The organism is Mesorhizobium sp. WSM4848 (genome assembly GCF_055811375.1).
The window spans coordinates 1-56,086 of sequence record NZ_JBVVPX010000032.1 but is presented as its reverse complement, the minus strand read 5'-3'; the positions used below and the strand labels follow the sequence as shown (position 1 = coordinate 56,086).

The following is a 56,086-nucleotide window of genomic DNA, read 5'->3' as shown; positions in this document are numbered from 1 at the left end:
AATTTCGACTTCGCCGTCTCGTCCGGGCTGCAGCCGCGCCTCTGGATCGACGCCGTCAGCCATGTCGCCATGGGACGCGACCGCCGCACCTATCGCTTCCTCAAGGACACGCGCATCGGCCGGGTAGTGCTCGCCGAATCGACCGAGATGAAACCGGTTGCCGATCAGGTGACGCGCTACGTCGCGGAGCGCGTCGTCGAACGCCAGAGAATGCTGGAAGGCGGGGTCGAGCAGGCTGTCGCCGGCCTGAAACGTGCCTTGGTCCCGGAGGCCGAGCCGCCGCTGCGGGCCGCCACGCGCCGCAAGCGTTGGTCAACCTTTCTCTCCGGTCTCGGCCTGATCGCCGCCGGCGCCCTGGTCGGGTTGGCTGTATCGATCGTGTTGTTCTGGGACCGCCTCGTTGCGATGGGACTGAGTTTTGGACCATGATCCTGAACCGAAGGTCCGCGTAGCGAAAAGTGGAAACCGGTTTTCGGAAAAGATCATGGTCAAACAAAAAGATAGAGCCCCATCCCGATTCCATCGGGATGGAACAGGCTCTAGGCCATAGCGTCCGCGCCAAGCTCCACAACCTCCAGATCGGCTGGCGGGATGGCCGGCCCGGTCAGGCCACGTCGCGTCAGCCTGAGCCGCCAATTGCCTGTTTCACCATCGATCTCCAGCAGATTATATTGCGCCGCTGGACGCCTGCCGCCTGGCGCCTGCCCTGCGGCAGCGACGCCGACCACCGGAATTTTGGCGCCGCGCCCATTGATCGAGAACAGCGTCGGCTCGTGCGAATGGCCGTGCAGCACAAGCTCGGCCCCGTGCCGCTGAACGACTTTTTGGAAGCGGGCAATGCCGAACAGCCGCTTGGGCTGCGAAACGGCGCCGCGTACCGGCGGATGGTGGATCATGATCACCCGGAACAGCCCGCGTTTGGCCGTGGCATCGAGCACGTCGCGCAGCCTTTCCGCCTGGTCTTCCAGAAAAAAGCCGTTGGCCATGAACGGAGCCGTCGCCCGCGCCGTCGTGACACCGATCAGCGCGACGTTGCCACGCACGCGCAGATAGGGAAAGGCTTCGCGGTCGACCGGCGTATTGACGCCGTCGCCGGTCATCCACGCCGTCCACGACCGGCAGGACTTGTCGAAAGCTCCAGGCACATAGGCGTCGTGGTTTCCCGGAACGACCGACACATCGTCGGGAGAGCCCAGCGTCTCCAGCCAGTGCTTGCCCATCTCGATCTCGCCATCGAGAGCCAGATTGACCAGATCGCCGGTGACGGCAAGGTGATCGGGTGCGCTCGCCTTGATATCGGCGACGATGGTGTCGATGACGGCGTCGCGCATGTGGCGGCGGCGATTGCGCTGCCAGTTGACGTAACCGACCACCCGCTTGGAGGCGAGATCGCGATAGGTTACACCGGGAAGCGGTCCTAAGTGGATATCGGAAATATGTGCGAGCCTGAACATCCCTCCTTCATAAGCGACGCGCGCGCTGCTTTCCACCCACGGTTTCGTGGGTGATGATGCGGCCCGATCCGGAGCAAGCTTTCCGCCAGACCGGCTGGCCGGGTCTCAGGGCAAGGCTGTTTCATCTGTATTTCGTGCTGCGGCGGCCGATGACGCTCGGGGTGCGTGGCTTGATCCACGATCGCACCTCCAATTCCGTCTTCCTCATTCGCCATACCTATGTACCGGGCTGGCAGCTTCCCGGCGGTGGCGTCGAGCTGGGCGAGACGATGATCGAGGCGTTGGCGCGCGAGCTCTCCGAGGAGGGCAATATTGCGTTGACCGCGCCACCGGTGCTGAAATCGATGCATTTCAACCGTCGGGCCAGCCGCCGCGACCATGTCGGCCTCTATTTGGTCGAGCAGTTCGATCAAACGGCGCCGAAGCTGCCGGACCGCGAGATCGCCGCAGCCGGTTTCTTTCCGCTCGACCGCCTGCCGGAAGGAACCACGCCGGCCACGTTGCGGCGGATTGACGAGATTTTTGGCGGCGCGGCGGCATCGCCTTACTGGTAGATCACGCTGCCTTCCTGAACCTCGCCCGATCATGCGGCGCGGCGTAGTGCAGTTCCGGCCCGACCGGCACGATGTGCGTCGGGTTGATCGTTTCGTGGCTGCCGTAATAGTGCGCCTTGATGTGGTGCAGGCTCACCGTGCCGGCGACGCCCGGGACCTGGTAGAGGTCGCGCAGATAGTTCGACAGGTTTGGATAGTCGGCGATGCGGCGCAGGTTGCACTTGAAATGGCCGACATAGACCGGGTCGAAGCGGACCAGCGTGGTGAACAGCCGCCAATCGGCCTCGGTGATGCGGTCACCGACGAGATAACGCTGGCGAGACAGGCGATCCTCGAGCTGGTCGAGCGCCGAGAACAGTTCGCCGAACGCTTTCTCATAGGCCGCTTGCGTGGTGGCGAAGCCGGCGCGATAGACGCCGTCGTTGACTGAGGGATAGACCAGAGCATTGACCGCGTCGATTTCGCCGTGCAGTGCTTTCGGATAGAAATCGAGGCTGGCATCGCCCCATTCGTCGAAGGCTGAATTGAGCATCCGAATGATCTCGGAGGACTCATTTGAGACGATTGTCTGTTCTCGCCTGTCCCACAGAACCGGCACCGTCACGCGGCCGGAAAAGGCGGGATCGGCCTTGGTATAGATCTGGTGCAGGAAGTCGAGGCCGTAGAGCGTATCGCCGGTGGCGCCGTCCTCGGCCAGGAAGGTCCAGCCGTTGGCGCCCATGAAATGATGGACGACCGAGAGGGAAATCACGTCCTCGAGTTTTTTCAGTGCCCGAACGATCAGCGTCCGGTGCGCCCAGGGACACGCAAGCGAGACATAGAGATGGTAGCGGCCCGGCTCCGCCTTGAAGCCGCGCGTGCGGCCTTCGGCCGGCCTGCCGTCAACCGTGACCCAATCGCGCCATTGCGACTGCGCCCGCACGAATTCACCGTCGCTCGCCTTGGTGTCGTACCCGCTGTCCTGCCATTTGCCGTCGACCAGCAATCCCATGCGATGTCCTTTCCTCTTTGTAGGGATGTAGGCACAAACCGACGATGCGGAAATCGCCAGGCGTTGAACAGTTCGTCAATCGCCAAGGCGGCAAAGGAAGGCGGCAACCGAAGGGCGGCAAGCAAACGGCCGATTGCAGTGGCTGAAGATTGGTGCTAGCGGAAAATCCGCATGTTTGACTTTGCTTTGATCCGGTTTGACCGACGACGAAAGGGCGCCCGCGCTTGATGAAGCGCTGACTGGCGAACGCTGCCGTTTGCAGCAACCTTTCCCCGTCTACCGGAACGCAAAGACCATGAGCCTTGCCGACGTGAAATACCTGCCGGAAACTCCGGCGCAAGACCCCGAAATCGAAGCCATCAACGACGAAGCCTTCGGGCCGGGCCGTTTCGTGCTGGGCGCCTACAAGATCCGTGAGGGCGGCCCGCATGAACGGGATCTGTCCTTCGTGGCCGTCGATGGCGATATCGTTGTCGCCTCTGTGCGCATGACGCGCATCGCGGCCGGCGCCGGCCGCGCGCTGATGCTCGGACCGCTTGCCGTGCGGCCGGCCTACAAAAATCTTGGCATTGGCCGCCGGCTGGTGGCGATCGCGCTGGAGGCCGCCGCCAAGGCCGGCATGCCGGCCGTAATGCTTGTCGGCGACGAGCCCTATTACGGCCCGCTCGGCTTCAAGAGAATCCCGCGTGGGCAAATCTCCATGCCGCGCCCGGTCGATCCTGACCGGCTTTTGTCGCATGAGATCGTGCCGGGCGCGATGGCACGGCTGGTGGGGGAGGTTTGCCACGCCGATCAGGCAAGGATTGCCGCGCAAATCGCCGCGATGGAGTGACAAACCGAGTGCTGTTGCGCCCTCCTGTCGAGCTTCGTAGCATGTGGCCGATCAGCGCATGACCCCGAAAATCGGAATCGATTTCGGAAAGGATCATGCGCATGCATAAGATAGAGATTTAAAGCGCGTCGATTTGAGCCTGTTTCAATTCGACGCGCTTTGGATGGAGGACGCCGACATGAACCCGAACGGCCAGATTGCAATTGTCACCGGCGGCGGCTCCGGCCTCGGCGAAGCGACGGCACGTGCACTGGCCGCAAAGGGCGCCGGCGTTGCCATCCTCGATCTCGGTATCGAGCGCGCGGCGAAGATTGCCGCCGATATCGGCGGCATCGCTATCCAATGCGACGTAAGCAGCGCCGACGGCGGTGCTGCTTCAGTGGCGGAAGTGGTAAAAAAGTTCGGCGAACCCCGTATTCTGGTCAATTGCGCCGGCATCGCCATCGGCATGAAGACGATCGGCAAGGACGGTCCGCACCCGCTCGACCAATACCGCAAGGTGATCGAGGTCAACTTGATCGGCACCTTCAACATGATCCGCCTCGTCGCCGACCAGGCCGCTAAGCTTGAGCCGCTGGACGGCGGCGAGCGCGGCGTCATAGTCAACACGGCATCGGTCGCCGCCTATGACGGTCAAATCGGCCAGGCGGCCTACTCGGCCTCCAAAGGCGGCGTCGTCGGCATGACGCTGCCGGTGGCGCGCGACCTTGCCCGGTCGGGCATTCGCGTCTGCACCATCGCGCCCGGCATCTTCAAGACGCCGATGATGGCCGGTATGCCGCAAGAGGTGCAGGATTCGCTGGGCGCCGCGGTGCCCTTCCCGTCCCGTCTCGGCGAGCCTTCCGAATATGCAGCCCTTGCGTTGCACATCATCGAAAACCAGATGCTCAACGGCGAGACCATTCGCCTCGATGGCGCCATCCGCATGGCGCCGAAGTAGCCGACCATGAGTGCCGAAGTCGCCCTTCAGGCGAAGACCGGCCCGCTCGCCGGCCTGACGGTGATTGAGATGGCCGGGCTTGGACCGGTGCCTCTGGCCGGCCTGATGCTGTCGGAAATGGGCGCCGAGGTGCTGCGCATCGAGCCGGCTGGGTCAAGCCAGCCGTTTCTGGCGCTACCGGACGAATACGACATCGACTGTCACGGCCGCTCCATCCTGCGGATTGACCTGAAGCGCGGGGAAGGCGCCGAACTGGTGCTGCGCCTTGCCGAAAAGGCCGACATGCTGGTCGAAGGGTTTCGTCCCGATGTCATGGAGCGGCTTGGTCTCGGGCCCGATGCGGTACTGGCGCGCAATCCGGCCCTGATCTACGGCCGCATGACGGGGTTCGGCCAGGACGGTCCGCTATCGGGACGTGCCGGCCACGACATCACCTACCTCGCCTATTCGGGTGTGCTGCATGCCATCGGCCAGCAAGGAGTCCGGCCAGTCCCACCGCTCAACCTTGTCGCCGACTACGGCGGCGGCGCCATGATGCTGGTCGCCGGCGCACTGGCCGCCCTGTTTGAGCGCTCGCGCTCCGGCAAGGGTCAGGTGATCGACGCCGCGATGACCGAGGGCGCTTCTATGCTGGCGACACCTGTGCACGCCCTGATGGCGGCGGGCCTGTGGAGTGACACGCGTGGCGCGAACCTGCTCGATTCCGGCGCGCCCTTTTACGACACCTATGAGACCGCGGACGCACGGCACGTCGCCGTCGGCTGCCTTGAGCCCCGGTTCTTCGCCGAATTCGCAAGACTGCTGCCGCTCGACCAAATTTTTGTACGCGGCCAATACGACAGGAATTTGTGGCCGCAGATGCGGGCCGCCATTGTCGACCGGGTCGGGCAGAAGACACGGGACGACTGGGACCGTCTGTTTGCTGCGACCGATGCTTGCGTCGCACCGGTCTTGTCGCTGCGGGAAGCCAGGGATCATCCGCACAATCGCGCTCGCAACGCCTTTGTGATGTCGGGTGCGCTTGAGCGGCCCGCCCCGGCGCCGCGCTTTTCGCGCTCCCGGCCGACGCTTGCCGCCATGCCGCCCGATCACGATTGTCAGGCGGCGACCGTGCTGGCACGCTTCGGCCTTTCGGAAAGCGAAACTGAGGCCCTTGTCAAATCCGGTGTGATACGTTGATAACTGGAGAGCAAGGATCAGCTTAAGACGGTGTGGATTTGAACGATCGAAAGAAGGACGTGATCCGCGAGACCGACGCCGAAGCGATCAGGCTGGCGAAGACGTTGATGCGCAGCGCCCGTTTCGGCGCGCTGGCGGTGATCGAGCCCGGGACCGGTTCGCCGCTGGCCAGCAGGGTTGGTGTCGCCACCGATATCGACGGCACGCCGCTGATCCTTGTATCGATGCTGTCCGCCCATACCGGCGCGATCCTTGCCGACCCGCGCTGTTCGCTGCTTGTCGGCGAGCCCGGCAAGGGCGACCCGCTGGCGCACCCACGGTTGACGCTCGTCTGTCGGGCGGCACGGCTTGAGCGTGGATCCGACGAGCACGCCCGCGCCGAACGGCGCTATCTCAACCGCAACCCCAAGGCGAAGCTCTATGCCGGTCTTGGCGACTTCTCGATCTTCCGCCTCGAGCTGGAGCGCGCCAGCCTCAACGGCGGCTTTGGCAAGGCCTACCTGCTCGAACGCGCCGATCTGGTCACGACCGCGCCGATCGTCGACGAGCTTGCCGCTGGCGAACAATCCGCCCTCGACCATATGAATGCCGATCATAGCGACGCAATTGCCGTCTACGCGCGCCACTTCGCCAAGGCGGCGGGCGACGGCTGGCTCGTCACCGGCTTTGACGCCGACGGCATGGACCTGGCATTGGGCGACGATGTCTGCCGGGTGTTCTTTCCCGAGCCATTGAGGACGGCGCGCGAGCTCAGGCATGTTCTGGTCGACATGGCAAAAACCGGCCGAGTGGCGGATTAAACACAGTCCGACAGTTAATCGCGTCGGGTCGAAAGCAAGTCTTGAGGTTTGAGCTAGATGTTCTACGCTTTCCCGGTAGCGTTGAATCGCCAGCGCACATTCGCAAGTGAGCCTATGGAATCAGACGCTATTGCCCCCATAGCGCCGGAGGAGCAGGAAGGTATGGGGGATCGATGGTCTCGAAAAAGCTAATCGCCAATGCCGAATCAGCGGCTTCGTTTCTGACGCTGATGGGCAACGAGAAACGACTTTTGATCATGATCTACCTGGCCGACGGTGAAATGTCGGTCGGCGCTATCGCCGAAAAGGTTCTGCTCAGCCAGTCCGCCCTGTCACAGCATCTGGCCAAACTGCGGGCGCTCGATCTCGTCGAGACCCGGCGCGACCGGCAGATGATCTACTATTCCTGTAAATCCGATGCCGTGCGCGAACTTCTCAACACGCTGCACGAGATTTTTGGCGAGGGTGAGCTACCGCAGATGGCATACCGCCCGCGTCGCTCCGGGACTTGACCGGCCAATGCATGTCGCCCAAAGCCGGCAGCATGCATAAGATAAGAATTGGTCCGAGCGCCCCACCGCGATCGGGCCGATGCGGTCAGTTGAGGCAAGCATGCGCAGCATTCGTATCGACGACCCGCAAGACCCGCGCGTCGCCGCCTATCTCGACATTCGCGAGCGCGATCTTGCCGGGCGGCAAGGTCGTTTCGTTGCCGAAGGCAAGGTGGTGCTCGAAATGCTGCTCGCGGCCAAACGCTTTACCGCCGAATCGGTGCTGGTACTCGAAAACCGGCTGGCAGGCCTCGACGCAACCCTGCGCAAGGCGCCCGCGGACCTTCCGGTCTACGTGGCGGCCAGCGAGGTCATGGACAGGATTGCCGGCTTTCACATGCATCGCGGCATATTGGCGATCGGCCGCAAGGGCGAGGCGCAGCCTGCAGAGGCCTTGCTGGATACCCTGCCCGCCAGCGCGTTGATCGTCGTGCTGGTCGGAATCGCAAACCATGACAATATGGGCTCGATCTTTCGCAACGCCGCCGCCTTCGGCGCCGATGCCGTGTTTCTGGACGCGACCTGCTGCGATCCTCTGTACCGCAAGGCGATCCGCGTTTCGGTCGGCGCCGCGCTGAAAATTCCTTTTGCCTCCTTTACTGAGACTGTCGGCTTCATCGCGGCGCTCGACCGGCTGGGCTTCGGTCAATTCGCGTTGTCGCCGCGCGGGCAAACCGACATCCGCGACGCGAAAAGGACCGAACGACTGGCACTCTATCTCGGCACTGAAGGCGAAGGCCTGCCCGAGATGCTGCTCGCCCGGCTGCGGACGGTGCGGATCGATATGACAGAAGGCTTCGACAGCCTGAATGTCGCCGCCGCGTCAGCCATCGCCTTACATCATTTCTCGGCAAGCAGGACCTGAGCCGCAGAAGTCAGCATCACTGCCTGGGCTCAATGCGCCGATTCGGCCTTCTGCAGCGCCCGCACGCGATCGGCAAGGCTGCGTTCACCGCTTCCCGGTTGGTTGGGTGCCGCAAGAACCTTTGCGATCGGCGATTCCGGCCCGTCGAGCTTCGCCGTCAGGGCGACGACCTGCGCCGCCAGGTCGCTCATCTGCTCACGCAACGCAGCGCTGGCGCCTTCGGGTTTGGATGCCGCGTAGGCGGCAAGATCCGTTTTCAGCCTGTTGTTCTCGCTGGCCAGTGCCATCAATCTCGCCTCCAACTGCTCCCGGTCGCTGTCGAGCTTGGCGATAGCTTTTTCGATATCGCCCTTGACGGCCACATCGGCCTGACTGCCTTGCGCTCCGACGAGACGCACCGCCGCCGACGCGTTTTCCACGCTTTCGCTCTTCAGCTTTTCGCGAAGCCGCGCGATTTCCTTTTCGCGGCGTTCAAGCTTGTCCTCGCGATCGGCAAGCGTGGCGAGCAGGCGCTCGATCTTCTTGTCCAGTTCGCCGGTCCTTTTCTTCTCGGCTTTCAACGCGTCTCGCGCGGCCTTGCTCTCGGCCGCGATCTCCTGTTGGCGCCTGTCCGCCTCCTTGCGCTGGCCGCGCAGCACTGAAATGTCATCGGCCAGCTTTTGCAATTCGGATTCGCGCGCCACAAGTTCGATCTGACGGCTGCTGGAAGAAAAGCTGGCGTCGTCATACATGTGCTCCAGTTTTTTCAGCTCGATCACACGCTTTTCCAGGGCATGCTCGGTTTGAGCAAGCCGATCCGACAAAAGCTGCAACTGGTCTTTGCGCTGCCGAAGGTCTTCGCCCTTGGCCTCGAGCGCGGAAAGGGCCTGTTCCTTGTCCTTCCGCTCGAGCGCCAGTTCCTTCAGTGCTTCGCGGCCACGGCCGATCTCAACAAGCTGTTCGGCCGATTTCTCGCGCAACGCCTTGACGCTCATCTCAAGCCGACGCGTCGCCATGGCGAACTCGGCGCGGATGCGATCCTTCTCCGCCTGGATCTCGGCCAGCGTCAGCGGCATCGAGCCCTCGATGCGTTTACGCGTCAGCATCACGGCCCGCCGCCAGATGGCCGGGGCAATCATCAGCGCCAGAAAGCCGGCGCAGAGAAAGCCGAGGACAAAGAACAGGACCGACTGAACCAAGGTGACTATCCGTTATGAACGGCAAACAACCGTAAGCGACTGTGCCACGTTCGCATGACGGAATTCCAGTGCCGCGGCAAGGGTCTGCCGCAGCAATGTTCAGACCGTCGATCCTGGAAACAATCGCGGTGACGAGGCAACCGCTTGCTCAGAATGGATTCCAGGTGGCGCGCTGGGTAAGCTTGAGGTAGCCGAGATTGACGCCAAGTCGGGCGCCGACGCCGGTACGGATCGGCACCAGCAGCACATTGTTGTTCTTCATCACGTTGAAGCCGACGCCAGCCACGAGGTAGGCGGAGCCGGCAAGGCCGCCGAAACGATTGTAGAGGCTGTTCACATCGTCGAGATTATAGACCAGCATCATCACCCGCGAGCCCTCGCCGCCAAAATCCCAGCCGAGCGACGGACCCTGCCAGAACACTTTGTGATCGCCGGCATTCTTGGTGTAGAGTGTGCCTTCACCATAGGTCAGGCCACCGATCAGGGCGCCCGAGCCCTCCTCGCCAAGCAAATAGCCATTGGGCAGGCCATAGGAGGAGAAAATCTTCTCCACGACGGTGGCGAGCCCGCCCGACGTAGCACCGAAGAATTTATGACCGGAATCGACGATCTCCTGAGCGGTGTATTCCTGGGCCCGCGAAGGCGAGGTTGAAAAGGCGACAAGGCCCATGAGAGCGATCGCCATTGAGAAGACACGGAAAAAACTCCGGTCGTAGTATCGGGAAAACATGCTTCCAATCTCCGTCAGGGAGCACTTTCGCCGACGCCTCGCATCCGTGCGGCTCTTTGGCGGCCGTTAAGGATGACTGTTATGGACAAACTATGACGTAATCCTTTTTCAACCATTAAACTTTCACATGAAGATGGCGGTTAGAGGCTGGTTTCGAGCTGGTTTCGCGTCGCTCCGCAGTATCGCACCCTGCGTGAACACACCATTTTCGATAAGACAATTCCGGATTTGTTGCTGCACGCTCAGGCGCTGTGTATTCAGTAGGCCTTGGGAGAGCGAGCGTGATTCGTGTGGACAGGAGTGATCATTGATCGCCCGGCCATTTCCAGTGAAAATTTGCAGGGACTTTCGCCGATGGCCGAGCTTTTCACCCTTTCCGCACCCGATCTCGCCGCGCTTTTGTGCAGCCGGGTCTGCCACGACATCATTTCGCCGGTCGGCGCCATAAACAACGGGCTTGAGCTGCTCGACGAAGGCGGCGCCGACGAAGACGCCATGAAATTGATTCGCCAGAGCGCCAGAAACGCTTCGGCCCGCCTGCAATTCGCCCGCATCGCCTTCGGCGCAGCCGGTTCTGCCGGCATGATGATCGACACCGGGGATGCCGAGGCCGTTGCGATCGCCTTCTTGAAGAACGAGAAGCCGGAACTGATCTGGAACGGAACCCGTGCGCTGCTGCCCAAGAACAAGGTAAAGCTGCTGCTCAACCTCATTCTCGTCGCCAACGCTGCCATTCCGCGTGGCGGCAAGCTTACGGTCACGCTTGAAAACCTCGACACGGAACCACGCTTTGCGCTCGCCGCGAGCGGTCCGATGCTGCGCGTGCCGCCCAAATTCCTGGAGCTCCATTCCGGCAACAAACCTGAAGAACCGATCGACGCTCATTCGGTGCAGCCCTACTACACACTGCTTTTGGCGCGCGAGGCGAACATGACGATATCGATCCACGCGACCGCGGAAGAAATCGTCCTCTCGGCTGCTTGAACTACCAAGCTGATTGAAACGAACAGACGAGCGTTGTTCAGACAATATTTACCGCGACATCACGGCCGAAGGAAATTAACCCCCAAGGCTAGATCGGCCGAAGCATCGGTAAAGAAGTTTCCGCAAAAGCTGTTCTTGCAAGAATTTTACCTATTGGCTTTTCAGCTTCTTTACCGGATTGACCCTACGGTGCCTTCCAGGACCGCGACGCTGCCGGATTGCCACATGGCAAAGAGGGCCCGGAAATGAAACGCTGCATGTTCATCGACGATTCGAGCGTCATCAGGAGGGTTGCAAAGCGCATCCTGGGTGGTTCCGACATACTGGTCATCGAAGCTGCCAGCGGGCTTGATGCGGTTGAGATGTGCACTGCCGACATGCCGGATATCATCATTGTCGACGGCGCCTTGCAGGACATGCAGGCCGAAGACGTCATCCGCCGCGTACGCGCCATGGAAAGTCCGATACCGCCCCAGATCCTGATTTCGCTGGTTGAGGTCGACGTCGCTTCGATCATGCGGGCAAAGCGCGCCGGCGCCCAAGGCTATCTGCTGAAGCCGTTCACTCGGCCGCAACTTCTCGAGCGCTTCCGCACCTTGAGATTTGCCGCCTGATTCGCCACCGGTGGCGCATGGCCGCGGAAATCGGCGCTCCAATATCTGCGACATGACATAAAAACGCAAAATCCGGCCGAAGCCGGATTTTTGTCGGAAAAATCGATCGGATCGGCGTCGTCAGCTCAGGCGCTGACGCGGATGTCTTCCGGCTCGCGCAGCACGTAGCCGCGACCCCAAACCGTCTCGATGTAGTTCTGGCCGCCGGAAGCAGCGTCGAGCTTCTTGCGCAGCTTGCAGATGAAGACGTCGATGATCTTCAGTTCCGGTTCGTCCATGCCGCCGTAAAGGTGGTTGAGGAACATTTCCTTCGTCAGCGTGGTGCCTTTGCGCAGCGAGAGCAGCTCCAGCATCTGGTATTCCTTGCCGGTCAGATGCACGCGCTGGCCACCGACCTCAACGGTCTTGGCATCAAGGTTGACCACCAGGTCGCCGGTGGTGATGACCGACTGGGCATGGCCCTTGGAGCGCCGCACGATAGCGTGGATGCGGGCGACCAGTTCGTCCTTGTGGAACGGCTTGGTCATATAGTCGTCTGCGCCGAAGCCGAGGCCACGTACCTTGTCCTCGATGCCGGCCATGCCGGAGAGGATAAGGATCGGCGTCTTCACTTTGGAAAGGCGAAGTGTTCTCAACACCTCGTACCCCGACATGTCAGGGAGATTGAGATCGAGAAGGATGATGTCGTAGTCGTACAGCTTGCCTAGATCGACCCCTTCTTCGCCAAGATCGGTCGTATAGACATTGAAACTTTCCGATTTCAGCATCAGCTCGATGCTTTGTGCGGTCGCACTGTCATCTTCTATCAGCAGAACACGCATTTCATTCCCCTTTTCTGCTGCCGGACCATTTCACGACCCGTCCAGGACCGGAGCAGTGATTGCCTGAGCAGAGGCTGCCATCGAATGGTTAACAAAACCTAATTCCGTGCCGTTGACGGTAACAGATTTTTTAACCCCTTTCTACACCTTGTTGAATCTAATAGTAAATCACAGAACCAAACCGCTAATGCTAAACATTAATAAGCCGGACTAAGTGACTCCAGGGACTCGCTGGCCGTGCTTCCGCATCGAGAGCCTGAATTTTTACCCGGCCTTAAGTCCTGAGCCGTATGATTAACAATGCCCGTAAACGAATGGTTACCGCCGGTAAAAAACTTTAGGAATTTGTTTCCCATAGTTCTGGTAAAGTCGGTGGAAGCGGGACGAAGCCTGAGTTTGCCAGGCGGATTAGACGATATGTGCAGGTGTGCGTTTCCAGGAGTACCGAATCATGAAGTCACGTGAAAACCTCGTTCGGCTGAAGCAGTTTCAGGTGAACGAGAAGCGGCGGCAGTTGCTGCAACTCGACATGATGATCGCCGAATTCGAGCGCATGGCTGTCGAACTGGAACTCCAGATCAGTGCCGAAGAAAAGAAAGCCGGCATCACCGACATCAACCATTTTGCCTACCCGACCTTCGCCAAGGCAGCGCGCCTGCGCCGCGACAACCTCAGGAATTCGCAAAGCGACCTCGCCCAGCAGCGTAGCGTTGCCGAATCACTGCTCGGCGAAGCCGAAGCGGAGCTTTCCAAAGCCGAAATGCTCGAATCACGCGACACCAAGATCCGCGACGCCGAGACCAGCGGCCGCAGCGCCATGATCGGCTGAAAACAGGCTTTAAGGGCGGTCAACACCCAGCGATCAGCACCCAGCGATCAGGGCGTTGCTCATCTGGAACCATCTTGCAAGCGGCGCGCCGCCCCTCATCTGGCTGCCGCCATCTTCTCCACGTGAACGGGGAGAAGGACGCCGCCATCAACGATTTCGCCAATTTCCAGCGTCGCAGAAAGAGCGCCAAGGCTGCGGCCAGCTTCTTTCTCCCCGATTACGGGGAGAAATGCCCGGCAGGGCAATGAGGGGCGACGTGACGGTCGAAACAAGTCGCCCAGGCCAAACGGTGCTTGCGCACCACGCGGCAGGCCGGCGCACACGCAAAAAGGGCGCGGATGTCGCGCCTTTTTGACTTCCTTGAACCAGCCCTAATGCCGATATTGCTGGATGCGCGTCGTGCGCAGCCCGGCAAGGCCATATTCGTCGATCGACGCTTGCCAGGACAGGAATTCCTCGGTGGTCAGCTTGTAGCGCTGGCATGCCTCTTCGAGGCTCAGCAGCCCGCCCCGTACCGCCGCCACCACTTCCGCCTTGCGCCGGATAACCCAGCGACGTGTGTTCGTCGGCGGCAGATCGGCAATCGTAAGGGGGCTGCCGTCAGGCCCGATAACATATTTGACGCGCGGTCTAACAAGATCGGTCATCGTACTCTCTACTAAAAACTCAAAGACCCAATCCCCACCACATTACCGCCACAGCTTTAAAAATTGCCTAAGCGAACCCTAATAGCTAGGTAAGGATCATGAACGCCGCGTTAGTCTTTTCGTCGGCATTTGAGGCATCTGCCCAGCAAGCGCCGAATCCGTGGTAAAAAAATCGGCCGGTTCGCGAAGCTGGCGCAGCCGGAAAGCTTGACCTATATTCCGGCCATTGGCATTCAAGCGCCGTCATCCAGGGCGCCCTCATCCAGAGCGCCGTGCAGAACGAAAGAACCATGAACAGCCTCGATCTTCCCGGACGCCCCGAAGATACCCGCATCGTTGTCGCCATGTCGGGCGGCGTCGATTCGTCGGTCGTTGCCGGCCTTTTGAAGCATGAAGGCTATGATGTCGTCGGGGTCACACTGCAGCTCTACGACCATGGCGCGGCAACGCACCGGGCCGGCTCGTGCTGCGCCGGCCAGGACATCGACGACGCCCGCCGCGTCTCCGAGACGCTCGGCATTCCGCATTATGTGCTCAATTACGAGGAGCGCTTCCGCAAGGCCGTGATCGACCCTTTTGCCGAGAGCTATGTGGCCGGCGAAACGCCGATCCCTTGCGTTTCCTGCAACCAGACGGTGAAATTCGCCGACCTCCTGGCGACCGCCAAGGAGCTCGGCGCCGAGGCGCTGGCCACCGGCCATTACATCCGTTCAGGCGCCAATGGCACTCATCGCGCATTGTACCGGCCGGTCGACGCGGACCGCGACCAGAGCTATTTCCTGTTCGCCACCACACAGGCGCAGATCGACTACCTGCGCTTTCCGCTCGGCGGCCTGTCGAAGCCGCAGGTTCGCGCCATCGCCGAGGAAATGGGGCTGACGGTCGCTGCCAAGCAGGACAGCCAGGACATCTGCTTCGTGCCGCAGGGTAAGTACTCCGATATCATCGCCAAGCTGAAGCCGACTGCTGCCAATCCGGGCGACATCGTCCATATCGACGGCCGCGTGCTCGGCCGCCATGAAGGCATTTTGCGCTACACGATCGGTCAGCGCCGCGGCATCGGCATTGCCTCGGGCGAGCCGCTCTACGTCGTCCATCTCGACGCCGACCGGGCCCGCGTCGTCGTTGGCCCGCGCGAGGCGCTGGAAACGCACAAGATCTATTTGCGCGACATGAACTGGCTGGGCGACGCTGCGCTGTCAGATATCCCGGCCGCCGGGCTGGAACTTTTCGCCAAGGTCCGCTCGACACGCCCGCCACGCCCGGCCGTGCTGCATCACAACGCCGGCATCACTTCGGTGGAACTGGTCGACGGCGAGTCCGGTATCGCGCCCGGCCAGGCCTGCGTGCTCTATTCCGACGACGGCAACGAGGCCCGCGTGTTCGGCGGCGGCTTCATCGAGCGTTCCGAACGCGGCGCCGAGGCCGAGGCGATGCTGACGCGGCTGGCGGCCCGGCCGGCGCAGATTCCCGCCGAATAGACGACATTCCCGATTCCATCGGGATGGATCAGGCTCTGATACAGCTGCACTTTCTCTCAGCCCGCACTTCTCTCAGGAAGACGATCCGGTGTGGGCAACCGTGCCAGCGGTCAGGATACGCAGCACCCTGATGGCTTCCTCGCCGCTGGTACGCGGTTCTGCCCGCGTCTCGATGCATTGGATGAAATGCTCGAGCTCTCGCGTCAGCGGCATGCCCTCGCCCACTGCCACATAGGACGGCTCGTTGGTGGTGAAGGCCCATTGGCCGCTGTCTTGCCATACCGCGTGGCGGTAGACGGCGAGCTTGCGCTCCCACGGCTCGACATCGTCGAACACCGCCATCGCCTTGGTGCCGACCACGGTCAGCCGCCGTTCGCGGTAGGGATTGAGGCGCGAGGCGAAGAGGTGGCTGCGCAGACCGTTGGGAAAGCGCATGTGCAGATGCGCGAAATCGCTGAGATTGTCGAGAAGCGCTGCCCCTTCGCCACGCACCTCGATCGGTTCCGTGCCGGTGATGGCCAGGATCATCGACAGATCGTGCGGCGCCAGATCCCACAGCGCATCGTTTTCGGTGTGGAATTTGCCGAGTCCGAGCCGGTGCGAATGGATATAGCGGACCTCGCCGAGCTCGCCATTGTCGATCAGCGCCTTCAACGTCTCGAAGGCGGGATGAAAGCGCAGCACATGACCGACCATGAAGACGCGGTCATTGTCGACCGCCGCCTTCACCGAACGCTCGGCATCGGCCACCGTCAGCGCGATCGGCTTCTCCACCAGCACGTCCTTGCCGCCCTGGACGGCGCGCACCGCCATATCGGCGTGGAACTGCGGCGGCAGCGCCATCACGATGGCGTCGATGTCGCTGCGCACAAACAGCGCCTCCGGCTCGATCGCCAGACAATCCTGCTCACTGGCGAAACCTTCGGCGCGGGCAGGGTTGACGTCCGAGACCGCGTGCAGCGCGCCGAGCGCCTTGAGGGTGCGGATGTGGTTGCTGCCCCAGTATCCGCAACCGAGGACTGCAATGCGCGGTTTCATCATTCCAACTCTAGAATTTCGTGGCCGAGACATAGCGGCGCGCCCCGCCGAACTCAACCCGGCATTTCTGTGCCCAATTATCTGCCCGGCAAAGCTTTTCGGCCATCAGAGCGACGTGCGTCCGCCCGGACACACAAAGTACGTCTCAAGATCGTGAAGCTTGGCGACGCGACAGGATGCGATAGAGTGTGGCGCCAGACCGGCTGCATCGATGCTTGACAGGCTTGGCGTCCCAACCTTATATCCGCCCGACCTTGGCGAACGCTTCGACATGCCTTCTGATTTGAGGCGGATTTCGGGCCTTTCGCCGCCCTGGCGGGGTAGCTCAGTTGGTTAGAGCACGGGAATCATAATCCTGGGGTCGGGGGTTCAAGTCCCTCTCCCGCTACCACTCAATTCTCCCGGAACGTTCTCTGCGTAGACTTGGCGGCTCAGAAACCCCGCAGAACTGCTGGCTTTCGGCCGAAAGCTGGGGACTGTTGCTGGTAGTGAAGGTGCCTTTTTTGCTCTCTGTCAGCCCCTATTCTCCAAAGCTGGGGAGTGCGCCTTTTTACTCCCTAGCTTTCCTCCATTGAAATCACAGGGTTTTCCGGCTCGAGGCTGGGGGTCGTTTGGTGCAACGGGCCGCTATGCGGAGAACACAGAAAGCAAACCGACCGGTGACCAATTAGTCAGCCGCTTCGGCCTAGGAGCAGGGCTCCGGTGCCGAACTTCAAATGTCTGGAAGGGGGCCCCAACGGACAGTCCGCTCTTGATTTGAAGTATGAAAAGTAGCCGTTCAAGGCGAGCGGGCCGCTCAGCGACTCGTACACTCTGTCGGCGGCCGGATTCCGGTAGCCAGAATCGCAATGCGGCTCCATACGGCTGCCGCGTCACGTGTTGAACATCTTTGGTGCCGCTACGAGCGGCTGGGCCGCGTGGAGGCGAACTGCGACTTCGTCCGCCGCAATAGTCCGTCCGACCACATACGGGCGTGAGAACGGCATATCGGGCGTACGGAACTATTGAAAATGCTGGCCGTTAGGGTGTTCACCAAGCCGAAGGGGCCAACGTGGAAACTGACGACGCTTCACCGATAGTCACAGGAGTTGAAGGCCTCGATTATGTCCTTCGAGGTGGGTACGCCAAGTTCCGATCTCATCTCGTCGAAGGCAGACCCGGCTCGGGAAAGACCACACTCGGGCTGCAGTTTTTGCTCAATGGCGCGCAGAACAAGGAGAGATGCCTCTACATCACACTATCCGAAAGTAAGCGCGAGCTGCTTTCGGTCGCGAGCCGACATGGCTTGAGCCTCGATGGCATAGAGATCCTAGAACTTGTCCCTCCAGAGCTCAGCCTCGATCCATCCCAGCTCCAGACATTGGTTCATTCTTCCGATCTCGAGCTTGGCGAGACCGTGCAATCAGCGCTGGCTGAAATCGAGCGCCTCAAGCCAGACCGTGTCGTGTTCGATTCGCTATCCGAAATCCGTCTCTTGTCACAAGGCTCGTTGCGCTATCGGCGGCAAGTACTGGCACTTAAGAGCTTTTTCCTGCTCAGCAACGCAACTGTCCTATTGCTCGATGACCTGACCGCAGAACATGACGATCTAAATTTGCACTCGATCAGTCACGGCGTCATTAGGTTGGAACAGCTGTCGCCGGTGTACGGCGGAGAGCGACGGCGGCTGCGCGTCATCAAGATGCGTGGGGTACAAATCCGCGGTGGCTACCACGATTTCGTCATTCGGCCGGGCGGCCTGACCGTGTTTCCCAGGCTTGTCGCTTCCGAGCATGAGATGGTCGAGTATGGCCCACCTGCTTCAAGCGAAACTTCAATTGACAACTTGGCTGGCGGAGGCTTGGGGCGCGGCACCAGCACCCTGCTTATGGGTCCCTCCGGGGTGGGAAAATCAACGATTGCCAGCGCGTATTGTCATGCTGCGCTCCTCCGAGGCGAAACCGTCCTGGTGCTCTTGTTCGACGAGACAAAACGAATCTTCATGGCGCGCGCTTCAGGCCTCGGCATGGATCTGGAGGCGTTTGCCGAAGAGGGCAGATTGTTGCTGGAACAGATCGACCCGGCGGAGCTTTCGCCTGGTGAGCTGTCGGCGCGCATTCAGTCCGCCGTAGAACGGTCAAATGCAAGGATCGTCGTCGTCGACAGCCTAACCGGCTACCTTAACACCATGTCTGGAGAGCAGCATCTCGTGCTTCAAATGCACGAGATCCTTACCTATCTCAATCACAAGGGAGTGGTTACAATTCTGGTTTTGGCCAATCATGGATTGATTGGCCAAGTGGCAGCTCCTGTGGAAATGACGTATCTCTGCGATTCCGTCATGCTTTTGCGCTTCTTCGAGAGTGGCGGCCGCTTGAGGCGCGCTATTTCGGTCGTAAAAAGGCGCGTAGGCCCGCACGAAGACACCATTCGTGAGTTCAAAATCACCGCCGCTGGATTGGCTGTGGGTGAGCCACTGGAGGATTTCCGAGGCATCCTTACGGGCGTGCCTTCATTCGAGGGCAAGAAGGCCGACCTTCTCGAAGGTGAGCCGTCCTGATGACACTGGACCCGGAAGTTCTTGTGCTTGCGCCGATAGGGCGTGATGGCAAGATTGCAAGTTCGATCCTCGCTGCCAGTCGGATCAGTTCATGCATCTGCTCGAGTCTCGACGAAGCAATGCCGCTTCTGGACCGCGCACATTGCCTTGTCGTTGCCGAGGAGGCACTGATCAGCGCCGATCGCAGTCTGTTTGTAGCTTGGCTCGATAATCAGCCGGCGTGGTCAGATTTTCCAATCGTGCTTCTGACAATGCGTGGCACCGAGTTCGACAAGCGGCTTGCGTTTCTCGATCGTCATCTGATCGTGCTTGAACGGCCGTTTCTGGCCTCGAGTTTCGCCAACTCTGTGCGATCTGCTCTGCGCGCCCGCGCCCGCCAGATCGAGGTCAAGTCCTATATCGAACAGAAGCAGGAAGTGACGCAGCGGCAGAACCTGCTGATCCGGGAACTGCATCATCGCGTTAAGAACACGCTGGCCAATGTTAGGGCCATGATGGGCGCAACGGCCATGTCAACCGATGGCGTTGAGGAGTTCGTGCGTAATTTCTCGGCCAGGATCGTCTCACTGGCCGAAACGCATTCAATTTTGACGGACGACTACTGGCAGACCGCCTCTTTGAACAAACTTCTTGAGGGGGAACTCCGACATTACGAGACAGACGACAGCCCACGCATACGGCTTGAAGGACCGAACGTCGCGCTCATTGCCGACATTGCCGTACCGGTCGGTATGGCCCTCCATGAGCTTGCCTCCAATTCGGCGAAATTCGGGGCGTTGTCTCGGCCTGAAGGTCAGCTTGCCGTCTGTTGGTCAGTCGGCAGTTCTGGTGCTGGGCAGACGCTCAACCTGGCCTGGCAGGAGCGCAACGGACCCCCGGTTCAGACGCCGACACGGCGGGGTTTTGGCACCGCGCTTCTAGAAAAGGTGGTACCCGTGCAATGTGATGCCAAGGTTGAACTCGACTATCAACAAGATGGCCTGCGCTTCACCTTGGTTCTACCGCTGCGCGAGACAAGGCTCGTGCCTTCCTACTCGTGAACCTCACCGCGGCTTTAAATTTGGCGATGGCCGGTTGAGCCCATGACTGGTACTGTGCTTTTCATGGAAAAGAACGGGCCCCAGATGACATCGGATTCAGAGAAGGCCGTTGAGCAGTTGCTCGATACACCCGATCTTGCCACCGCTCTGGAAAGCGATCAGTTCAAAAAATTCCTCGACCAGGTGCCAATCGCGATTGCTGTTTCGGACTTGAGCGCGAAAGAGCGCGTGGTCTATGCCAATCCGGAATTCGAAAAACTGTCCGGTCTAACGGCGGCCGCGCTTACCCGGCAGAATTGGGCAGCACTCCCTGGTATCGGCCTCCATCAGCACCAGGACCGGCCACTTGGCGAAGCCGTGGTTGAGGGGACCGATTTCGTCGGCACCTTCCGGCTGGAGCGCGAAGCGGACAGGGCCGTGATAACTGACGTTTATTCAAACATCATCGTGGACGACGATGGCATGCGGTGCTTCCGGTTGGTGGCTCTGGTCGACGTGTCAGCCCATGGTGAAAATGATGACGGGCGCCCGGTGGAGGAGCTCGTTCGCGAGAAGGACACGCTGCTGCGCGAACTCCAGCATCGGGTGAAGAACAACCTCCAGATGATCACGGCGTTGATCCGTCTCGAAACCCGCAACGCCACGGAGCCCGATCAGGAGCGGTTTGAGAGACTCGCCGGGCGTGTCGACGCTCTGGCGATCCTCTACCAGACGTTATCGGCCGACGAACAGAAGGATGAAGTCGACCTTGGCGTCTATCTCAGCCAGATCGCGTCCGCGGTGATGACTTCGCATGCCGTAGAGGGTATTCGCCTCGACATGAAAGTGGACACATATCCGGTGTCGATCAACGTTGCCATGCCTGCGGGACTGGTCGTGAACGAACTGCTAACCAACGCTTTGAAGCATGCGTTCCGAGGGCGTGAGGGAGGCACGATAACGCTGCACAGCGTCGTAGATGGCGACGGCTGCCGGGTCATCGTTGCCGACGATGGTATCGGCCTGCCGGAGGGCGAATCATGGCCCAAGACCGGCAAGCTTGGCGCGCTGATCGCCCGCTCGTTAGCCGAGAATGCCAAGGCGCAGTTCGACGTCAAGTCGAGTGCTGGCGAAGGGACTGCGGTCACTATCATCTTTAAGCGATCCGAGGCAGAAAGGTCCGCTCTGAAATCCATCTGAAGTGCTGCTGCTCGACAGTTGTACGCTGCAAGGCTAGCTCGACCTACCGCATCAAGGCGCTTAGCCGCAGCGCGCGTGAAGCTTCCTGCCTCTGCGACGGCGTGTTGCGCCAGCTCCAAGCTGAATTGGAGCACAACCATGAAGCCCGAAGACGCCACCTACCCTCCTCTTGATGTCGCCAAGCCTGTCGCTCCGGGAGTCTGGATCGTCGACAGCGGACCGCTGAGCGTGATGGGCATTCCAGTCCCGGTGCGCATGACGGTTATCCAGCTCGGGAACGGCGGTCTCCTGCTGCATTCACCAACACGGTTCGCTTTTGAGCTGAGAAAGCAGCTAGAGCAGATTGGTCCGATAGTGCATCTGGTTGCGCCAAACAGTGCACACTGGACCTTCCTCAAGGAGTGGCAGAACCATGTGCAGGGAGCGTCGACTTGGGCCGCTCCGGGCTTGCGCCATCGGGCGAAGGTCCGCCGGGCTGGCGTCAGGATCGATCACGATCTGGCCGCTGCGGCGCCGGAAGCCTGGTCGAAAGATCTCGATCAGGTTGTCGTTCCAGGAGCCGGTGGGTTCACCGAAGTCGCGTTCTATCACAAGAACAGCCGAACTATGGTGCTTACGGATCTAGTTCTGAATCTCGAGCCGGAAAAGCTGCCGTTCATCATCAGGCCGGCGGCGCGCCTCTTAGGCGTCACGGCACCTGGGGGGAAGGCCCCCATTTACCTGCGGATGATCATCAAACGGAAGAAGGCGAAGGCGGCCGCGGAGCGCCTCGTGGCTTTTCAGCCAAAGCGCGTGATCTTCAGCCATGGCCGGTGGCTCCACAAGGATGGGACGACATTACTTCGCCAGTCGCTGGCCTGGCTTCTCTGAGGCGGCCGCAGAGAAGATTGTCAGCAGGAAGTAGCCATCAACTCCCGTTGCCGTTCCCATTCGACGGGCAAACCCCTGACGAGCGCCTGGAGCTGAACCCCCATGGACTGCCGTCCGTCGAGTATGGTTTCGACCAGATCGGGCGCGAGCAGCGTCAATTGGAGCACATGGGATACGAAGGAGCGGTCAAGCCTTTCGGCCGCGGCAAGTTCGCTCACAGTGGCGAAGCGGCGGCTCTCAAGCATGTGCTTCCATCGGAACGCCCGCGCCAGGGCCCGGATGAGCGTGTTGTCGATCCGCGGCCGTGCTGGCGTCCATGGCTGCTCGCCAGCCGGCGAGATGATGATCTTGCGACCTCCGCGCTTGCGCAGGGTCAGCGGCAGATGGACGGTGAGCGATTTGCCGTCAGGGCTGAGTTCGGCATATTTGGCCTCTGACGGCATCATGCAGTCCTCCTGTGCTCCGGCTGCTGTCGCAGCTCCGTCGCGAGGCTGGCCATGCCTTCCGTGCGAAGCCGGATGGAAATGCCCTCGACGGCGACATCCACCCGCTCGACCAGAAGCTGGACGATGCGGGCCTGCTCGGCCGGGAAGAGCTCCTCCCAGAGTGGATCCAACTGGACGAGGGCTTCACGGACCTCGGTTTCAGTGATGCTGGAATTGTCCTTTCGCGTGGCCATCCAGGTCTTTACGATCATCTCGGGCGTTCGAAGCAGCGCCCGAAGCTGGTCGATGACCGCAGCCTCGATCTCGCCTGCCGGCACACGGCGGACCGGGCATGTCTCCGGTCCGAGCTTCTGCACGCTCGTGGTGACGTAGTAGCGGTAGAGCTTTCCCTTCTTGCGGGTGTGGGCCGGCGTCATGGCATAGCCGCTCGGAGCAAAGATCAGCCCCTTGAGCAAGGCTGGCGTCTGCCTGCGGCTCTGTCCGGCGCGCTTGCTCGGGCTTTCCGCCACGATCGAGCGGACCTTGTCCCAAAGGTCCAGGCTGATGATCGGCTGATGCTCGCCGGGATAGCTGGCGCCCTTGTGCACCGCGTCGCCCATATAGACCCGGTTGCTGAGGAGCTTGTAGAGCAGGCCTTTGTCGAAGGCCATCCCGTTCTTGCGCCTGAGACCCTCCGCATTCAACGTTCGCGCCAGGATGGTTGCCGAACCTATCAGCAGGAACCGCTCGAAGATCGAGCGCACAATGGCTGCTTCATCCTCTTGGATCAGAAGCTTGCGGTTCTCGACCCGGTAGCCAAATGGAACGTTGCCACCCATCCACATGCCCTTTCGCCTGGATGCAGCGAACTTGTCCCTGATGCGCTCGCCGATGACCTCGCGCTCGAACTGGGCGAAGGAAAGCAGGATGTTCAGCGTCAGCCGGCCCATGGAGGTCGTGGTGTTGAAGCTCTGGGTGATCGATACGAAGGTGACGTTGTTCGCCTCGAACAGCTCGACCAGCCGGGAAAAGTCGGTGAGCGCCCGCGAGAGCCGGTCGATCTTGTAGACCACCACCACGTCGACCAGGCCGGCATCGACATCGCGGAGCAGCCGCTTCAGGCCGGGCCGTTCAAGGGTGGCGCCGGAGATGCCGCCATCGTCATACCGGTCAGGCATCAAAACCCATCCCTCAGCCCGCTGGCTGGCGACGTAAGCCTCACAGGCCTCTCGCTGGGCGTCGAGGGAGTTGAACTCCATGTCGAGCCCCTCTTCCGAGGACTTTCGCGTATAGACGGCGCAGCGCAGCTTTCGCACCACCTGCTTTCTGTCGGGTGAGTGCACGTTCATTGCGCCCTCCCCCTCTGGCTCTTCAGGCCGAAAAAGACGAGGCCGTTCCAGCGTGTGCCGGTGATCGCGCGGGCGATTGCCGAGAGCGATTTGTAGGGCCTGCCATCATATTCGTAGCTGTCGGCCAGGACCGTCGCGCAATGCTCGACCCCCTGCCATTCGCGCATCAGCCTGGTGCCGGCGATGGGTCGGTTATCAGAGCGGGTACCGCGCTCGCGCGAGCGGGACTCTAGATCATCCGCCAGTGCAGCCAGCCGCTTCAGTGTCTCCGGCTTCAGCCCGCCATAGGCGAGTTCCTGTACCCGATAGGCCAGCCTGCTCTCCAGAAACTTGCGATTGTAGGGCGGCGGTTCGGAGGCGAAGACGTCCCGCCACATCTTCTTCAGCGCCACGATGTCCATCGTCCTGATTTCGGCCAGCCTGCCGATCACCCGTTGCTGCGTCATGCCCCGCTCTCCACCCGATCGAGTTCGGTTGCATGACTGCTCTGGTTGGCGGTCAAGTCCACGAAACTATTCTCCCGCTCGCCAGATTGTTCGCTTGACTGTCGCGCACCAAGACGCGTCAGGCCCGCGGCGAGGATGGTGGCGAGTTCGGTCAAGCGCTCGGAAGCGGAAAGCCGATCCGGCATGACCGGGCTCGGGCCGAACCGCGATGATGAATGTGTCGGTCGTGCTTGCATCCACAAGCGTATAGGCCACCACAAAACGCGGCTCCATGGGGGCCGGAAATCAAAGGAGATGGGTCGAAGAGAAAGTGGGCGGTGCGAAGGAAAGCGAAAACTGCACCTTTTGTGGCAGGCAAATCTTAACCAAGGGCGGAAAACAGAACTTCCATCCAGCGGAGGTGCGGCGCCTACTGATCAAAAGGGAGGGAGCATGGGCCATGTTCTGCTTGGCGCGATACCTGCCACAAAGAAGTGGCGGCAGGTCGTAGCCCTTCTGGACAGCGACGAACTGCTGGTGGATGAGATCGCCAGGGCGGTCGAACGAGCCTGCGACAAGTCACTTGCCCAAGCTGTGAATGATCCGGCTTTCGTCGAAGCACTCTGGATGCTGCTGAAAATTCCACTCGCGGCAAAGCAAGTGGACTTCGGGGCGGCACTATCTGACCTCGGAATTAGCGTGCCGAACGACCCCACATTGGCCGATGTTCTGGCCGGCTTCGTGGATGCCGTCGAGCGCGCCCGCACTCGAAGCGGACGAGAGGTCACGGATTTCAGCCTCATTGCCAGGAACGCCGCCATGCAGGCGCTGGAGAGCGTTACAGTCGACCGGTCGCCGTCGCTCTGGAAAGCCACTACCGAAGATCGAAGAACGACCATTGCCACTTTCGCATCGACCGAACGGTTTGGCGAGCTGGCGCAGGGGTTCTTCACGAACCTTCTGCATGGTCATTTGCACTATTTTCTCGACCGCGAGATCCCGCTTCACGTCGGCCGCAGCAGCTCCTTTCGGTCGATCGCCGACACATCCTATTTCGAGCGGATCGTGCGCCAGCACTGCATCGAAACCACCGTGATCATGCGAGCATTCGCCAGGGAGTGGCTGGGCAAGAACCGCTTTCATCTGGGGAAGGACCTGACCCGCCATCACGCAGCGGGTTTTGCGGCCTATGCCTTTACCAAGGTGAGGAATGAGCTCTCGAAGCGGAGCGGCTTGGTGCAGTGAGACAGTTCGAGTTCATGTGCGGCGGCGTCGAAGCTTCAGTAGCGGAGGATGATGCGCGACGGATAGCCATGGATGTCCAGGGTCAGCGGACGGTCAACCTGCGGATATCGGATATCAGTCGAGCGATGGTCAGCGATGTGCCCGACCTCCTTCTCGATCTTCTGGAGATCGCCGCTTACGTCTATTGCGGAGACCAACGCGCCACCCGTGGCACAGGAAAGCTTTCCAATGCCGGCTCCCTATGGCGCCGGGGGATGCGGTTCGTCATTCCGGTACGGCACCCCGAGATCTGGTCTGGCGGCGAACTGCGCGAGGCGCTGAAGAGCACGTTGGGCTTTCTCTCCGACGACACCTATGAATTCGAGTTCGTTCGCGGCGCCTTCTCCGTAGCCGATCGGACCATGTATTTTTCAGATTTGGCAGAGGGAACGTTCGATCCAGATGAGGTGGCGCTGTTTTCAGGGGGATCGACTCCTTCGCCGGCGCACTCGAGAGCATCGTCCGAGAAGGTCGGCAAACGGTGCTGGTCGGACATCACTCCGCTGAGAAGGTATTCGCAGTCCAGAAAGAGCTGGTCACCATCCTGAAGCAGGCGGGGCATGGCCCCAAGCTGCGCTACATCCCGGTCAATGTGAGCAATACCCATATCGATCCGGCGGAGCCGACGCAGCGATCTCGTTCGTTTCTCTTCGCAAGCCTCGCATTCGTGCTGGCGCAGATGTTCGGAAAGAATCAGGTCACCTTTTTCGAGAACGGCATCGTCAGTCTGAACCTGCCGATCGCGCGCGACGTACTCGGATCTCGCGCGACGAAGACTACCCACCCGAAAGTGATCCGGGGATTCGAACAGATCTTCTCTCTCTTGGCACAGCGACCGATCGAGGTTTTGACCCCATTCCTCTGGCTGACGAAGAAGGAGGTCGTCGAGCACATAATGGCCGCCGGCTTCGGCCCTGCTCTGTCGCGCACGGCCAGCTGCGTTCATCCTATCCTCTGGACCAGGAAAGTCCGGCACTGCGGTCGCTGCTCGCAATGCATCGATCGTCGATTTGCCGTGCTCGCGGCCGGCGCCGACGATTTCGATCTTGCGGATGGGTATGCTGTCGACCTGCTCACTGGTCCCAGGGATGCGGACGAGGATCTTCGCATGGCCGTAGATTACGTGAAATTTGCACGCAGCCTCTCGAACTCTTCGCGACAGCAGTTTCCGCTCGACAACCCTGACGTTTACGCGGCCGTAAGATATGTCACTGGCCTGACGACGAATGAGGCCCTCGACCGGTTTTGGGAGCTGCACGAGCGCCATGCTCAGGCCATTAATTCGGTGATCGCGACGGGTCTTAGGAAGAACAGCCAAGAACTGGTGCGGGACAGCCTGCCCCGTGGTGCGCTGATCAGCCTCTGCTTCGCTAGGGAGCGGATCGACCCTCCCCCGATTGAACCTTATCTCGAACAGGTTGCCGCGTTCATGGACCGGCTTCAACAGCCGGTGTGCGATTTTGCCGTCGACGAGCAGGAGGAGCTGATCAGATTCCGCGCGGGTTTCTCGCTCCATGGCGGGGACTATCAGCTGGTGATGGCGCTGCTGCCAAGCCATCGCACGGCAAAGGGGAAGCGCGCGGATGTGCCCTATACCCTCGATTGGGAGTTGTCCGCTCAGATGGGCATAGAGGAAAACAGCATCCGGCAGGCCATCGGACGGGTTCGCAGGCGGGTGGAGCCGTGGCTAGCCACCGAGCAAGGTGTCGTACTTCCGGACGGCTTCATTGAGAACCGACACGGCGTCGGGCGCCGACTCGCACCCGAGCTTCGGGAGGTGACTTTGATCGATCTACGCGCCGCCGACGAGGTCATGTCACAAAAACATTAGTGCATGTCACGACTCGCCCTGTGGCTGGGGCGGACTATGCGTGTCGCACTTTGCACCCGTCACAATTGGGCCGCGCCGCGAGCATTCAGTTCGAGGCCGCCTCCGAGCATCCTTAACGCCGATCCGGTTCTTCGGGTCAGAGCGAAATGGAAGGATGCGCAATGGTGATCAAACACCTTAACCAAGTAGAACTCTCACGCCGCTGGAGCCTGAGCCCGAGGACACTCGAGAGGTGGAGATGGGTGCGCCAGGGGCCTGATTATTTGAAAATCATGGGGCGGGTTGTTTACAGGCTCGAAGACATCGAGCGGTTCGAATCGGAGGTGCTCCGTCGGATTGTAAGGGTCCGTCCCTGATGTCGGACCAGCCTGTATCTCTGCAGCTCAACAGCTTCGACCGACTCCGCTCAGGTACTCGGCGGCTTTCAAAAACCTATTTGTTTGCGAGGCGATACCCCCCTTTTCGCCAGCGTTTTGGAGCGAAGGAGTTCGTAAGGCACTCATCCTCTCATCCGTTATGCCGTGTCCTGAACGGGCCATTGCCCGGCTGGAGCGAGATCAGATGAATGCCTCCAAAAAAGCGCCATGCCTCCGATCTGGATTTCTGCGCCTGGATGTTGACCGCACCGCCGGGTTCGACGATCGAATATCATCGAGGCAACCTCGCGGTCGATGCAGACCTGGGCCTGTCGAAGCTTGCCGACGCACGGCGCCAGGAGCTTTGCGGGGTTCGACGCCGCGCGTTCGCAGCTGCGGCTGAAGGCTCGGTGCAGCTTGTCCAGCGGCGGATCGGTCCGGACTGCTTCTCCTACCTCGCAATCATGAGCCGGCGCCAACGACATTGGATCGACAGCGACCACTCGCTATCGCCTATGGACCCCCATGCGGCTTCGGTCGCCGATCAACTGGACGGCACGACGGCTGGCCCCGCCCTTCCCATTCCAAGATTGCGGAGTTGATCTCGATGACAGTCGTCCGCTACCTCCCCATTGTCGAAATCCGACGCCGGCCCGATGCCCGGCCGCTCGACGAAGCAACCGTCCCCAGACTGGCTTACAGCATCGGGTCGCAGGTCATCCTACCGGCGGATCTCTACAACGATTTCATCGCGATGGTTGATCAAGTCGCGGCGCGGCCGGCTGCCGACATCATTGCGGCTTGTCCGCCAAGGGAGCGGGCGGCGCTCTGTTCGCGGTTGTCGCATCTCACCGACCTCTTCCACCAGGTCATGGAAGGCGTCGCAACATGAGTGGCGCCGCGATCAGATGGGTACGCCGACAGCTTATCCCCGATGGGTCGTTGAAGGCGGTGCTTATGGAACTGGCCAGCGTCTCACGCGACGGCGTGAATGCCTGGCCTTCGCAGGCAACGATCTCGTCCTCGACCGGGCTTTCGGCACGCACGGTCTGGCAGTCGCTGCTCCTGCTCGAGGTGTTGGGCGTCATCAGCCGCAAGCGCCGCAGCCGCGGCCGCAGTGGACGGTCGTCCGACATGATCAGTCTCAACGTCCAGCGAGTTCGAGCTGACGCGCGTCGTCATCCGACAGGCCAGGGCCGCCAGCTGGGCATCACGGGATGCCGGCACAGACCGGAAGCTGCAACTCGCAAGTTCTGCGGGTCCAACTCGCAAACGTTGCGAACGAATAAAGAGAGATAAACAAATACCTATCCAAGGGGGAAACTCCACCACCTACCAAGGTATGGCTCTGGGGGAGGGAAAGCCCCTGCTCTCCATCGTCGGCGGCACGGCCACCTCGAGAGAGGGCGCCGCATGATCTTCTCCCTCCATCCCCATCAACTCGAAGCCGAGGCGATGCTGCGCGCGTCCTTGAGCCATGTTGCGTGAGCCGTTGAAGGACCGCGCCCGGGGCCGCTGGCTCGGCATCCTGTCCGCCGTGGGGGTGCCGACGAAAGCACTCCGCAACAAGCATGGTCCCTGCCCTGTCTGTGGTGGCAAGGACCGGTTCCGCTTCGACGACAAAGGTGGCACCGGCAGTTTCTACTGCTCGCAATGTGGCCCGGGCGATGGCATCGAACTCGTGAAGCGTATGCGCCACGTCGAGTTCAGGGACGCGGCAAAGCTTATCGAGGAGCATCTCGGCGAAGCTCCGCTCTCCCGCTCGCGCCAGTGCCACCCACAAGCCGACGAGCGAAAGCGCGAGGCGATGATTGCTCTCTGGAACAGCTCAAGTCCAATCAAGCTCACGGACCACGCCGGACAATATCTGCATGACCGAACCGGACTGACCACGTTTCCATCATGCCTGCGGTTTTCGCCCGACGAGCGATACGTGGAATCCGGCTCAAAGCCATGCTGGCATCCGGCGATGGTGGCCAAGGTCGATCCATCCGACGCCGCAGTTGCGCTTAGCGAGCGCGCCGCGATCCACAGGACTTATCTCAGTACTTTCGCCACGAAAGCCGACGTCGCCGCGCCGCGCAAGATGATGGGATCCATGCCGACGGGAGCAGCCGTCCGCTTGATGCAGCATGAGGAAGTGCTCGGGATCGCCGAGGGCATCGAGACAGCCTTGTCCGCATCCGTCCTCTTCAACGTACCCGTCTGGTCCGCGCTCACGGCGGGGCTGCTCCAGGAATGGGCGCCACCGGCCAGCGTGTCGACCGTGTTGATTTTTGGTGACAACGACGTGAGCAACACCGGCCAAGCGGCAGCCTATACTCTTGCTCAGCGGCGGAAGGCCGGCGGCCTGACAGTGTCGGTCGAGATGCCGCAAATGACTGGATGCGACTGGAACGACGTGCATCAGCGCTCTCTGAGGGCTAGTGCGTGATGCCGATGCTGGCCTTTGTCATTGCGGTGGGCGTCGTCACCGCGGTGCTGCTGTTCGCGTGAGCGCGCCTTGCGCGAAAGTCCGCGAACCGCAGCGAAAAACTTATAAGTTCTTCATGGATTTCAACGAGTTAGCAGAGGTGATATGCTTCTCGCCATTGGCATTTCTGCGGGCGGGAATTATGCGGCGAGATCTCGATGACTGCGATACTTCCTCCCTGGCGCCGGGACCTACGGTGATTGTGGACACCCGCAATGATGTCCCCGTGGGCGGTCGAGCTCTGGCGGTGGAGTATCGTCCTGCCTCGGCTCTGATCCCGTTTGCGAAGAACGCCAGGACGCACTCGGATGCGCAGGTGGCGCAGATCGCAGGGTCGATCCGGGAGTTCGGCTGGACGAATCCGATCCTGGTCGACGGCGACAACGGCATCATTGCCGGTCACGGACGCCTGCTGGCGGCCCGCAAACTCGGAATGAGGGAAGTGCCGGTCATCGAACTTGCCGGGCTGAGCGAGGCGCAGAAGCGGGCGCTGGTGATCGCCGACAACAAGCTGGCGCTGAACGCCGGCTGGGACAACGAGTTGCTGGGGCTGGAACTCGCCGATCTGGGTGAGCTTGGCTTCGACCTGTCGCTGACCGGCTTCGACGAACTGGAGATCGCCTCCCTTATCAGCCTGGGCACTCCCGGCCTGACGGACCCCGATGACATCCCCGAGGTCCCGGAGCAGCCGGTGAGCATTGCCGGCGATGTCTGGATCCTCGGCAGGCACCAGCTGATCTGCGGCGACAGCACCAATGCCGCCGACGTTGAGCGGGTGCTTGCCGGCGTCAAGCCGCACCTGTGCGTTTGCGATGCTCCATATGGCGTCGACTACGATCCCTCATGGCGAGAGCGGTTCGGCGATGGAGAAGGTCTCGCCAGAGGCAAGGTGCTCAATGACGACCGCGCCGACTGGCGGGAAGCATGGGCGCTGTTTCCCGGCGATGTCGCCTATGTCTGGCATGGAGCACTCCACGCTTCCACGGTGGCTACCAGCCTCGAAGCCAGCGGCTTTGCCGTCCGCGCGCAGATCATCTGGGACAAGACCCGGCTGGTCATCGGCCGCGGCGACTACCACTGGCAGCACGAGCCGGCCTGGTATGCGGTCAGGAAGGGCAGGAAGGGCCACTGGGCGGGTGATCGCAAGCAGACCACCGTCTGGGCCATTCCTCATCGAAAGTCGGACACTGGCCACGGCACGCAAAAGTCCGTGGAATGCATGCGTCGACCCATCGAGAACAACTCCTCGCCCGGGCAGGCAGTCTATGAGCCGTTCTGCGGCTCCGGCACCACGATCATCGCTGCCGAGATGACCGGCCGCTGCTGTCACGCGATCGAACTGAACCCAGCCTATGTCGATGTTGCAGTGCTGCGCTGGCAGGCGTTTACAGGCAGCATGGCCATCCTGGAGGGCGGCGGCCAGAGCTTTGCCGAGGTAAAGCTTGAGCGGATCGGGGCCAGGCCATGACCACCAAGGCAGCCATCCTGCAGGCGATACGCCACAAATGTCTGGACTGCTGCGTCTATCAACCCGCCGAGGTTCGGGAGTGTCCCGTCAGCACGTGCGGTTTGTGGCTGTTCAGGTTCGGGATGGACCCCGACCCCAGCCGGACCCGCGGCTTCGCCAAATCCCCCGTGTACACGGACCCTTCGGGGCAAGACATGCCTATCTCGAAGGCGAGGCAGCACATCGGAAACGGAGAGAGCTGAGATGGCCCGCCCCAGCCATCAGCCCGATGCTTTTCATCGCCGCCAGGTAGAGGCGCTGGCAGGCTATGGTGTTCCGGAGGCCGAGATTGCCGGCATGGTCGGTGTCGATCCAAAGACGCTGCGCAAACACTATAAACACGAACTGGCCTTTGGCCACACCAAGGCCAATGCCAAGGTGGCGGAGAACCTCTTCCGCAAGGCAACGGGCGAAGGTCGTGAAGCGGTCATCGCCGCGATCTTCTGGCTCAAGGCACGCGGCCGCTGGAAGGAGACCTCGGTCAACGAGCACTCAGGCCTCGACGGCAAGCCGATCGAGCAGGTGCATGAGATCCGCCGCATCATCCTTCGCGCTCCGGATCCTGTAAGCCTGGGCAAGGCTCCTGCCGGCACGCCGCCAGCAAACCTTCCCGTCACCTTCTGGGACGCTGACCGAGCCAAATGAGCCCCGATATCGAAGCTCCTCTGGAAAACCGGCCACTGAGCTCCAGGGTGGAGGCGCTGGCCGGCTTCGGGCTTAGCACGGCCGACATCGCCTGCGTGCTGGCCACAGACGAGCAGGACCTCAAGGCGACCTACGCCCATGAGCTCGAGAGCGGCGCCATCAAGGCCAACGCACGGGTCGCCGAAAGCCTCTACCGCAAGGCGACCAGTGAAGGTCGGGAGGCCGTCACTGCAGCGATTTTCTGGCTGAAGACCAGGGCGCGCTGGAAGGAGACCTCCATCCATGAGCTAGAGAAAAAACTGGATACATCAGTGACCTTCGTGACCACCTATGAAGACATGAAGCTCCTGTAGGGCACAGCGCTTCACCTCGCAGATCTTAGGGCGAACAGCCCCGCTCCGCAGATCAAAACTGCGCCGAGAACGGTGGTGATCTTCGGCACCTCGTCGAAAAACAGCAGCCCCCAAAGTGGAACCCAGACGATGGCGGTGTACTCGAAGACTGCAACGTTGCCTGCTGGGGCAAGGCGGTAAGCCTGGGAAAGCAATGTCATTCCGGCAGATGCGATCACACCGCAGCCGGCCATCAGCAAAGTATCCTGGAGCGTAGGCCAGACCCATGGGCGCGTGAGGAATGCAAGACTCGGATGATTGGCGTCTTCAAGGCCGCCCAAGCTCACAAGCGCCGCCAGCGCCGGCGCGCCGGTGAGGAAGGCGAGGTTCTGATAGAAGGTGATAACCGCGGCGACCTCGCTGTCGCCAAGCTTCCTCGCCAAGACCTGGGCCGACGAGTACAGAGCAGCAGCCAGGAGGGTCAACGCAGCTGCCCATTCGAAGACAGCAAGACCCGGTTGCAGCGTTATGATGACGCCGAGCAGACCGACAATGAGCGCGATCAGGGTTGCGGTGTGAGGTCGCTCTCCGAGGAAGAGAATCCCGAGACCTGCAATGATGAGCGGGGCGACGAAAAAGAGTGCGACAGCATCGGCCAGAGGAAGCGCTGCGATCGAGAGATAATAGAAGAGGTATGCTCCCAGCGAGATTACGGCTCGGATGGCGAGCAGCCCGGCTCGCTTTGAGAAAATAGACCGCAGTCTGGCTGTCGCGCCTACCAGCACCAGCAGAATGGGCAATGCGACGATTGATCGAACAGTCATCGCTTGCGTAACGGGATAGGTGTCCGAGAGGCCCTTCAGGATCACGTCTTGCAGTGAGAAGACGAGAACGCCCAGGCAGAGAAAGCCAGTGGCTGCTAGGGACTTGTTCTGCATCGGTACGTCCTAGTGAAGGGGCGCAGCTAGCTTGGCTAGGGCCGAGCTCGATAGGGCCTGCACAGCCGCACCTGTAATCCACACTGACGTGAACGTTTGTCGCGAGATTGCGTTCTGGCCGCAGACTTAGGGGCGTGCTCATACGAATTGGAAGTAGCTGCATCCGCGGCGGCTGCGCCTCTGTGGCGGGCGCGATAAGGAAGCAACGTGCTGACAAAGGATGGTTATCTGCACTGGAGGCGAAAACTCGGCGCCCTCATGAAGTGCCTTCCAACAAGTCTGCGTCATATAGGCGGCGCTCCAGCTCAACCGCGTTGCTGCTGAAGCCTAATTCCTGGAAAGAACTTGCTGAACCGTGTCTTGTGAGCACACTGCAAACGGTGGTTTGCAGTTTGAACACCCCGGAAACAGCAGCATGACGAGCGCGGTCGCCTACTATCGAGTCTCCACACAGCGGCAAGGACGTTCAGGCTTGGGCATCGAGGCCCAGCGTGCCTCGGTCGCCCGCTTCGCTGATGCCGAGGACATCGTGGTCATCCAGGAGTTCACCGAGGTCGAAACTGGCAAGGGCTCGGACGCCCTGGATCGCCGCCCGCAACTTGCAGCTGCCCTCGCCCTTGCCCGCCAGACAAAATGCCCGGTGGTCGTGGCCAAGCTCGATCGCCTGTCTCGTGATGTCGCCTTCATTGCCGGACTGATGGTTCAGCGCGTTCAGTTCATCGTCGCCGAACTCGGCGCTGACGCCGACCCGTTTATGCTGCACCTTTACGCCGCGTTGGCCGAGAAAGAACGGCGGTTGATCTCGGAACGGACCAAAGCCGCCCTCGCCTCTCGCAAGACCACTGGAATGAAGCTCGGCAATCCGACCAACACAGTGGAAGCTGCGGCGAAAGGTCGGAAGATCTCGATCCGGGAGGCTGACAGACTTGCCCAGACCGTGCTGCCGATCATCGCCTCCATCCAGCGGTCGGGCATCACCAGCCTGCGTGGCCTGGCAATCGCCCTGAACAACCGCGGCGTTCGCACAGCGCGCAATGGCCAATGGCAGGTCTCTAATGTGCGAAACATTTTGGCGCGGCAATCTGAAGTCCAGCTTTAATAGGCGGGAGTAACTAGCAGTTGCGGTTCGGGCCTAGGTATGCCTGGCTCGCCAGCTTGGTTTGCCACCTACACCGCAGGCGGAACAGGCAACCTAGTTCCGGGAACCGAACCGCCGATCCGGTACATGGTAGGCGAAGGGGTCGGTGAGCGGGCGTTATAGAAAATACGAACCGGCCAGCGCGTACCCTGCCCAGGCCAACATTGAGAGCACACACAGGACCAGGAGCCACGGAACCCCGGACGGTTGGTTGTCGGGGGCGGCGTTGGCTTCTTCCTTTTTTTGACCAGATTGTCGTCCCGCCCGCCTTTAGTGAGCACCATACCGGAGAGCCCATTTTTCCCATCCGTCTCTCTCGAAATCCTAGTCCGAATATCTGCACGGATCACCGGATCCTCGGGCAGGCGGCTCGCAAACCATTCAGGAAGATTGTCGCCATCGTTCTTGTCCATTGCGCCAACAATGTTTTCTGCCGCCTTATGGTCCAAGTTTCTTGGGCCTTCATTCTAGCGCGCGTCATTTGCCTCGCGATGGCGCATCAGGGCGAACCGATCGCGCAGCTTTACCAGATCGAGCGTGTCACGGAGGTGACACGGCGCATGATGGCAGTGCGCCGTAACCCGCCCGGCCGGCGCCCTATTCAGGCAATCTACCCCGCCCCCCAAAGCGGCGCCGGCCATTCTTGCAAATTTGGATAGGGGCCTGTTGCGAACGCTCGACCGCAAATGTTGGCGAGGCATATCTCTAGGTTATTATATGTTTGACAGGCCAGGACTAGCGTTTTCGAGTTAGAAATCGGGCTTCCCGCATAAGTGACGGCCAGTCGGACCCCAGAAGAGCGATAAGGTCGCGAGCCTGCTCTTCGGTTATATTCGCCTCTCTGACCAAGCGCCGGACGACAGCGTTGTCAGGTGCGCTGGGTGTTCTGTCCTGCTCGTCAGTCACTTGCAGAGTCCACACTAGCGGGGGGTAACGCAACCATCCGGCTACGGTTCCGTCGCTAAATGACTCACTAATGTTCATCAACTGGGTAGCTCTGGCTACTTGCGCACGATCCAATCCAGCAAGTCAGGCAATTGTGAGCAGCAGTGGCGTTCTGCCAAGATCCCGAGATCGACAAGCCTGTATTCCGCCGCCCGGGGTTCGAAGGTATTAAAACCCTCGGCGAGATCGATGAAAGAATTGCCGCCTTCATCCGCAAGGCGCGCGAGGACAGGGATCTGACCCGCGCCGAGCTTGCTCCCTTGCTTGGCCTTTCGATGCAGGTTTATGGCCGCTATGAGCGCGCATTCTCAAAAATGCACGTCACCCGCATGATCCACCTGTGCGAAATCCTCGGGTTCATGCCGATGGAAATGCTGTTCAGCGCTGCCCCGCATCTATGGGACCGCACCCCGGAGGAAGCGCGCGACACCATGGAACTCGCCCAACAGGTCGTGTCTCTGCCGCACGGCACCAAGCGCGACCTGCTGGCCCTGGTGAAGAAAATGGTCGCCCTGGAGCGGGCCGCAGACGGAGCGGCGGCGGAACCGAAAAGAGGCGAAGAAGGACGTCTTTAGGCGCCTCGCGCTGCTGTGAATAGCGCGCGGCGCGAGCATCACCGCAATTAGTAGGGCCGCGCCTTAAGCCTCGACCTTCTTCAGCTCCGAGAGCCGCACAAGGCCGTTCTGGCTGCGGAATGTCAGTGTCGCATCCGTACTTTGCGCCTGGGCGATCCCTGAAATAACGTGATCGCCGGTGTCGTAGATCGTGCGCCGGCCGGCATCCTCGATGACCAGTCGCCGCGTGTCGGGATAGATCGCGTAGCGCAAATGGTTCTGCGATCCGGTCGATGAGGGTGTGCCGAGTCCGCCCGGCCAACTTTCAGGTACCTGCTGCTGCGATCTATAGCTCACTCCGGCAGGCTCATTATGGGCAACCTCAGGATTCTCCCGCAGATAAGCTGCGAGATCCGTGGCCACAGCGTTCAGCTTCGCCCTTAGCGCATCGTTGAACATGTCGCCGACCATTGTCATGCCTGATGACCACTGCGACATGCCGCCGAATTCGGCATGGCTGAATTGGGCCATGGAACCCCCGCCCGAGCGCAGGGCACGCAGCACGGTTTCTACCGCGTCCCTTGACAACCCGTGCCGCGCCGCCAGCCGCGCGACCAATGCCGTCTCTTTGAGATCAGCCACCGTACTGCCTCCCTCTTTTCGCCATTTAACACTGCGATAGGGACATCGTTCCACATGCCCTTACCACCGAGCAGGCCAAGGGGCAATTACAGCCCTTGCCAACGGGCCAACGCGTGTAGGCCGACATCTTTTCCGCCTTTGACGGCATGGCCTCAACGAGGCACTCTGGGCGACCAAGATATGTGCAACGAGCACCTACCACAGTTTGCGGCCGCGCGCCTGCCCTGAGCGGAACGTTCGAGTTCCATGCCGCCTTTTATGCAACTTTACATCGACCACAGAACCGACAGCGGTGCAGCTTGCAATTTTTCGCCGAACGGCGTCACACGGTGATGGTCGTGCAGCACCAGCCCGCGCACAAAACGATCGCGGACTCCTACTGCAACTGGCGCAATCCCCGAAAGTCCTGCGGAACCGTTGCGGAGGCCTTCACCTCGATACCGACGACCCGACCGCGTCGATCCTCGATCACGACGTCGACCTCGTCCTGATCCTTGGCCGGTAATGTGAGAAAGACACCCGTCGCAGCAAACACAAGGCATTAACAGAGGCTCAAACCTCGACCGGGCTACATCCACGCCGTGCGGCCGATCGATGCCCTGAGAAACGTCAATACCAATTTGGCTTTGCCTTTCGTTCCGCGATTAGACGACTGAGACACGACCCTCCGTACGTTCCTGCTTCGCTTTCGCCGAATAGTGCCCGGGCCGCCAGTTGGCTTGCCCACAAGCAGGCCCTATTGTTTCGCTCTTACCCCAAGGGCGGCAGCAACAAGCAGCGAACACCTTTAATTGTATACCTGAAACCGCCAAGCGCTGGCAGAAAATCTGGGCAGACCCAAGCCCGACCGTCTGGGCTGGTATCTGGCACTATGCTTCCCTCGGAGACGGGAAACCGTGTGCCACCGATCTCGACTTCTAGACTGCCTCCCGGCGCAGATGTGAGGCTGCCTGCTACCACAGGCCGGCAATCGTTGTTTCCACAGCAAGACTTGCCAGCACGGTTCGTCAGACCCCGGACCCAATCGTTCGAGAGGTTCCCATCCATTGTTATATCGTGCGCTTCCGCGCTAGGAGACGCCAGAAGCGCTCCCGCGATACAAGCGAGGACGAGAGCACTCAGGGCCCCACAAAGACGACTACGCCGACTTTGCGGGTCACCAGCCGAGCGCCGCCCCCCTGCCGGGCCACCAACTCCGACGGCTTGACCTTCTAGGCAACAGGATGGCGCAACGAGGACCCTCGATCCGATCACGATAATTCTCCTTCGGTATGCGTCGCAACTTGAGGGAGAATGATCGGGTCCCATCTCGGCGAGCGTCACGGGCGCGTCTGCGAGGCGTCGTCTCTGCGTTATCGATCCTATTCGCCCGCCGTTCGTGCTATTATTTACATAGGAGTCGACCATGGGAGTCGCGCTGCAGCTTTTCGGTGGTTTTCGCGCGGTGCGGGACGACGGGCAGGTCATCCCGATGCCGGATCGCTCACGTGCGCTGCTCGCTCATCTGGCCTTGGCGGCTACTCCGATCCAGCGAACTGTCCTGGCCGCCGTCCTGAGTCCTGATGAGTGCGAGCCGCATCAGCGTCGAAATCTCCGGCAAGCTTTGTATGCCATTCGACAGGCGCTCGGCCACGAGGCAATCGTCTGCACCGATCACAGCGCCCTTAGCCTTGATCATGCGATAGTGAGGGCGGATATCTGCGAGTTCAGGCGTGCCATTGCAGGTAGTGGCGAGAAGTCCCTGCTTTGCGCTATTGAGCTTTACCAAGGTGCCTTCCTCCAGGGAGAGACCTTCCGATCATCAGATTTCGAGGATTGGCTACGAGCCCGACGTGGCGAACTCCTCGAAGAGGTCGTCAACGCCCTTCTTCGGGTAACCCGGCTTGAGGCCGATCGAGGAACCTTCGACGGCGCACTTTCACACGCTCGCAGAGCGCTCGAACTAGACCCTCTGTGTGAGGAAGCCCACCGCCAAGTCATCTGGTGCTTGGCAGCCCTCGGCCAAAGATCGAATGCTCTCCGCCACTATGAGGTTGCTCGGCAGCTTTTCGCAGACGAACTCGGCGTGGATCTGGAAGCGGAAACGGCCCGGCTGCGCAGCGTCGTTGGGGAAGGTAATATCGACGTCCTACGAGGCCGTCGGGATCATCTCACGGATGGCTCCGATGCGCTCCGTCACCACAATGACCAACATGAGCCTGCGAGCGCCACACCACCAGCCCGCAAACGAATAAGGGCTGCTGTCATAGCGATCGGATTTGCGGCATGCGGCGCGGCGGCGATGGTCTCATTGGCAATGTTCCAATGGCCAGAGGCCAGGCTTCCGGCGCCCGAAACCCTTCCTTCTATAGCGGTACTTCCGTTTGAGAGTTCCGGCGGTGAAAAAGCGGAGGAAGTTATCGGGTACGGGATAGCCGAGGAACTGACGGCCATGCTGGCCTCACATCCAGGCATCAGCGTCCTCTCGCCAAGCCGCGCAGCGAGAATAGGGCCTGACGCCGATCCCAGCGACGTCAGCAAGCAGTGGGGGGTTCGGTATGTACTGAACGGCAGTGTCCGCCGGTCTGGCCAGGTGCTGAAGCTTATCGTGAGGCTAACTGACACCCAGACCGGGTTCCAAGTCTGGTCAACACAGCTCGAGGGCGATGACAAGAGCAGTGCCGAACTACGGATCGCGGAGATCATCGACGAAACCCTCATCGGCTTCTCTGGAGCCATTGGGAAGGAGGAGCAGCGGCAGGCGTGGGGCAAGTCGGACCGGGACCTCCTGGAGCAGGACTATGTCCGGCGAGGTGAACAGTTCTCACTTAGATTCAATCCTGAAGCGCATTCGAAGGCGCTGCAAGTATGGCACGAGGGGCTCGCACGGTTCCCCAACTCCGTGCGCCTCAAACTCAGTCTCGCCTTCATCTACAGGTATGCGGCCGAAGCCGGGAATGGGGATCGAGTTCGAAACTTGGAAACCGCTTGCACACTCGGCCGGGAGGTCGAAACGGCTCCGCGGAAGTCGCGCTACGAGGAATGGTTAAGTCACTGGCTGTCGGCCAAACTTGCGCAATGGTGTGAGGATGACTTTCCGCGCTCCATCAATGAAATCGAAGTGGCGATCGATATGGCACCGTACGACGCCTCCGCGCGTGCCGACCTCGCTGAATTACTTGCAAACGCTGGGAAAATCGAAACAGCGATCGAGTGGTTGCAGGAGGCGATCCGTCGCGATCCAAGACCACCTGACTGGTACCACCGCAACCTGGCTTGGGCGCACTACTTGGATGGTCGGGACGACATGGCGCTGCAAGCATTACAGTCGCAGCGAAACCTGCAGCCCAACCCGCTGCTCGCCGTGGTTTACGCTCGGCTCAACCGGGACGCTGAAGCCCAGGAAGCCCTGGTGGCGTACAGGCGACTGAACCCAAGCTTCGAATCTGCAAACGAGGTTCAAAGACCTCTCACTTCCGCTCTAAGGAAGAAATGGATTGGCGATCTGACGTCCGTAGGAATGAATTAACCGGGAATAGGTCGCCATACCGCTCGGATCATCGTCTGCTGCGCCTGTGATAAGCTCCGGGCCGAGTTGTTTGAACGTTGCGGCTCGTCGCCATCGCTTGTGTGCGGGGAGCCGGTTTTGTCTGGATTGGGCAGAATATCGGCGGCCGAGCGCACGAAGGCTTTCCTCTGGTTGGCGCAAGAGAGAACTCGCCGGCCCGACCGGGTCCACTGTTCCGGCAGCCGAGTGCTATTCTTCGAAATGCGGGCCACGTGACACCCACCAGGAACTTAAGTGGGTGTCCCAGCATTGAGGGAGACCTGAAGCCGCCCCCTCCTTTTCAAGGAATTCAAGCATGGCCAAGACAACCAGACAGTCGTCGGGCAAGCCCGCGACGATCCATGATCAAAAGCTCGTGCGGGGGAACGGAGGCGAGCTTCACCAGATCGCCGAAGGCGACAGCGAGATCCTGACGACCGCCCAAGGCGGCCCAGTGGCCGATGACCAGAATACTTTAAGGATTGGCCAGCGCGGACCGTCACTAATCGAAGACTTCCACTTCCGTGAGAAGATTTTTCATTTCGATCACGAGCGCATTCCCGAGCGCGTCGTGCATGCACGCGGCTATGGCGCCCACGGCTTCTTCGAGACCTATGAATCGCTAGCGGCTTACACCCGCGCGGATATCTTCCAGCGTGCCGGCGAGAAGACGCCGGCCTTCGTGCGGTTCTCCACGGTGGCCGGTTCGAAAGGCTCGTTCGACCTGGCGCGGGACGTGCGTGGGTTCGCCGTCAAATTCTACACCAACGAAGGCAATTGGGATCTCGTCGGCAACAACATCCCGGTTTTCTTTATTCAGGACGCAATCAAGTTTCCCGACGTCATTCATTCAGTGAAGCCTGAGCCTGATCGTGCCTTCCCGCAGGCGCAATCGGCACACGACAATTTCTGGGACTTCATCAGCCTGACGCCCGAATCGATGCACATGATCATGTGGGTCATGTCGGATCGGGCGATACCTCGGTCCTTCCGGTTCATGCAGGGATTCGGCGTTCACACGTTCCGGCTGGTCAATGCGAAGGACGAATCCACCTTCGTCAAATTCATCTGGAAGCCGAAGCTCGGCATGCAGTCGGTCGTTTGGAACGAAGCGGTCAAGATCAACGGCGCTGACCCCGATTTTCATCGACGCGACCTCTGGAATGCCATCCAGTCTGGTGATTTCCCGGAATGGGAGCTCAACCTCCAGCTCTTCGATCAGGACTTCGCGGACAGTTTTGACTTCGACGTTCTGGATCCGACCAAGATCATTCCGGAAGAAATCCTCGCGCCGGTCCCGGTCGGCCGCTTGGTGCTCGATCGTATGCCCGACAATTTCTTCGCCGAGACCGAGCAGGTCGCGTTCATGACGCAGAACGTACCGCCCGGCGTCGACTTTTCCAACGATCCCCTGCTGCAGGGTCGAAACTTCTCCTACCTGGACACGCAACTGAAGCGTCTCGGCAGCCCCAACTTCACCCATATCCCGATCAACGCACCCAAATGCCCGTTTCACCACTTCCAGCAGGATGGCCACATGGCGATGCGCAATCCGGTCGGCCGCGTGAACTACCAGCCGAATTCATTCGGCGAGGGCCCGCGGGAATCGCCGCAGCACGGTTTCCGGTCGTTCGCCGAGGCGGAGGAAGGCCAGAAAGTCCGTCTGCGCGCAGAGAGCTTCGCCGACCACTACAGCCAGGCGCGACAGTTCTTCAACAGTCAGACCGCGCCTGAGCAGAAGCATATCGCCATGGCGCTGTCCTTCGAGCTCTCCAAGGTCGAGACAACGGTTATCCGCGAGCGCATGGTGTCGCATCTCCTCAACATTGACGAAGGCTTGGCAGAAACTGTCGCTGACAAGCTTGGCATGAAGCAATTGCCCAAGCCCGCGGATGCGGCGGTCGCGCCGAGGGACGATCTCGAACCATCGCCGGCGCTCAGCATCATCCGGAACGGGCCTGACAGTTTTGCTGGCCGCAAGGTCGGCGTGCTTGTCAGTCCCGGCGCCGATGCAGCGCTGCTGAAGGACCTCCAGGCAGCGATCGAGAAGGAAGGCGCGGTGATGGAGGTCATAGCGCCCAAGGTGAGCGGCGTCGAGGCGGCGGATGGAAGTCTCATCGTTGCAAAGCACATGATCGACGGCGGGCCATCGGTCCTGTTCGACGCAGTAGCGCTGATCCTCTCCGAGGAAGGAGCGGAGCGCCTCACGGGTGAGGCCGCCGCGCGCGATTTCGTTGCCGACGCTTTTGCTCATTGCAAATTCATCGGCTTCACGTCGGGCGCCGTCCCGCTGCTGCAGAAGGCCGGCGTCGATCCGGAAGCCGATGAAGGCATGATTGGCCTCGATGATCCCAAGGCGATTACCGGTTTTATCGAGGGCTGCCGCAAGCTGCGTCTCTGGAGCCGGGAAATGGCCGTCAAATTGTAGGGATGGTGACGGAGTTTGGACATGCAGGAGGCGGAAGCGGCCCGCCTGACAAGACCATGAACCGGCAACGGCTAAAGGCGGATTGGCAGAGATACGAGGCTACGGCGGGACCTCCCGGGCTATGCCCGCGCTCAGATAGAGGCTATGCATCACCCGACCGCGGCCGCGGCTGATCATGGCCGCCCTAGGCCTGGTACACGGTCCGCTTGGTGAGAATTCCCTACATCTCTGCGTTGACATGCAGCGCCTGTTCGCGCCGGGCGGGCCTTGGGCCGTGCCGTGGGCGCAAAACGTGCTGCCGGTCATCGAGGAATTGACCGCAAGACATCCGCAGCAAACGCTGTTCACACGTTTTGTTCCGGCCGCCCGGCCTGGCGAAGGACCGGGCATGTGGGCGCGGTATTATCGGCGTTGGGCCGAGGTCACCCTTGCCAACATCGATGCCGGCCTCGTCGATCTGATGCCTTCTCTGGCGCGGTTCGTGCCGCCGGCAAGAACGCTCGACAAGCATGTCTATTCGCCGTGGACTGAAGGCCGGCTCGACGCGATGCTCAACGGGTCAGGGATCGACACGCTGGTCATCACCGGCGGCGAAACCGATGTCTGCGTGCTTGCCACGGTCCTCGGCGCCATCGACCGTGGTTTTCGTGTCGTCCTTGCGACCGATGCCATCTGCAGTTCGGTCGACCAGACGCATGACGCACTGTTGGAGCTCTACCGCTCTCGCTTCAGCGAGCAAGTCGAGGCGGTGAGGATTGAAGAGGTTCTGGAGAACTGGCGCTAGCCGAAGGCTCCGTGGGAGACAAGATCATGAGAACCATATTTCGGGACAACGGGCTTACGATCGCCCTGGTGGCGATGTTCCTGTTCAGCGCACTCGTCATGATCTGGTCGGGGCATTCTGCCTACAATGAAGAACTTCGTGAGCATGGCTCGGCAGCGATCGGACTGTTGGCTTATTTGAAAAGCGGCGACTTCCTCTCGGCGCTCTTCGAAAACTGGGAAAGCGAATTCCTGCAGATGTCGGCCTATGTCATGCTGACTGCAATGCTGTTCCAGCGCGGTTCCGCCGAGTCTCGTGATCCCGATGATCCCAACCGGCCCGAGGACGAACTTCCGACCGCCACCCGCAGGCGCAACCCGATCCTGTCGTGGCTCTATTCATACTCGCTGGGCTTGGCGCTGGCCCTGCTGTTCATCATCTCATTTGCCTTGCATTGGTGGGCGAGCCTGGCGGCCGCGAACGAGGAGGCGCTTCGGCACGGCGGCGAGGTTCAATCCCTGGGAGACTATCTTCTCGACGCCCAGCTATGGTTCGAGTCCTTTCAGAACTGGCAGTCGGAATTCATGTCGACGGCCGTCCTGGTCCTGCTGTCGATTTTCCTACGCCACAAGGGCTCCCCGGAATCAAAGCCAGCCGGCGCGTCAAACTCCGAAACCGGCGCATGAGTCTCCGCGTGCAGGCAACGCTCGCTGTGCTTCGGCAATCGGGCGGTGCCGGCAACGGTCGCGAAAGTGGTCGTTGAAGAACCGGCCCTTTACGAAGGCGTTTCGGAACGCCGCATAGGTCTCCGGCGGCACAGCCTCGTAGCCATAACGCGGGCCGCTCGCGACGAACCACACCGAGAGAACCCTTGTCTCCGGTCGAAATCTTCCCGGCCAATGGGCGACCGGTGTTGTCCGCGCGGGGAAGCAGGATCTGGACGAGGTGCATGGCGACCGCTCAATGAAAAGCGGTCACCGATTCCAAAGAACGACGCGTTCCCTTGCCTGGTCGGAGCCGCTTGACCTTCGCGGGCCGGCGAGACAGTCGGCGAGCGATTCGCGCCGTCCGCCTAGCGCATCAGGCCCGCCGCCCGCAGGGCATCTTCAATGATCTTCTTCACGCCGGGCTGGCGCGATTGATGGATGGCAGTCGGCTGCGGGGGCTTCGTCTTCGCATTTTGTATACTTGGCGCCGGTGACTGGGGTAGTTGCCGTCGGCTGGCGGGCAATTGCGGCCTCGATTTCCGGGAGGCGCTATCCTCGGTTGCCGCGATCCCCCAAAACTGCGCGATCTCGCGTGTGGAGGCGATGCCGACATCAAGCATATAAGGTCCCGGAGCGCCGAGGCCGTTGCCGAGCGGCGTCCCGTGGCCCATCCCGGCGATCATGTTGATTTCGATCAAGGCATCTCCCGCCCCGTTACGCCAGACCTGCTTTGCGTGCGGTCCGGCAGCTTCCCGACGCGTCGGCGCTTTCTCAAGCCGGTGGACTCCCCGCCACTGGCCTGCGATCGCTTCCGCGTTGGAAGGCGAAACCGTGTGGTCAGCGGCACCGTGCCAAATCGAAATCCTCGGCCACGGTCCCCGATGATCCGATGCGCCGCGGAGGGCCCGTTGCAGATCCTGTTCCGAAGGACCGCCGTGGCCGCGCATGCGATCGAAGGCCTCTGGGATTGTCGTTGCGCTGCCGTAGGGCAGGCCGGCAATTAACGCACCGCCGGCAAACACTTCCGGATAGGTCGCCAGCATGGCCGCTGCCATTGCGCCTCCGGCCGAGAGGCCGGTGATGAAGATTCGCCTTCGGTCGAGACCATGGGTGACGACCATCGTCTCGATCATCTGGCGAATCGAAAGCGCCTCGCCCGAACCACGCTTGGTGTCGCCAGGCTGGAACCAGTTGAAACAGAGGTTCGGATTGTTGCCGCGTTGCTGTTCGGGAAAGAGCAGCGCGAAGCCAGCCTCGTCGGCGAGTTGGGACCAGCCGGAATGATGGTCATAGCCGGCCGCGTTCTGGGTGCAGCCATGCAGCACGACGACGAGCGGGGTGCCCTTGGATAGGTCATTGGGAATGTAGAACTTCGCTTCCAACCCGCCAGGATTGGTACCGAAGTCGGCCAGCGTCCAGAGGTGGTCTGACGCACCGAGGTCGGCGGGATGTGCGGCATGTCGCGCCTGCAGCGCGGCACGGCGGGCGATGGTATCAGAGATTTTTCGCAATGGAGCCGTCCCTGTTGTGACGCCCGGAATGGACGGCCATCTGTGCAACGCACGTGCAGCAATATCGTTGCTGCGTTGCACAAAGACAAGGGAGCGCGGCGGGAGGTGGAGTCCGGCCGATCCTCTCGGTCGGCCGGGAGTAGACGTCTTCAGCTTCGACTGCCTGTGAGATGGAGCGCGTCTTCTTCGTCGTCGCGCTGCTTGCCGCCTAACGCTGCCGCTGCGCTGGCGATGAACGCACCGATCATGAGAGAAAGCGCGCCAACCAGCGCGAAGCTGGCGCCGGCTTTTCTAGCTGTGTCGGCTGCTTCCTGTGCTTGGACTTTGGCCGCCTCGACCTGAGCAAGCACCGCATCAACCCGGGCAGTAGCATCCGCTTGCAACAAGCCAGTGCGAGCGGCCACGAGTTGGCCCAGATAAGTCTTGTCGTCGGCCGAGACTTCGCCGGCCGCCGCACTCGTAATGAGGATGCGGGAGGCTTGTGCGGCTGCTGTCGCATCGCCCTCCGCGCCCAGCGTCGCCAGCCTGGAAGGATCGTTCGGACGGAACAGCGCATCGACGAAATACGACGCCGCGCCGCTGCCTCCGTCGTTCCCGGCGTTTGCGGTCGCCCCTGCCGAGGCACCCATTGCTGCTCCCGAGGCCACTGTCGAGGCCGCCTTGACGCCGGTGCCGATTGCCGCGGACAGCGCCGAACCGAGCACGAACACGACCAGAAGCGTCGCCAGCGCCCAGGCCATGAATCCGTGCGCGGTATCCCGGAAGAACGTCTCGTCCGTATGAATGCCGACCCATTTGGTGCGAAGGCGCCCGGTCAGGTAACCCCCGAGCCCGGATGACAACCATTGCACGATGACCAGCCAGATCGCAGTGGACACAGCGAAGGTGGTGACGCTGGCGCTTTCGTTGGACCATGGAGACACCATCGTGAGCCCGAGGCCGGACCCGAGAAGCATCAGGATGAACGTCAGGGTCGATGCAGCGAAGGCGCCGGCGATGATCGGTCCCCAGTTGACTGCGGATGACGAGGACTCGACCGGCGCGGCGACGTCGGTCGCCAGGATGGTTGATGCCATGGATTCCTCCTACCGCATGAACAGCGCGAGAAGGATGATGATCGGAATAGGAACTCCGAGCAGCCAGAGTAGAATGCCACGACCCATGATTGTCTCCTATCGAAAGACGGATGTTGGAAGTGAAACAGCCACCCCAACACAGTTGGGGTGGCTGTTGTGTGATCAGGCGGCCTTGGCCATTTCGTTGGCCGAGGCGTCCGCCAATCCGGTGAGCGCCTCGTCTGTCATAGACTCTTCGCCGAGCGTCTGTTCGAGCAGCTTGGCGGCGTCGCTCATGCCCAAGACCTCGGCCCAGCGCTTCAGCGTGCCATAGCGGGTGATCTCGTAGTGCTCGACAGCCTGGGCAGCGGAGATCAGACCGGCGTCCAGTGCGGGAGTTCCCTTGAACTCCTCCATAATCTCCTCGCCCTCCTCGATGACGCCGTCGATCGCAGGACACGTCTTGCCCTGTGCTCGCTTGCCAAGGAGCTCGAAAACCTGCTGCAGGCGCTCGACATGACCGTCGGTTTCGTCCTTGTGCTTCTCGAAGGCTGCCTTCAGATCGGCCGATGAGGCGGCGCGCGCCATCTTGGGAAGCGCCTTCAGGATCTTCTTTTCCGCGTAATAGATATCTTTGAGCGTATCGAGGAAGAGATCGTCCAATGTCTTTTCTTTCGCCATGGCGGATTTCCTTTTGGTTCCAGCGTTTTTGTTGTCGCTCACGGGGTTGTGAAACGCATGCTCAACAAGCTCGCAACGCCGGAAAGGTTCCTTTGAGACGTCTCGCTGCACGTCACTCTGACTTCGTGGGTCAACCCCTGGTTCAATTCACTTCCCGCTCCGCCAGCCATTTCGCTATCGAGGGATCGCGTGATGCTCTGATACTTGGCGTCTCTATCTATCGAGATTCTTGAGAATATTTTTGTCGGCGCACCCATGAACGAGCGCGCCTGACCTTGGGGATGCTGCTCGCCAAAGTCGCCGGCGGCGAGACCAGCCTTCCACCTAAAAGAATTCTCTGCGAGAACGATGTCTCCCGCCAATCGTGACGCCGCCTGGCCTCACCGATCGGGATTGATTGAGGACGCGGCAGCAACCCGATTACAAAGATGATTATCTGAAGTGGGCTGGTCGTCCCTGTTAGGCGACTCGTGAAAGGACTTGCTGATCCAGGTCGCACCTAGCCAGTCCGAAACGCCAGCGATGGTTCGTTGCCTCACGTCTGCTCTGGTAAAACAAGGTCAGTTTCCCGCCGTCGATCATCACTGTCGAATGGCCGTTCTCCCCAGGCTCACCAGGATCAAGCACGGGGCCGACCGACACGTAGGGACCCTGGACCTCGTCGGCGATGGCGAAGAATACGCGCTGACGACTTCCGCGCGGACCGTCGGGAAGGAAGCAGGTGGCGTTGAGAAGCACGCGACCGTCAGGTAATTCGACCAGTTGGGCGCCCTCGATCCCCCATTCGTAGTCCGGATGCTCGCGCGCGTTGTGATGGGGAACGTCGAGATGGTCCAATATCTTACCGAGACGTTTCCACGGCCCGAACCAGGAATCGGATTGGCTGCGCGCCAGATAGACGTCAGGCTGCGGCACCCTGGTGAATTTAGGCATGCCTGAATAGACGATGTAGCGCTTGCCGCCGATGATCGCCGGATGGGGATCGTAGATCCCGTCCTCATCGGTGTCCGGCAGGGACAATATCGCCGGATTCAGCACCACCCAATGAAAGCCGTCATTGGACACCGCATGCTCGCAACGTCCGCCGGACTTCATGAATTCGGTCTGGATGAACATGTGGAAAACGCCGCATTCATGGATGACGCCGGGCGCCGCTATGCCCGATCCGGTTACCGCCAAGTCGAGCGCCTCATGCTCAGTCCACGGCCCATAAAGGTCCGGAGCCGTGGCATGTAGTATTTTCCAGCTCTCGGTCGTGACAGTGCCGCTGGAACCGAAGACGTGCCAAAGCGTGCCGTCGAACACCGGACAAGGATCCTTCAGATCATCCACGGACTGCGGGTGAAACAACGGAAAGACGTTGGTTTCAAAGTTAAACTTCATTCCTTGCGGCTCTCTCACGGTGGCTGCCTTCATCGGCCCATGCGTTGGGCCATTTGTGGCGACCAAAACGAATCATGCGCAGCTCATTAACTTTTATACCTGCGCTCATGAATGGTTGTTGAACGACTGAGCGGATTTCAGCCGTTCTGTGGCAATGCGCCACATTTGGCGAGATCTGAAGCTGCAAGGGCCCCCGCCTTGGCCGAGGCGCTGTCCGTCGGGTGTTGGTAGCAGCGCCGCTTCTCTTCGAACAAGTGCGCTAGTGGCCGGCTCGGCGGCTCCAGCCAATTAAAATCCGTGGAACAACTTACTCAAATGAAAGTTAGATGTACGGATGAAGGCTTCAGCAGGAGCGAGCTTCGGTTAACATATGTTAATCTGAGAATTGTAAACTATAACTAAAGGGATTCTTACATGAAAATAGCGGGCGGCAAAAAAAATAAACCAAATATCCCCCTAAAATCGTCCATTTTACTTTGCTTTTCTCACCTCAGGTGGGATTTCGTACACCAACGCCCGCAGCATATTCTGACGCACGCCTCAAAACAGCAGCAGCTAATTTACTTTGAGGAGCCGGTCTACGAGGAAACACGCTATCCTTCGATGCGGGTGAACGATCCGTCTGCAATGATCACAATCGTAACCCCGGTTCTTCCGGTCGGCATTTCCGCAACAAAGGCAGACGCCATCCAGCGCAGGTTCGTCGACCAGATCGTCAACTCAACTCCGCATGACCGGCTGACTATATGGTACTACACGCCCATGGCGCTGCGTTTCAGTGACCATCTAGCCTGCGATGTATGCGTCTACGACTGCATGGATGAACTCTCCGCCTTCAAGAACGCACCGGCAGAGTTGACGCAGATGGAAAAAGCGCTGTTCCAGCGCGCTGATGTCGTGTTCACGGGCGGGCAGAGTCTGTACGAGGCCAAACGAAGCCTCCATAGGTCGATTTTTCCCTTCCCCAGCAGCATCGACGTTGCGCATTTCCACAAGGCAAGAGAGCCCGGCGATGACCCTGTAGACCAGGCAGACATACCTCAACCGAGAGTGGGCTTCTTCGGCGTGATCGACGAACGGCTCGACGTTGAAATGATCGCACAGGCGGCTGCGGCAATGCCCGAAGTGCATTTCGTCATGCTCGGCCCGGTGGTCAAGATCGACCCGCTAAGCCTGCCGCGCGCAAGTAACTTGCATTGGCTGGGTGCCAAGTCCTACGCCGACCTGCCTCGCTATCTCGGGCATTGGAGCGCCGGCTGGATGCCCTTCGCGCTCAATGAGGCGACACGCTATATCAGCCCGACCAAAACTCCTGAGTTCCTGGCCGCCGGGCTGCCGGTGGTCTCCACGGCGATTGTGGACGTCGTGCGCACCTATGGTGCTGAAGGCCTGGTCGACATCGTCGACGCCGAAGATATCGAAACCAAGCTTCGGTCCGTTCTGTCACGTCCCCGGAATTTCCTGCTGAAGGAAGTCGATGCCTACCTCGCTAACATGTCCTGGGAACGAACGTGGGAAGCAATGGCTGCCCATATTCAGCGCGCCTATGCAATGAAAAGCATTGTGCCTTTGCGCCGGGGAGCCTGACCATGTTCGATTGGTTGATTGTCGGCGCCGGCTTCGCTGGCAGCGTGCTCGCCGAACGCATCGCATCGCAACGGCATGAAAGCGTCCTGCTCATCGACCGGCGAAATCACATCGGCGGCAACGCTTATGACTGTTACGACGAAGCGGGAATTCTGGTCCACCGCTATGGGCCGCATATATTCCACACCAACGCCCGATCGATCATCGACTATCTCTCGCAATTCACCGAATGGAGGCCTTACGAACATCGCGTACTGTCTTCGGTCGACGGAAAACTGCTGCCGATACCGATCAACCTCGACACGATCAATCGCCTGTACGATCTTGAATTGACGCCCGAGCAGTTGGAGGAGTTCTTCGCATCCCGGCGAGAAACGGTCGAGGAAGTCCGAACCGCCGAAGACGTGGTTGTGAGCACCGTTGGCAGAGAACTCTACGAAAAATTCTTTCGCGGCTATACAAGGAAGCAGTGGGGCGTCGATCCGGCCCAACTAAGCAAGTCCGTGACTGCGCGGGTCCCTACCCGAACCAACCGCGATGATCGCTACTTTGGCGACACTTTCCAGAATATGCCGGCTGGCGGGTATACACGCATGTTCCAGCGCATGCTGGACAACCCAAGGATCAAGATCATGCTGCAGACCGATTATCGCGAAATTCGCGACAAGATCCCCTTTCAGCGGATGATCTACACCGGGCCGATTGATGAATATTTCGACTGGAGCCTTGGTCGTCTGCCTTATCGGTCACTGCGGTTCGAACACGCGACGCTTGATTGCGAGCAGTTTCAGCCGGTCGCCGTTGTCAACTATCCGCAGACGGAAAACTATACCCGCATTACCGAGTACAAGCATCTGACCGGTCAGCAGAGCCCGAAGACCAGCCTGACTTACGAATATCCAACCGATATCGGCGATCCCTATTACCCGGTGCCGCGGGCGGAAAACGAGGCGCTGTACAAACGCTATGAAGCACTGGCAGCGGCGTGCTCCGACGTGTGGTTCGTCGGGCGCCTAGCCACGTACCGCTACTACAATATGGATCAGGTCGTCGGTCAAGCTTTGGCGACGTTCGCGCGCATTCAACAGAGCCTGCCGGCAACCGGCACCGTGCAGATGCTTACGCAGCGGACGATGCTCGGCCAACATTCGGAGCAGTTCCCCACCTAAGTGGCCCGTTCCTTCTTCGACCGCTACGAAACACCTGCCGCGAACAATCTGCGCTGGCGATCCAATTCATCGGCAACCGGCTGGCGAAGACTGCGCGAACCGTCGGCATGAATCGTAGAGAACAAGCCGACGTCCGCGTGGCGCAAATTGTCCCAGCCGGGATACGCGGTCACCGGGTACAGACATATACCCTGAACCGGGGCACCACGGCTCATTGCGTCACGGACCTCATCGCAAACATAATGGAGCCATGCCGGCCGGCCTGATCCTTCAGCGCCTGTCTCGGCGATGAACATGGGCTTTCTGTAGCGCTCTGCGACTTCGACCAACATTTCGGAAAGCGCCCGATATTCGTGGTGGCCCATCGGTATCGTTGGCCCCTGAAAGTACCATTGGTTGTGCGGATAAAAGTTAAGTCCGATGACGTCGACACAGTCCTCGCTGCCGCCCAATTCAGGCTCGGCACGGCCCGTCAGCATGTCATAGGCTTCAAACTGGCCCTGACGAACATTTTCCGCGCGCCGCTGCTCGGCACGACTATGGTCACGGGGCGCAACGTGAATTAGCGGTTCAGCCCATATGAACCGGCAATCAGGTTCGGCATCGCGCATCGCCTTGACGCCGGCAACCGCTGCCCTCACAAGCTGTCGCTTGAACCATCCCCGCTTCTTCGGCCCCACGCGTGGGAAATAGCCGACCTCTATCGCCCATGCGAAAAATGAGATCTCATTGATCGGGCACACCAAGGGAGCTACTCCCGTGACGGAGCGGTGGACCCGGACAGCTTCAGCGGCGAAGCGGACATAGGCTTCTGTAAAGTCTGGGGCGCCTTGGTCTACGTGATCTGGTGAGCCATAGTGGAAGATATCCCAGACGACCTGCACCCCCGCCGCGTGGGCTGCTTCGATCATTGAGATCCAACCCGACCAGTCGAAGACTCCTGGCGCTGTTTCAATCAGGTGCCAGCGCAAGCCGTCGCGGATCGTGCGAAGCCCAAGGGCAGCACAGCTGCGATAGTCGCCGAGAGCATGTTTGTCGTGTGCGGTTGCGCGATTCAAATCGAGGCGCACTCCGTCGCCGCGCCGATGCGAGGAACATTCGAAGCCAGCCATGAAGAAACTGGCAAACTCGGACGGATATTCGCCTGGCAGACGCGCCGGCTCGTTGCTCATAAGTGCAACCCGTCGGCCAAGGCTCGCGCCAGCGCTCCCGCTAGGCGATCGGCCATTGCTAGTTTCGACCTCCACCACAATTTCATTCGGGCCGCCATCACGTCGCCTGAGTGGTACGGGTGCAAGCGTCGAATGTTGACCAAGCGAGCGTGAGCGGAGCCGAGTCCAGGTATTGTCGGTGAGCAGAGGTCGACCTCAGGATGACAGACTGGCGCTCTCAAGCCGAGCCTCGTTGATCGTCGTCGCGCTGCATGGTCTCTCCTAATGGAATCCGAGGAAGGAGAATATCGCAAGCACGACAACGATACATCCGATGAGATGGCGCAATCTCCCCCACATTGCGTACCGAACTTGCCTGCGACCGTGAGGTTCCCCTTCGGCTGAAATATTTCTGGTTGGGCGGGCGACCCGCTAACTTACTGTCGCCTGCGGCGACGATTCCCAGGCAGTGGTCTGGCTGGTTCGCCGCGACACGATCGGGCGAAACGGTATGCTTCGTGCCGGCGCTGTGCCGGTTCCGGCTGCCTTGGAGCTGCCCGGGTTGGCTCGCGGCACCTATCGCGTCATCGCCTGGGGTACCAACGCCGGCAGGCAAACAGCGGAATGGCAAGCGAATTCGGACGGCTGGCTGAAGCTTGATGTGCCGCCGTTCTCCGCCGATGTCGCGCTTGCCATCCGCGGGGTCTGAGCAGGATGGGGACTGCGCCTGAAGGTATTCATACGCTCGCGATCTGACTTGCCATAGCCCATGATGAGCCGTCCTTGCAAACTCGTCGCCAATGCTGATGTCAGTGATTGCGCCAAGCGAAGTTGCGCGGAGATTCCAAGTGATCTGCGCGCTAAGTGTTGTGCTCGCCCGAACGCGACTGCTGGTCGGCGGCATCGGCCGATCCGCCCAGCGTGTCGGCGACCGTGGCACCTCGCGCACCCATCGGCTGCTGCGCACCTGTGGTGGTGTCCTTGGCAGTCTGATGCTCCATCTCGGCATTCAGCTCCGCACCCACAATCAGGACAATCACGGAGATCCAGGTCCACATCATCAAGCCGATGACTGCCCCCAGGGCTCCATACGTCGCGTTGTAGTCGGCGAAGTGTTCAAAATAATAGGAGAATCCTATCGAGACTGCGATCCAGACCACAGCCGCGAGGAAGGCGCCCCATGTCGCCCATTGCCACTTTGCCCTTTCGCGGCTGGGGCCGTAGCGATAGATCAGCATAATCCCGAGGCCGACCATGATCAGCATCATCGGCCACCGAAAGATCCGCACAAGGGCTTCGGTCCAGCCGCCGAGGTTCAGCAGCGCAAGCATGGCCGGCACGATCCCCACCGAGACGATAAACCCAATACCGATGAGGATGGCGCCAAGTGTGAAGCCCAAGGCCAGGAGATTCAGATAGATAAAGCCGCGCTTTTCACTCTCCTCGTAGGCGATGTTCATGGCTTCGAATAGCGTCTTGATGCCGTTACTGGCGCTCCACAGTGCGACGGCAAGGCCGAAGATGAAGCCGAAGCTAAGCGCGCCAGTCTTCTGAGCGGCCAAGGACGCAAGCTGAGATCTGATAATATCCAGACCGCCCGAAGGCAGTACGCCGCCAAGGAACGCAATGTGCTCAGCGATGGTCTGAGGATCGGCGACGAAACCGTAGATGGACACGAACGCGGCAAGCGCTGGAAAGAGGGCAAGGAGCAGATAGAATGCGGCCCCGGCCGCAATCAGGATAACACGGTCCTCGGTTACCTCAGCAAAGAGCCGCCACAGCACGTCCTTCCAGCCGCGGCTGGGAATCTCTGACGGCCATTCGGCATCGCGCCCGCGGCCCTCCCGTCCGGCCCGCCGCTCAAGTTGCACTTGAACTTCGTAAGCGTCGTCGGTTGTTTTCTTCGACATGGCTGCCGGCCCAGAGCATCTTCTTCGCGGGGCAAACGTGTAATAGCGCCAAAGGATGCAGGTGCAGACCTGCGCTCACAAATAAACATCCGCCGACTGCAGAAACACTGCGCCAATCCCATGCGACGAGTTGATTTAATAGCAACACTGCCCTGCCCACGACCCCTCAATGGCTTGTTCGAGCGACCAATGAGAATACGCCAGCTTTCCACCATGTCGGCCATTCGCGGCAGTCGGCTGACTGCGTTTTAACTTAGCGCGACCGGCCGGCGCGGATTATGGCATGGGCGATCGCGAGTTGCGCCTCTCTCGGCGCGTCCAGCCGGCCTCTAGCATGCAATCGACCATCGCTTGAAAGCCAGGCTCCATCGCCTCCTGACAGTTGAAGCTGGGCGAAATCGCGGACCCTGCACATGGCAATTACCCGAACTCACCCCAGGCAATTACTCGTGCAGACGCAACTCAAAACTTGCGGCTCATAACGATCTGCGAGCGGTGGCTGTCGAACTGGGCCTCGTGAATCCAGTCGTCACCTTGGGGCGGCTTGGCTACCAGGTAGGCATCGGCGGAATGAACTCGAGCCGGCCGGGCGCGGCACTCACAGGTTTGCCCACCTGATCGAGTCTGGGTCGGCGGTATATATTAGCTAGACGGAACATAACGTGATTCTAATGGGAGGCGGCAACAAATGTTGCTGATCCGCGTTGCGCTTGATCTGAAGGCCAGCCAGGGAGGAAATCAAAATGGCCGACGACAAGTGCAATAGAGGTTCTGGGGCGGAAACCGCGTCGCGGGTGACGAAAAATATGAGTTCTGCTATTTCGCCATTAAGTTCGGCCTCTCAATACCGCAGGATCCGCGACCTTTTTGGCAAGCACGGTAATGATCGCGAGACCCTGTGTCGGGAGGCTCAGAGGCTCGGAACGCCGTGACTCAAAAAAGAACGATTCTCGAACAATGACCAACCTTTCACAACTAGGGCCGCCCATTACAGGCAAGCTGCATAGCGAAGAGGTCGAGCATGAAAGCGACCATTTCTATCTGTGCCCGACAGGCGACCAAGTTGTAGATGCTCGGGACCTGCGGCGCGTCATCTGGCACGATCAGCCGGGGCACGAGCCGCTGGAACTCGATTCCTGATTTGGTCAGGGACTGCGATGTTCGGCAAAGACCTTTTAGTTCGCATGCTCGACCGCCGCGACACCCTGCCGCGAGACGAAATCACGCTTATTGAGGCTCTTCCGGTCCGGCCGGT

56 protein-coding genes, 1 tRNA gene and 1 pseudogene (1 of these 58 cut by a window edge) are annotated in these 56,086 nt (G+C 60.5%); 38 read left to right on the top strand and 20 right to left on the bottom strand.

All coding sequences use genetic code 11. From position 1 onward, the window contains the following. Positions 1-429 carry the 3' portion of a hypothetical protein gene (locus AC0L16_RS25090; protein ID WP_473623930.1) on the top strand. The gene continues 195 nt to the left of window position 1, outside the view, so only the last 429 of its 624 coding nucleotides appear in the window; the start codon falls outside the window, past its left edge; it ends in the stop codon at positions 427-429. Between the two features lie 110 nt (positions 430-539). Here the strand turns inward: AC0L16_RS25090 and AC0L16_RS25085 are convergent, their stop codons facing one another. Beyond that, the gene (locus AC0L16_RS25085) at positions 540-1,454 is read right to left on the bottom strand and encodes a metallophosphoesterase family protein (RefSeq protein ID WP_473623929.1); all 915 of its coding nucleotides are present in this window, start codon (positions 1,452-1,454) and stop codon (positions 540-542) included. Between the two features lie 53 nt (positions 1,455-1,507). On the opposite strand from AC0L16_RS25085, the gene AC0L16_RS25080 reads away from it, so the two are divergent. Further along, the gene (locus AC0L16_RS25080) at positions 1,508-2,008 is read left to right on the top strand and encodes an NUDIX domain-containing protein (RefSeq protein WP_473623928.1); all 501 of its coding nucleotides are present in this window, start codon (positions 1,508-1,510) and stop codon (positions 2,006-2,008) included. 1 nt (position 2,009) lies between these two features. Here AC0L16_RS25080 and AC0L16_RS25075 read toward each other — a convergent pair whose 3' ends face one another. Beyond that, positions 2,010-2,999 (bottom strand): glutathione S-transferase family protein, encoded by a 990-nt coding sequence (locus AC0L16_RS25075; RefSeq protein ID WP_473623927.1) that lies wholly within the window; start codon positions 2,997-2,999, stop codon positions 2,010-2,012. Between the two features lie 295 nt (positions 3,000-3,294). Between AC0L16_RS25075 and AC0L16_RS25070 the strand changes: the two genes are divergently transcribed. The 6 genes from AC0L16_RS25070 (at position 3,295) to AC0L16_RS25045 (ending at position 8,166) form a co-directional block, all read left to right on the top strand. Beyond that, the gene (locus AC0L16_RS25070; RefSeq protein WP_473623925.1) at positions 3,295-3,831 is read left to right on the top strand and encodes a GNAT family N-acetyltransferase; all 537 of its coding nucleotides are present in this window, start codon (positions 3,295-3,297) and stop codon (positions 3,829-3,831) included. A 178-nt stretch (positions 3,832-4,009) separates the two neighbouring features. Next, the gene (locus tag AC0L16_RS25065; RefSeq protein WP_473623967.1) at positions 4,010-4,771 is read left to right on the top strand and encodes a 3-hydroxyacyl-CoA dehydrogenase; all 762 of its coding nucleotides are present in this window, start codon (positions 4,010-4,012) and stop codon (positions 4,769-4,771) included. Positions 4,772-4,777: 6 nt separating this feature from the next. Beyond that, complete coding sequence (locus AC0L16_RS25060; protein WP_473623924.1) at positions 4,778-5,950, top strand: CaiB/BaiF CoA transferase family protein; 1,173 nt, start codon at positions 4,778-4,780, stop codon at positions 5,948-5,950. A 38-nt stretch (positions 5,951-5,988) separates the two neighbouring features. After that, positions 5,989-6,750: a HugZ family pyridoxamine 5'-phosphate oxidase gene (locus AC0L16_RS25055; protein ID WP_473623922.1), complete on the top strand. Its 762-nt coding sequence runs from the start codon at positions 5,989-5,991 to the stop codon at positions 6,748-6,750. Between the two features lie 173 nt (positions 6,751-6,923). Beyond that, the gene (locus AC0L16_RS25050) at positions 6,924-7,262 is read left to right on the top strand and encodes an ArsR/SmtB family transcription factor (protein WP_473623921.1); all 339 of its coding nucleotides are present in this window, start codon (positions 6,924-6,926) and stop codon (positions 7,260-7,262) included. Positions 7,263-7,362: 100 nt separating this feature from the next. Beyond that, complete coding sequence (locus AC0L16_RS25045; protein WP_473623919.1) at positions 7,363-8,166, top strand: TrmH family RNA methyltransferase; 804 nt, start codon at positions 7,363-7,365, stop codon at positions 8,164-8,166. Positions 8,167-8,195: 29 nt separating this feature from the next. Here AC0L16_RS25045 and AC0L16_RS25040 read toward each other — a convergent pair whose 3' ends face one another. Further along, positions 8,196-9,344, bottom strand: a complete 1,149-nt coding sequence (locus tag AC0L16_RS25040) for a coiled-coil domain-containing protein (RefSeq protein WP_473623918.1) — start codon at positions 9,342-9,344, stop codon at positions 8,196-8,198. 148 nt (positions 9,345-9,492) lie between these two features. Continuing rightward, positions 9,493-10,074: a DUF1134 domain-containing protein gene (locus AC0L16_RS25035; protein ID WP_473623917.1), complete on the bottom strand. Its 582-nt coding sequence runs from the start codon at positions 10,072-10,074 to the stop codon at positions 9,493-9,495. A gap of 354 nt (positions 10,075-10,428) precedes the next feature. On the opposite strand from AC0L16_RS25035, the gene chpT reads away from it, so the two are divergent. Further along, the gene (gene chpT, locus AC0L16_RS25030) at positions 10,429-11,058 is read left to right on the top strand and encodes a histidine phosphotransferase ChpT (RefSeq protein ID WP_077380165.1); all 630 of its coding nucleotides are present in this window, start codon (positions 10,429-10,431) and stop codon (positions 11,056-11,058) included. 245 nt (positions 11,059-11,303) lie between these two features. Continuing rightward, positions 11,304-11,672: a response regulator gene (locus AC0L16_RS25025; protein WP_473623915.1), complete on the top strand. Its 369-nt coding sequence runs from the start codon at positions 11,304-11,306 to the stop codon at positions 11,670-11,672. 125 nt (positions 11,673-11,797) lie between these two features. Here AC0L16_RS25025 and ctrA read toward each other — a convergent pair whose 3' ends face one another. Further along, on the bottom strand, positions 11,798-12,493 hold the full coding sequence (ctrA, locus tag AC0L16_RS25020; protein WP_006203583.1) for a response regulator transcription factor CtrA: 696 nt from the start codon (positions 12,491-12,493) through the stop codon (positions 11,798-11,800). A gap of 451 nt (positions 12,494-12,944) precedes the next feature. Here ctrA and AC0L16_RS25015 point away from each other — a divergent pair, with 451 nt between their 5' ends. Then, positions 12,945-13,322, top strand: coding sequence for a flagellar export protein FliJ (locus AC0L16_RS25015; protein WP_473623914.1), 378 nt, complete (start codon positions 12,945-12,947; stop codon positions 13,320-13,322). 371 nt (positions 13,323-13,693) lie between these two features. On the opposite strand, the gene sciP is transcribed toward AC0L16_RS25015, so the two are convergent. Continuing rightward, the gene (gene sciP, locus AC0L16_RS25010) at positions 13,694-13,969 is read right to left on the bottom strand and encodes a CtrA inhibitor SciP (RefSeq protein WP_006203587.1); all 276 of its coding nucleotides are present in this window, start codon (positions 13,967-13,969) and stop codon (positions 13,694-13,696) included. A gap of 290 nt (positions 13,970-14,259) precedes the next feature. Between sciP and mnmA the strand changes: the two genes are divergently transcribed. Beyond that, on the top strand, positions 14,260-15,450 hold the full coding sequence (gene mnmA, locus AC0L16_RS25005; protein ID WP_473623912.1) for a tRNA 2-thiouridine(34) synthase MnmA: 1,191 nt from the start codon (positions 14,260-14,262) through the stop codon (positions 15,448-15,450). A gap of 72 nt (positions 15,451-15,522) precedes the next feature. On the opposite strand, the gene AC0L16_RS25000 is transcribed toward mnmA, so the two are convergent. Next, positions 15,523-16,488, bottom strand: coding sequence for a Gfo/Idh/MocA family protein (locus tag AC0L16_RS25000; protein ID WP_473623911.1), 966 nt, complete (start codon positions 16,486-16,488; stop codon positions 15,523-15,525). Between the two features lie 314 nt (positions 16,489-16,802). Between AC0L16_RS25000 and AC0L16_RS24995 the strand changes: the two genes are divergently transcribed. The 5 genes from AC0L16_RS24995 to AC0L16_RS24975 all read left to right on the top strand — a co-directional run bounded on the left by AC0L16_RS24995 (position 16,803) and on the right by AC0L16_RS24975 (position 22,116). After that, positions 16,803-16,879, top strand: a tRNA-Met gene (locus AC0L16_RS24995). 660 nt (positions 16,880-17,539) lie between these two features. Continuing rightward, entirely contained in the window at positions 17,540-19,027 is a 1,488-nt protein-coding gene (locus tag AC0L16_RS24990) for an ATPase domain-containing protein (RefSeq protein WP_473623910.1), read from the top strand. Further along, entirely contained in the window at positions 19,027-20,067 is a 1,041-nt protein-coding gene (locus AC0L16_RS24985; protein ID WP_473623909.1) for a sensor histidine kinase, read from the top strand. Before AC0L16_RS24990 ends, AC0L16_RS24985 begins: the two co-directional genes overlap by 1 nt. A gap of 84 nt (positions 20,068-20,151) precedes the next feature. Beyond that, complete coding sequence (locus tag AC0L16_RS24980) at positions 20,152-21,246, top strand: sensor histidine kinase (protein WP_473623965.1); 1,095 nt, start codon at positions 20,152-20,154, stop codon at positions 21,244-21,246. A gap of 138 nt (positions 21,247-21,384) precedes the next feature. Beyond that, positions 21,385-22,116, top strand: coding sequence for a DUF4336 domain-containing protein (locus AC0L16_RS24975; RefSeq protein WP_473623908.1), 732 nt, complete (start codon positions 21,385-21,387; stop codon positions 22,114-22,116). A 20-nt stretch (positions 22,117-22,136) separates the two neighbouring features. Here the strand turns inward: AC0L16_RS24975 and AC0L16_RS24970 are convergent, their stop codons facing one another. Genes AC0L16_RS24970 through AC0L16_RS24960 form a run of 3 tightly spaced genes read right to left on the bottom strand, consistent with a single transcriptional unit; the run spans position 22,137 to position 24,336 of the window. Continuing rightward, entirely contained in the window at positions 22,137-22,562 is a 426-nt protein-coding gene (locus AC0L16_RS24970) for a hypothetical protein (RefSeq protein WP_473623906.1), read from the bottom strand. Next, entirely contained in the window at positions 22,559-23,890 is a 1,332-nt protein-coding gene (locus tag AC0L16_RS24965) for a recombinase family protein (protein WP_473623905.1), read from the bottom strand. The genes AC0L16_RS24970 and AC0L16_RS24965 overlap by 4 nt, the downstream gene beginning before the upstream one ends. Then, the gene (locus AC0L16_RS24960) at positions 23,887-24,336 is read right to left on the bottom strand and encodes a DUF2924 domain-containing protein (protein ID WP_473623904.1); all 450 of its coding nucleotides are present in this window, start codon (positions 24,334-24,336) and stop codon (positions 23,887-23,889) included. Before AC0L16_RS24960 ends, AC0L16_RS24965 begins: the two co-directional genes overlap by 4 nt. A 138-nt stretch (positions 24,337-24,474) precedes the next feature. Between AC0L16_RS24960 and AC0L16_RS24955 the strand changes: the two genes are divergently transcribed. The 10 genes from AC0L16_RS24955 (at position 24,475) to AC0L16_RS24910 (ending at position 32,764) form a co-directional block, all read left to right on the top strand. Then, positions 24,475-25,560 carry a hypothetical protein gene (locus AC0L16_RS24955; RefSeq protein ID WP_473623902.1) on the top strand — a complete coding sequence of 362 codons (1,086 nt, stop codon included), beginning with the start codon at positions 24,475-24,477 and terminating at the stop codon, positions 25,558-25,560. Between the two features lie 14 nt (positions 25,561-25,574). Beyond that, complete coding sequence (locus AC0L16_RS24950) at positions 25,575-26,147, top strand: hypothetical protein (RefSeq protein ID WP_473623901.1); 573 nt, start codon at positions 25,575-25,577, stop codon at positions 26,145-26,147. Then, on the top strand, positions 26,081-27,430 hold the full coding sequence (locus AC0L16_RS24945; protein ID WP_473623899.1) for a 7-cyano-7-deazaguanine synthase: 1,350 nt from the start codon (positions 26,081-26,083) through the stop codon (positions 27,428-27,430). The genes AC0L16_RS24950 and AC0L16_RS24945 overlap by 67 nt, the downstream gene beginning before the upstream one ends. Positions 27,431-27,995: 565 nt before the next feature. Beyond that, positions 27,996-28,388 (top strand): hypothetical protein, encoded by a 393-nt coding sequence (locus AC0L16_RS24940; RefSeq protein WP_473623898.1) that lies wholly within the window; start codon positions 27,996-27,998, stop codon positions 28,386-28,388. A gap of 5 nt (positions 28,389-28,393) precedes the next feature. Next, positions 28,394-28,678 (top strand): hypothetical protein, encoded by a 285-nt coding sequence (locus AC0L16_RS24935; RefSeq protein WP_473623897.1) that lies wholly within the window; start codon positions 28,394-28,396, stop codon positions 28,676-28,678. Continuing rightward, positions 28,675-29,085: a helix-turn-helix domain-containing protein gene (locus AC0L16_RS24930; protein WP_473623896.1), complete on the top strand. Its 411-nt coding sequence runs from the start codon at positions 28,675-28,677 to the stop codon at positions 29,083-29,085. The genes AC0L16_RS24935 and AC0L16_RS24930 overlap by 4 nt, the downstream gene beginning before the upstream one ends. Before the next feature lie 193 nt (positions 29,086-29,278). Further along, positions 29,279-30,220 carry a DUF7146 domain-containing protein gene (locus AC0L16_RS24925; protein ID WP_473623895.1) on the top strand — a complete coding sequence of 314 codons (942 nt, stop codon included), beginning with the start codon at positions 29,279-29,281 and terminating at the stop codon, positions 30,218-30,220. A 265-nt stretch (positions 30,221-30,485) separates the two neighbouring features. Next, positions 30,486-31,727 (top strand): site-specific DNA-methyltransferase, encoded by a 1,242-nt coding sequence (locus AC0L16_RS24920; protein ID WP_473623894.1) that lies wholly within the window; start codon positions 30,486-30,488, stop codon positions 31,725-31,727. A gap of 243 nt (positions 31,728-31,970) precedes the next feature. Beyond that, on the top strand, positions 31,971-32,411 hold the full coding sequence (locus tag AC0L16_RS24915; RefSeq protein ID WP_473623893.1) for a hypothetical protein: 441 nt from the start codon (positions 31,971-31,973) through the stop codon (positions 32,409-32,411). Next, positions 32,408-32,764: a hypothetical protein gene (locus AC0L16_RS24910; protein ID WP_473623892.1), complete on the top strand. Its 357-nt coding sequence runs from the start codon at positions 32,408-32,410 to the stop codon at positions 32,762-32,764. Before AC0L16_RS24915 ends, AC0L16_RS24910 begins: the two co-directional genes overlap by 4 nt. Positions 32,765-32,775: 11 nt before the next feature. Here the strand turns inward: AC0L16_RS24910 and AC0L16_RS24905 are convergent, their stop codons facing one another. Continuing rightward, positions 32,776-33,681, bottom strand: coding sequence for a DMT family transporter (locus AC0L16_RS24905; protein WP_473495735.1), 906 nt, complete (start codon positions 33,679-33,681; stop codon positions 32,776-32,778). A 415-nt stretch (positions 33,682-34,096) separates the two neighbouring features. Here AC0L16_RS24905 and AC0L16_RS24900 point away from each other — a divergent pair, with 415 nt between their 5' ends. Both AC0L16_RS24900 and AC0L16_RS24895 read left to right on the top strand, forming a co-directional pair. Continuing rightward, positions 34,097-34,780: a recombinase family protein gene (locus AC0L16_RS24900; RefSeq protein ID WP_473623890.1), complete on the top strand. Its 684-nt coding sequence runs from the start codon at positions 34,097-34,099 to the stop codon at positions 34,778-34,780. A gap of 1,088 nt (positions 34,781-35,868) precedes the next feature. Continuing rightward, positions 35,869-36,339: a helix-turn-helix transcriptional regulator gene (locus AC0L16_RS24895; RefSeq protein WP_473623889.1), complete on the top strand. Its 471-nt coding sequence runs from the start codon at positions 35,869-35,871 to the stop codon at positions 36,337-36,339. Positions 36,340-36,402: 63 nt separating this feature from the next. On the opposite strand, the gene AC0L16_RS24890 is transcribed toward AC0L16_RS24895, so the two are convergent. Both AC0L16_RS24890 and AC0L16_RS24885 read right to left on the bottom strand, forming a co-directional pair. Beyond that, positions 36,403-36,960 carry a hypothetical protein gene (locus AC0L16_RS24890; protein WP_473623888.1) on the bottom strand — a complete coding sequence of 186 codons (558 nt, stop codon included), beginning with the start codon at positions 36,958-36,960 and terminating at the stop codon, positions 36,403-36,405. A gap of 266 nt (positions 36,961-37,226) precedes the next feature. Next, a pseudogene (locus tag AC0L16_RS24885) lies at positions 37,227-37,485 on the bottom strand (DUF4143 domain-containing protein); the annotation flags it as partial. An 880-nt stretch (positions 37,486-38,365) separates the two neighbouring features. Between AC0L16_RS24885 and AC0L16_RS24880 the strand changes: the two are divergent. The 4 genes from AC0L16_RS24880 (at position 38,366) to AC0L16_RS24865 (ending at position 44,363) form a co-directional block, all read left to right on the top strand. After that, a complete protein-coding gene (locus AC0L16_RS24880; RefSeq protein WP_473623887.1) occupies positions 38,366-40,468 on the top strand; it encodes a BTAD domain-containing putative transcriptional regulator in 2,103 nt (700 codons plus the stop codon). 334 nt (positions 40,469-40,802) lie between these two features. Continuing rightward, positions 40,803-42,914 (top strand): catalase, encoded by a 2,112-nt coding sequence (gene katE, locus AC0L16_RS24875; RefSeq protein WP_473623886.1) that lies wholly within the window; start codon positions 40,803-40,805, stop codon positions 42,912-42,914. Positions 42,915-43,089: 175 nt separating this feature from the next. Continuing rightward, positions 43,090-43,698: a cysteine hydrolase family protein gene (locus tag AC0L16_RS24870; protein ID WP_473587405.1), complete on the top strand. Its 609-nt coding sequence runs from the start codon at positions 43,090-43,092 to the stop codon at positions 43,696-43,698. A gap of 26 nt (positions 43,699-43,724) precedes the next feature. Next, the gene (locus tag AC0L16_RS24865) at positions 43,725-44,363 is read left to right on the top strand and encodes a DUF6766 family protein (protein WP_473623885.1); all 639 of its coding nucleotides are present in this window, start codon (positions 43,725-43,727) and stop codon (positions 44,361-44,363) included. On the opposite strand, the gene AC0L16_RS24860 is transcribed toward AC0L16_RS24865, so the two are convergent. The 5 genes from AC0L16_RS24860 to AC0L16_RS24840 form a co-directional block, all read right to left on the bottom strand. Continuing rightward, entirely contained in the window at positions 44,340-44,537 is a 198-nt protein-coding gene (locus AC0L16_RS24860) for a KTSC domain-containing protein (RefSeq protein ID WP_473623884.1), read from the bottom strand. The two genes, AC0L16_RS24865 and AC0L16_RS24860, sit on opposite strands and share 24 nt — an antisense overlap. A 212-nt stretch (positions 44,538-44,749) precedes the next feature. After that, complete coding sequence (locus AC0L16_RS24855) at positions 44,750-45,895, bottom strand: extracellular catalytic domain type 1 short-chain-length polyhydroxyalkanoate depolymerase (protein WP_473623882.1); 1,146 nt, start codon at positions 45,893-45,895, stop codon at positions 44,750-44,752. Positions 45,896-46,044: 149 nt separating this feature from the next. Beyond that, positions 46,045-46,971 carry a hypothetical protein gene (locus AC0L16_RS24850; RefSeq protein ID WP_473623881.1) on the bottom strand — a complete coding sequence of 309 codons (927 nt, stop codon included), beginning with the start codon at positions 46,969-46,971 and terminating at the stop codon, positions 46,045-46,047. Positions 46,972-47,133: 162 nt separating this feature from the next. Continuing rightward, positions 47,134-47,631 (bottom strand): YciE/YciF ferroxidase family protein, encoded by a 498-nt coding sequence (locus tag AC0L16_RS24845; protein ID WP_292404776.1) that lies wholly within the window; start codon positions 47,629-47,631, stop codon positions 47,134-47,136. A 459-nt stretch (positions 47,632-48,090) separates the two neighbouring features. After that, on the bottom strand, positions 48,091-49,047 hold the full coding sequence (locus AC0L16_RS24840; RefSeq protein WP_473623880.1) for a glycoside hydrolase family protein: 957 nt from the start codon (positions 49,045-49,047) through the stop codon (positions 48,091-48,093). Positions 49,048-49,428: 381 nt separating this feature from the next. Here AC0L16_RS24840 and AC0L16_RS24835 point away from each other — a divergent pair, with 381 nt between their 5' ends. Beyond that, positions 49,429-50,601, top strand: coding sequence for a glycosyltransferase family protein (locus AC0L16_RS24835; protein ID WP_473623878.1), 1,173 nt, complete (start codon positions 49,429-49,431; stop codon positions 50,599-50,601). Positions 50,602-50,603: 2 nt separating this feature from the next. Further along, complete coding sequence (gene glf, locus AC0L16_RS24830; RefSeq protein WP_473623877.1) at positions 50,604-51,770, top strand: UDP-galactopyranose mutase; 1,167 nt, start codon at positions 50,604-50,606, stop codon at positions 51,768-51,770. Between the two features lie 23 nt (positions 51,771-51,793). Here the strand turns inward: glf and AC0L16_RS24825 are convergent, their stop codons facing one another. Further along, on the bottom strand, positions 51,794-52,942 hold the full coding sequence (locus AC0L16_RS24825; RefSeq protein ID WP_473623876.1) for a glycoside hydrolase family 1 protein: 1,149 nt from the start codon (positions 52,940-52,942) through the stop codon (positions 51,794-51,796). A 490-nt stretch (positions 52,943-53,432) separates the two neighbouring features. On the opposite strand from AC0L16_RS24825, the gene AC0L16_RS24820 reads away from it, so the two are divergent. After that, on the top strand, positions 53,433-53,630 hold the full coding sequence (locus AC0L16_RS24820; protein ID WP_133254831.1) for a hypothetical protein: 198 nt from the start codon (positions 53,433-53,435) through the stop codon (positions 53,628-53,630). A gap of 151 nt (positions 53,631-53,781) precedes the next feature. Here AC0L16_RS24820 and AC0L16_RS24815 read toward each other — a convergent pair whose 3' ends face one another. After that, positions 53,782-54,831: a YihY/virulence factor BrkB family protein gene (locus AC0L16_RS24815; RefSeq protein ID WP_473623874.1), complete on the bottom strand. Its 1,050-nt coding sequence runs from the start codon at positions 54,829-54,831 to the stop codon at positions 53,782-53,784. A gap of 743 nt (positions 54,832-55,574) precedes the next feature. On the opposite strand from AC0L16_RS24815, the gene AC0L16_RS24810 reads away from it, so the two are divergent. Together AC0L16_RS24810 and AC0L16_RS24805 are read left to right on the top strand one after the other, a co-directional pair. Beyond that, positions 55,575-55,763 carry a hypothetical protein gene (locus tag AC0L16_RS24810; protein ID WP_244602958.1) on the top strand — a complete coding sequence of 63 codons (189 nt, stop codon included), beginning with the start codon at positions 55,575-55,577 and terminating at the stop codon, positions 55,761-55,763. Between the two features lie 25 nt (positions 55,764-55,788). Then, entirely contained in the window at positions 55,789-55,971 is a 183-nt protein-coding gene (locus AC0L16_RS24805; protein ID WP_473529282.1) for a hypothetical protein, read from the top strand. The last annotated feature ends 115 nt before the right edge of the window (positions 55,972-56,086 follow it).

Coding starts and splice junctions, on each gene's coding strand:
- AC0L16_RS25085 (WP_473623929.1), bottom strand. CDS start 1,454: ATGTTCAGGCTCGCACATATTTCCGATATCCACTTAGGACCGCTTCCC.
- AC0L16_RS25080 (WP_473623928.1), top strand. CDS start 1,508: ATGATGCGGCCCGATCCGGAGCAAGCTTTCCGCCAGACCGGCTGGCCG.
- AC0L16_RS25075 (WP_473623927.1), bottom strand. CDS start 2,999: ATGGGATTGCTGGTCGACGGCAAATGGCAGGACAGCGGGTACGACACC.
- AC0L16_RS25070 (WP_473623925.1), top strand. CDS start 3,295: ATGAGCCTTGCCGACGTGAAATACCTGCCGGAAACTCCGGCGCAAGAC.
- AC0L16_RS25065 (WP_473623967.1), top strand. CDS start 4,010: ATGAACCCGAACGGCCAGATTGCAATTGTCACCGGCGGCGGCTCCGGC.
- AC0L16_RS25060 (WP_473623924.1), top strand. CDS start 4,778: ATGAGTGCCGAAGTCGCCCTTCAGGCGAAGACCGGCCCGCTCGCCGGC.
- AC0L16_RS25050 (WP_473623921.1), top strand. CDS start 6,924: ATGGTCTCGAAAAAGCTAATCGCCAATGCCGAATCAGCGGCTTCGTTT.
- AC0L16_RS25045 (WP_473623919.1), top strand. CDS start 7,363: ATGCGCAGCATTCGTATCGACGACCCGCAAGACCCGCGCGTCGCCGCC.
- AC0L16_RS25035 (WP_473623917.1), bottom strand. CDS start 10,074: ATGTTTTCCCGATACTACGACCGGAGTTTTTTCCGTGTCTTCTCAATG.
- chpT (WP_077380165.1), top strand. CDS start 10,429: ATGGCCGAGCTTTTCACCCTTTCCGCACCCGATCTCGCCGCGCTTTTG.
- AC0L16_RS25025 (WP_473623915.1), top strand. CDS start 11,304: ATGAAACGCTGCATGTTCATCGACGATTCGAGCGTCATCAGGAGGGTT.
- ctrA (WP_006203583.1), bottom strand. CDS start 12,493: ATGCGTGTTCTGCTGATAGAAGATGACAGTGCGACCGCACAAAGCATC.
- AC0L16_RS25015 (WP_473623914.1), top strand. CDS start 12,945: ATGAAGTCACGTGAAAACCTCGTTCGGCTGAAGCAGTTTCAGGTGAAC.
- sciP (WP_006203587.1), bottom strand. CDS start 13,969: ATGACCGATCTTGTTAGACCGCGCGTCAAATATGTTATCGGGCCTGAC.
- mnmA (WP_473623912.1), top strand. CDS start 14,260: ATGAACAGCCTCGATCTTCCCGGACGCCCCGAAGATACCCGCATCGTT.
- AC0L16_RS25000 (WP_473623911.1), bottom strand. CDS start 16,488: ATGAAACCGCGCATTGCAGTCCTCGGTTGCGGATACTGGGGCAGCAAC.
- AC0L16_RS24985 (WP_473623909.1), top strand. CDS start 19,027: ATGACACTGGACCCGGAAGTTCTTGTGCTTGCGCCGATAGGGCGTGAT.
- AC0L16_RS24980 (WP_473623965.1), top strand. CDS start 20,152: ATGACATCGGATTCAGAGAAGGCCGTTGAGCAGTTGCTCGATACACCC.
- AC0L16_RS24975 (WP_473623908.1), top strand. CDS start 21,385: ATGAAGCCCGAAGACGCCACCTACCCTCCTCTTGATGTCGCCAAGCCT.
- AC0L16_RS24970 (WP_473623906.1), bottom strand. CDS start 22,562: ATGATGCCGTCAGAGGCCAAATATGCCGAACTCAGCCCTGACGGCAAA.
- AC0L16_RS24965 (WP_473623905.1), bottom strand. CDS start 23,890: ATGAACGTGCACTCACCCGACAGAAAGCAGGTGGTGCGAAAGCTGCGC.
- AC0L16_RS24960 (WP_473623904.1), bottom strand. CDS start 24,336: ATGACGCAGCAACGGGTGATCGGCAGGCTGGCCGAAATCAGGACGATG.
- AC0L16_RS24950 (WP_473623901.1), top strand. CDS start 25,575: ATGTGCGGCGGCGTCGAAGCTTCAGTAGCGGAGGATGATGCGCGACGG.
- AC0L16_RS24940 (WP_473623898.1), top strand. CDS start 27,996: ATGCCTCCAAAAAAGCGCCATGCCTCCGATCTGGATTTCTGCGCCTGG.
- AC0L16_RS24935 (WP_473623897.1), top strand. CDS start 28,394: ATGACAGTCGTCCGCTACCTCCCCATTGTCGAAATCCGACGCCGGCCC.
- AC0L16_RS24930 (WP_473623896.1), top strand. CDS start 28,675: ATGAGTGGCGCCGCGATCAGATGGGTACGCCGACAGCTTATCCCCGAT.
- AC0L16_RS24915 (WP_473623893.1), top strand. CDS start 31,971: ATGGCCCGCCCCAGCCATCAGCCCGATGCTTTTCATCGCCGCCAGGTA.
- AC0L16_RS24910 (WP_473623892.1), top strand. CDS start 32,408: ATGAGCCCCGATATCGAAGCTCCTCTGGAAAACCGGCCACTGAGCTCC.
- AC0L16_RS24905 (WP_473495735.1), bottom strand. CDS start 33,681: ATGCAGAACAAGTCCCTAGCAGCCACTGGCTTTCTCTGCCTGGGCGTT.
- AC0L16_RS24900 (WP_473623890.1), top strand. CDS start 34,097: ATGACGAGCGCGGTCGCCTACTATCGAGTCTCCACACAGCGGCAAGGA.
- AC0L16_RS24880 (WP_473623887.1), top strand. CDS start 38,366: ATGGGAGTCGCGCTGCAGCTTTTCGGTGGTTTTCGCGCGGTGCGGGAC.
- katE (WP_473623886.1), top strand. CDS start 40,803: ATGGCCAAGACAACCAGACAGTCGTCGGGCAAGCCCGCGACGATCCAT.
- AC0L16_RS24870 (WP_473587405.1), top strand. CDS start 43,090: ATGGCCGCCCTAGGCCTGGTACACGGTCCGCTTGGTGAGAATTCCCTA.
- AC0L16_RS24865 (WP_473623885.1), top strand. CDS start 43,725: ATGAGAACCATATTTCGGGACAACGGGCTTACGATCGCCCTGGTGGCG.
- AC0L16_RS24850 (WP_473623881.1), bottom strand. CDS start 46,971: ATGGCATCAACCATCCTGGCGACCGACGTCGCCGCGCCGGTCGAGTCC.
- AC0L16_RS24845 (WP_292404776.1), bottom strand. CDS start 47,631: ATGGCGAAAGAAAAGACATTGGACGATCTCTTCCTCGATACGCTCAAA.
- AC0L16_RS24840 (WP_473623880.1), bottom strand. CDS start 49,047: ATGAAGGCAGCCACCGTGAGAGAGCCGCAAGGAATGAAGTTTAACTTT.
- AC0L16_RS24835 (WP_473623878.1), top strand. CDS start 49,429: ATGAAAATAGCGGGCGGCAAAAAAAATAAACCAAATATCCCCCTAAAA.
- glf (WP_473623877.1), top strand. CDS start 50,604: ATGTTCGATTGGTTGATTGTCGGCGCCGGCTTCGCTGGCAGCGTGCTC.
- AC0L16_RS24825 (WP_473623876.1), bottom strand. CDS start 52,942: ATGAGCAACGAGCCGGCGCGTCTGCCAGGCGAATATCCGTCCGAGTTT.
- AC0L16_RS24820 (WP_133254831.1), top strand. CDS start 53,433: ATGCTTCGTGCCGGCGCTGTGCCGGTTCCGGCTGCCTTGGAGCTGCCC.
- AC0L16_RS24815 (WP_473623874.1), bottom strand. CDS start 54,831: ATGTCGAAGAAAACAACCGACGACGCTTACGAAGTTCAAGTGCAACTT.
- AC0L16_RS24810 (WP_244602958.1), top strand. CDS start 55,575: ATGGCCGACGACAAGTGCAATAGAGGTTCTGGGGCGGAAACCGCGTCG.
- AC0L16_RS24805 (WP_473529282.1), top strand. CDS start 55,789: ATGACCAACCTTTCACAACTAGGGCCGCCCATTACAGGCAAGCTGCAT.